Source organism: Asanoa hainanensis (assembly GCF_900188485.1).
Lineage (GTDB): Bacteria > Actinomycetota > Actinomycetes > Mycobacteriales > Micromonosporaceae > Asanoa > Asanoa hainanensis.
Map to the genome: position 1 here is coordinate 57,672 of NZ_FZPH01000006.1, position 56,192 is coordinate 113,863.

At 70.4% G+C, this 56,192-nt stretch carries 53 protein-coding genes (1 of these 53 only partly in view); 26 read left to right on the top strand and 27 right to left on the bottom strand.

Annotated elements, in window-relative coordinates; translation table 11 throughout:
* The 5 genes from CHC05_RS41480 to CHC05_RS16460 form a co-directional block, all read right to left on the bottom strand.
* Window positions 1–300 carry the 5' end (the start) of a cellulose-binding protein gene (locus CHC05_RS41480; RefSeq protein ID WP_245870925.1) on the bottom strand. 990 nt of this gene lie to the left of the window's left edge, so 300 of the gene's 1,290 nt are visible here — the first part of the coding sequence; its start codon is at window positions 298–300; its stop codon lies beyond the left edge, outside the window.
* A 78-nt stretch (window positions 301–378) separates the two neighbouring features.
* Window positions 379–1,176, bottom strand: coding sequence for a carbohydrate ABC transporter permease (locus CHC05_RS16445; RefSeq protein WP_089249677.1), 798 nt, complete (start codon window positions 1,174–1,176; stop codon window positions 379–381).
* A gap of 10 nt (window positions 1,177–1,186) precedes the next feature.
* Window positions 1,187–2,137, bottom strand: coding sequence for a carbohydrate ABC transporter permease (locus CHC05_RS16450; RefSeq protein WP_089249679.1), 951 nt, complete (start codon window positions 2,135–2,137; stop codon window positions 1,187–1,189).
* Window positions 2,138–2,201: 64 nt separating this feature from the next.
* Complete coding sequence (locus CHC05_RS16455; protein WP_089249681.1) at window positions 2,202–3,488, bottom strand: ABC transporter substrate-binding protein; 1,287 nt, start codon at window positions 3,486–3,488, stop codon at window positions 2,202–2,204.
* Window positions 3,481–5,397 (bottom strand): glycoside hydrolase family 127 protein, encoded by a 1,917-nt coding sequence (locus CHC05_RS16460; RefSeq protein ID WP_179266219.1) that lies wholly within the window; start codon window positions 5,395–5,397, stop codon window positions 3,481–3,483. Before CHC05_RS16460 ends, CHC05_RS16455 begins: the two co-directional genes overlap by 8 nt.
* Before the next feature lie 146 nt (window positions 5,398–5,543).
* On the opposite strand from CHC05_RS16460, the gene CHC05_RS16465 reads away from it, so the two are divergent.
* Window positions 5,544–6,581 (top strand): LacI family DNA-binding transcriptional regulator, encoded by a 1,038-nt coding sequence (locus CHC05_RS16465; protein ID WP_089249685.1) that lies wholly within the window; start codon window positions 5,544–5,546, stop codon window positions 6,579–6,581.
* On the opposite strand, the gene CHC05_RS16470 is transcribed toward CHC05_RS16465, so the two are convergent.
* Window positions 6,578–7,027 carry a hypothetical protein gene (locus CHC05_RS16470; RefSeq protein WP_179266220.1) on the bottom strand — a complete coding sequence of 150 codons (450 nt, stop codon included), beginning with the start codon at window positions 7,025–7,027 and terminating at the stop codon, window positions 6,578–6,580. The two genes, CHC05_RS16465 and CHC05_RS16470, sit on opposite strands and share 4 nt — an antisense overlap.
* A gap of 75 nt (window positions 7,028–7,102) precedes the next feature.
* On the opposite strand from CHC05_RS16470, the gene CHC05_RS16475 reads away from it, so the two are divergent.
* Window positions 7,103–7,753 carry a TetR/AcrR family transcriptional regulator C-terminal domain-containing protein gene (locus tag CHC05_RS16475; RefSeq protein WP_218824570.1) on the top strand — a complete coding sequence of 217 codons (651 nt, stop codon included), beginning with the start codon at window positions 7,103–7,105 and terminating at the stop codon, window positions 7,751–7,753.
* Here the strand turns inward: CHC05_RS16475 and CHC05_RS16480 are convergent.
* Window positions 7,750–9,000, bottom strand: coding sequence for an alpha/beta fold hydrolase (locus tag CHC05_RS16480; RefSeq protein WP_245870927.1), 1,251 nt, complete (start codon window positions 8,998–9,000; stop codon window positions 7,750–7,752). The genes CHC05_RS16475 and CHC05_RS16480 overlap by 4 nt on opposite strands.
* 242 nt (window positions 9,001–9,242) lie before the next feature.
* On the bottom strand, window positions 9,243–10,247 hold the full coding sequence (locus CHC05_RS16485; RefSeq protein WP_089249691.1) for a class I SAM-dependent methyltransferase: 1,005 nt from the start codon (window positions 10,245–10,247) through the stop codon (window positions 9,243–9,245).
* 99 nt (window positions 10,248–10,346) lie between these two features.
* On the opposite strand from CHC05_RS16485, the gene CHC05_RS16490 reads away from it, so the two are divergent.
* Complete coding sequence (locus CHC05_RS16490) at window positions 10,347–11,063, top strand: winged helix-turn-helix transcriptional regulator (protein ID WP_089249693.1); 717 nt, start codon at window positions 10,347–10,349, stop codon at window positions 11,061–11,063.
* Window positions 11,064–11,067: 4 nt separating this feature from the next.
* On the opposite strand, the gene CHC05_RS41485 is transcribed toward CHC05_RS16490, so the two are convergent.
* Genes CHC05_RS41485 through CHC05_RS16505 form a run of 3 tightly spaced genes read right to left on the bottom strand, consistent with a single transcriptional unit; the run spans window position 11,068 to window position 13,985 of the window.
* Window positions 11,068–12,285, bottom strand: a complete 1,218-nt coding sequence (locus CHC05_RS41485; RefSeq protein ID WP_089249695.1) for a coiled-coil domain-containing protein — start codon at window positions 12,283–12,285, stop codon at window positions 11,068–11,070.
* A gap of 36 nt (window positions 12,286–12,321) precedes the next feature.
* Window positions 12,322–13,320 (bottom strand): S-adenosylmethionine:tRNA ribosyltransferase-isomerase, encoded by a 999-nt coding sequence (locus CHC05_RS16500; RefSeq protein ID WP_089250343.1) that lies wholly within the window; start codon window positions 13,318–13,320, stop codon window positions 12,322–12,324.
* The gene (locus CHC05_RS16505; RefSeq protein WP_089249697.1) at window positions 13,317–13,985 is read right to left on the bottom strand and encodes an SDR family oxidoreductase; all 669 of its coding nucleotides are present in this window, start codon (window positions 13,983–13,985) and stop codon (window positions 13,317–13,319) included. The genes CHC05_RS16500 and CHC05_RS16505 overlap by 4 nt, the downstream gene beginning before the upstream one ends.
* 124 nt (window positions 13,986–14,109) lie before the next feature.
* Between CHC05_RS16505 and CHC05_RS16510 the strand changes: the two genes are divergently transcribed.
* From CHC05_RS16510 to CHC05_RS16530, 5 genes are all read left to right on the top strand, one after another.
* Window positions 14,110–15,219 carry a GAF domain-containing sensor histidine kinase gene (locus CHC05_RS16510; protein ID WP_218824571.1) on the top strand — a complete coding sequence of 370 codons (1,110 nt, stop codon included), beginning with the start codon at window positions 14,110–14,112 and terminating at the stop codon, window positions 15,217–15,219.
* Complete coding sequence (locus tag CHC05_RS16515) at window positions 15,212–15,838, top strand: response regulator (protein WP_089249699.1); 627 nt, start codon at window positions 15,212–15,214, stop codon at window positions 15,836–15,838. Before CHC05_RS16510 ends, CHC05_RS16515 begins: the two co-directional genes overlap by 8 nt.
* Window positions 15,839–15,922: 84 nt before the next feature.
* Complete coding sequence (locus tag CHC05_RS16520; protein WP_144022628.1) at window positions 15,923–16,414, top strand: hypothetical protein; 492 nt, start codon at window positions 15,923–15,925, stop codon at window positions 16,412–16,414.
* A 52-nt stretch (window positions 16,415–16,466) separates the two neighbouring features.
* Window positions 16,467–16,994 (top strand): DUF302 domain-containing protein, encoded by a 528-nt coding sequence (locus CHC05_RS16525; RefSeq protein WP_218824572.1) that lies wholly within the window; start codon window positions 16,467–16,469, stop codon window positions 16,992–16,994.
* A 57-nt stretch (window positions 16,995–17,051) separates the two neighbouring features.
* Complete coding sequence (locus tag CHC05_RS16530; RefSeq protein WP_089249703.1) at window positions 17,052–17,438, top strand: hypothetical protein; 387 nt, start codon at window positions 17,052–17,054, stop codon at window positions 17,436–17,438.
* Window positions 17,439–17,655: 217 nt separating this feature from the next.
* On the opposite strand, the gene CHC05_RS16535 is transcribed toward CHC05_RS16530, so the two are convergent.
* Complete coding sequence (locus CHC05_RS16535) at window positions 17,656–19,581, bottom strand: DVUA0089 family protein (protein ID WP_089249705.1); 1,926 nt, start codon at window positions 19,579–19,581, stop codon at window positions 17,656–17,658.
* Between the two features lie 525 nt (window positions 19,582–20,106).
* Between CHC05_RS16535 and CHC05_RS16540 the strand changes: the two genes are divergently transcribed.
* From CHC05_RS16540 to CHC05_RS16550, 3 genes are read left to right on the top strand one after another with little or no spacing between them, the layout of a single operon-like run.
* A complete protein-coding gene (locus tag CHC05_RS16540; protein ID WP_089249707.1) occupies window positions 20,107–21,951 on the top strand; it encodes an SCO2524 family protein in 1,845 nt (614 codons plus the stop codon).
* A gap of 4 nt (window positions 21,952–21,955) precedes the next feature.
* Window positions 21,956–22,873 (top strand): SCO2523 family variant P-loop protein, encoded by a 918-nt coding sequence (locus CHC05_RS16545; RefSeq protein ID WP_089249709.1) that lies wholly within the window; start codon window positions 21,956–21,958, stop codon window positions 22,871–22,873.
* Complete coding sequence (locus CHC05_RS16550; RefSeq protein WP_089249711.1) at window positions 22,870–23,820, top strand: SCO2522 family protein; 951 nt, start codon at window positions 22,870–22,872, stop codon at window positions 23,818–23,820. The genes CHC05_RS16545 and CHC05_RS16550 overlap by 4 nt, the downstream gene beginning before the upstream one ends.
* Window positions 23,821–23,824: 4 nt before the next feature.
* Here CHC05_RS16550 and CHC05_RS16555 read toward each other — a convergent pair whose 3' ends face one another.
* The gene (locus CHC05_RS16555; RefSeq protein WP_089249713.1) at window positions 23,825–28,237 is read right to left on the bottom strand and encodes a HEAT repeat domain-containing protein; all 4,413 of its coding nucleotides are present in this window, start codon (window positions 28,235–28,237) and stop codon (window positions 23,825–23,827) included.
* A gap of 111 nt (window positions 28,238–28,348) precedes the next feature.
* On the opposite strand from CHC05_RS16555, the gene CHC05_RS16560 reads away from it, so the two are divergent.
* Window positions 28,349–29,281 (top strand): SCO2521 family protein, encoded by a 933-nt coding sequence (locus CHC05_RS16560; protein WP_144022629.1) that lies wholly within the window; start codon window positions 28,349–28,351, stop codon window positions 29,279–29,281.
* A 3-nt stretch (window positions 29,282–29,284) separates the two neighbouring features.
* Here the strand turns inward: CHC05_RS16560 and CHC05_RS16565 are convergent, their stop codons facing one another.
* The 3 genes from CHC05_RS16565 to CHC05_RS16575 are packed head-to-tail and all read right to left on the bottom strand — an operon-like array spanning window position 29,285 to window position 30,676.
* Window positions 29,285–29,515 carry a hypothetical protein gene (locus CHC05_RS16565; protein WP_089249717.1) on the bottom strand — a complete coding sequence of 77 codons (231 nt, stop codon included), beginning with the start codon at window positions 29,513–29,515 and terminating at the stop codon, window positions 29,285–29,287.
* Window positions 29,516–29,543: 28 nt separating this feature from the next.
* Window positions 29,544–29,999: a large conductance mechanosensitive channel protein MscL gene (mscL, locus tag CHC05_RS16570; RefSeq protein ID WP_089249719.1), complete on the bottom strand. Its 456-nt coding sequence runs from the start codon at window positions 29,997–29,999 to the stop codon at window positions 29,544–29,546.
* An 8-nt stretch (window positions 30,000–30,007) separates the two neighbouring features.
* Entirely contained in the window at window positions 30,008–30,676 is a 669-nt protein-coding gene (locus CHC05_RS16575; protein ID WP_245870931.1) for a FadR/GntR family transcriptional regulator, read from the bottom strand.
* Window positions 30,677–30,765: 89 nt separating this feature from the next.
* Here CHC05_RS16575 and CHC05_RS16580 point away from each other — a divergent pair, with 89 nt between their 5' ends.
* A complete protein-coding gene (locus CHC05_RS16580; RefSeq protein WP_245870993.1) occupies window positions 30,766–32,028 on the top strand; it encodes an MFS transporter in 1,263 nt (420 codons plus the stop codon).
* 19 nt (window positions 32,029–32,047) lie between these two features.
* Here the strand turns inward: CHC05_RS16580 and CHC05_RS16585 are convergent, their stop codons facing one another.
* A complete protein-coding gene (locus tag CHC05_RS16585) occupies window positions 32,048–32,407 on the bottom strand; it encodes an STAS domain-containing protein (protein ID WP_089249723.1) in 360 nt (119 codons plus the stop codon).
* 166 nt (window positions 32,408–32,573) lie between these two features.
* Window positions 32,574–33,140 carry an NADPH-dependent FMN reductase gene (locus CHC05_RS16590; RefSeq protein WP_089249725.1) on the bottom strand — a complete coding sequence of 189 codons (567 nt, stop codon included), beginning with the start codon at window positions 33,138–33,140 and terminating at the stop codon, window positions 32,574–32,576.
* Window positions 33,141–33,239: 99 nt separating this feature from the next.
* On the opposite strand from CHC05_RS16590, the gene CHC05_RS16595 reads away from it, so the two are divergent.
* The 5 genes from CHC05_RS16595 to CHC05_RS16615 all read left to right on the top strand — a co-directional run bounded on the left by CHC05_RS16595 (window position 33,240) and on the right by CHC05_RS16615 (window position 36,040).
* Window positions 33,240–33,716 (top strand): MarR family winged helix-turn-helix transcriptional regulator, encoded by a 477-nt coding sequence (locus CHC05_RS16595; RefSeq protein WP_089249728.1) that lies wholly within the window; start codon window positions 33,240–33,242, stop codon window positions 33,714–33,716.
* Window positions 33,717–33,741: 25 nt separating this feature from the next.
* Window positions 33,742–34,473 (top strand): dienelactone hydrolase family protein, encoded by a 732-nt coding sequence (locus CHC05_RS16600; protein ID WP_089249730.1) that lies wholly within the window; start codon window positions 33,742–33,744, stop codon window positions 34,471–34,473.
* Between the two features lie 31 nt (window positions 34,474–34,504).
* On the top strand, window positions 34,505–34,861 hold the full coding sequence (locus tag CHC05_RS16605) for a VOC family protein (RefSeq protein WP_089249732.1): 357 nt from the start codon (window positions 34,505–34,507) through the stop codon (window positions 34,859–34,861).
* Between the two features lie 34 nt (window positions 34,862–34,895).
* Window positions 34,896–35,546: an SDR family oxidoreductase gene (locus CHC05_RS16610; RefSeq protein ID WP_089249734.1), complete on the top strand. Its 651-nt coding sequence runs from the start codon at window positions 34,896–34,898 to the stop codon at window positions 35,544–35,546.
* A 119-nt stretch (window positions 35,547–35,665) separates the two neighbouring features.
* On the top strand, window positions 35,666–36,040 hold the full coding sequence (locus CHC05_RS16615) for a hypothetical protein (protein WP_089249736.1): 375 nt from the start codon (window positions 35,666–35,668) through the stop codon (window positions 36,038–36,040).
* Window positions 36,041–36,098: 58 nt separating this feature from the next.
* Here CHC05_RS16615 and CHC05_RS16620 read toward each other — a convergent pair whose 3' ends face one another.
* Window positions 36,099–36,575 (bottom strand): hypothetical protein, encoded by a 477-nt coding sequence (locus CHC05_RS16620; RefSeq protein ID WP_089249738.1) that lies wholly within the window; start codon window positions 36,573–36,575, stop codon window positions 36,099–36,101.
* A 138-nt stretch (window positions 36,576–36,713) separates the two neighbouring features.
* Window positions 36,714–40,565, bottom strand: a complete 3,852-nt coding sequence (locus CHC05_RS16625; RefSeq protein WP_089249740.1) for an nSTAND1 domain-containing NTPase — start codon at window positions 40,563–40,565, stop codon at window positions 36,714–36,716.
* A gap of 169 nt (window positions 40,566–40,734) precedes the next feature.
* Here CHC05_RS16625 and CHC05_RS16630 point away from each other — a divergent pair, with 169 nt between their 5' ends.
* The 3 genes from CHC05_RS16630 (at window position 40,735) to CHC05_RS16640 (ending at window position 43,114) form a co-directional block, all read left to right on the top strand.
* Window positions 40,735–41,250: a SigE family RNA polymerase sigma factor gene (locus tag CHC05_RS16630; RefSeq protein WP_089249742.1), complete on the top strand. Its 516-nt coding sequence runs from the start codon at window positions 40,735–40,737 to the stop codon at window positions 41,248–41,250.
* A 131-nt stretch (window positions 41,251–41,381) separates the two neighbouring features.
* Window positions 41,382–42,050: a hypothetical protein gene (locus CHC05_RS16635; protein WP_144022630.1), complete on the top strand. Its 669-nt coding sequence runs from the start codon at window positions 41,382–41,384 to the stop codon at window positions 42,048–42,050.
* Between the two features lie 35 nt (window positions 42,051–42,085).
* The gene (locus tag CHC05_RS16640) at window positions 42,086–43,114 is read left to right on the top strand and encodes a S66 family peptidase (RefSeq protein WP_089249746.1); all 1,029 of its coding nucleotides are present in this window, start codon (window positions 42,086–42,088) and stop codon (window positions 43,112–43,114) included.
* On the opposite strand, the gene CHC05_RS16645 is transcribed toward CHC05_RS16640, so the two are convergent.
* From CHC05_RS16645 to CHC05_RS16670, 6 genes are all read right to left on the bottom strand, one after another.
* Window positions 43,111–43,395 carry a transcriptional regulator gene (locus CHC05_RS16645; RefSeq protein WP_089249748.1) on the bottom strand — a complete coding sequence of 95 codons (285 nt, stop codon included), beginning with the start codon at window positions 43,393–43,395 and terminating at the stop codon, window positions 43,111–43,113. The two genes, CHC05_RS16640 and CHC05_RS16645, sit on opposite strands and share 4 nt — an antisense overlap.
* The gene (locus tag CHC05_RS16650; protein WP_089249751.1) at window positions 43,392–43,847 is read right to left on the bottom strand and encodes a hypothetical protein; all 456 of its coding nucleotides are present in this window, start codon (window positions 43,845–43,847) and stop codon (window positions 43,392–43,394) included. Before CHC05_RS16650 ends, CHC05_RS16645 begins: the two co-directional genes overlap by 4 nt.
* A gap of 46 nt (window positions 43,848–43,893) precedes the next feature.
* Window positions 43,894–44,898 carry an SEC-C domain-containing protein gene (locus CHC05_RS16655; protein WP_245870933.1) on the bottom strand — a complete coding sequence of 335 codons (1,005 nt, stop codon included), beginning with the start codon at window positions 44,896–44,898 and terminating at the stop codon, window positions 43,894–43,896.
* 59 nt (window positions 44,899–44,957) lie between these two features.
* On the bottom strand, window positions 44,958–45,569 hold the full coding sequence (locus CHC05_RS16660) for a hypothetical protein (protein ID WP_089249755.1): 612 nt from the start codon (window positions 45,567–45,569) through the stop codon (window positions 44,958–44,960).
* Between the two features lie 10 nt (window positions 45,570–45,579).
* Entirely contained in the window at window positions 45,580–46,533 is a 954-nt protein-coding gene (locus CHC05_RS16665; RefSeq protein ID WP_089249757.1) for an alkaline phosphatase D family protein, read from the bottom strand.
* A 380-nt stretch (window positions 46,534–46,913) separates the two neighbouring features.
* Window positions 46,914–47,561, bottom strand: coding sequence for a TetR/AcrR family transcriptional regulator (locus tag CHC05_RS16670; RefSeq protein WP_089249759.1), 648 nt, complete (start codon window positions 47,559–47,561; stop codon window positions 46,914–46,916).
* A gap of 56 nt (window positions 47,562–47,617) precedes the next feature.
* Between CHC05_RS16670 and CHC05_RS16675 the strand changes: the two genes are divergently transcribed.
* Together CHC05_RS16675 and CHC05_RS16680 are read left to right on the top strand one after the other, a co-directional pair.
* Window positions 47,618–48,436, top strand: a complete 819-nt coding sequence (locus tag CHC05_RS16675) for an SAM-dependent methyltransferase (protein WP_089249761.1) — start codon at window positions 47,618–47,620, stop codon at window positions 48,434–48,436.
* A gap of 170 nt (window positions 48,437–48,606) precedes the next feature.
* The gene (locus tag CHC05_RS16680; protein ID WP_089249763.1) at window positions 48,607–50,049 is read left to right on the top strand and encodes a DEAD/DEAH box helicase; all 1,443 of its coding nucleotides are present in this window, start codon (window positions 48,607–48,609) and stop codon (window positions 50,047–50,049) included.
* Here the strand turns inward: CHC05_RS16680 and CHC05_RS16685 are convergent, their stop codons facing one another.
* The gene (locus CHC05_RS16685) at window positions 50,050–50,655 is read right to left on the bottom strand and encodes a TetR/AcrR family transcriptional regulator (protein WP_089249765.1); all 606 of its coding nucleotides are present in this window, start codon (window positions 50,653–50,655) and stop codon (window positions 50,050–50,052) included.
* Between the two features lie 78 nt (window positions 50,656–50,733).
* Between CHC05_RS16685 and CHC05_RS16690 the strand changes: the two genes are divergently transcribed.
* From CHC05_RS16690 to CHC05_RS16700, 3 genes are all read left to right on the top strand, one after another.
* On the top strand, window positions 50,734–51,831 hold the full coding sequence (locus tag CHC05_RS16690; RefSeq protein ID WP_245870935.1) for an FAD-dependent monooxygenase: 1,098 nt from the start codon (window positions 50,734–50,736) through the stop codon (window positions 51,829–51,831).
* Window positions 51,832–52,024: 193 nt separating this feature from the next.
* Window positions 52,025–53,935, top strand: coding sequence for a hypothetical protein (locus CHC05_RS16695; protein ID WP_089249769.1), 1,911 nt, complete (start codon window positions 52,025–52,027; stop codon window positions 53,933–53,935).
* A 1-nt stretch (window position 53,936) separates the two neighbouring features.
* Complete coding sequence (locus CHC05_RS16700) at window positions 53,937–55,463, top strand: hypothetical protein (protein ID WP_089249771.1); 1,527 nt, start codon at window positions 53,937–53,939, stop codon at window positions 55,461–55,463.
* Window positions 55,464–56,192: the final 729 nt, after the last annotated feature.

Genomic DNA, 56,192 nt, shown 5'->3' on the forward strand with positions numbered 1-56,192 from the left:
GTAGACCTCGGCGGCCCGGATGGTCTGCGCCGCCGTCCAGGTCAGGTCCACCCACTGCTGGCCCTGGTTGGGCCAGGTGCCCCAGCGCGGGTTCGCGGTGTCGTTGGACCGGGGCGGGTCGACGCCGTCGCGGATCGCGGCGACGCTCTCCCAGGGCGAGGTGTAGGAGGCGCTGGGCGTCGCCGTCCAGGCCAGGTTGTCGCCGGGCGCGGCGTGAGCCGGGGCGCCGCCCGTGACGAGAGCGAGCCCGGCCGTCACCAGGATGCTCGCTGTGCTGGCCAGGGCTTTTCGGGTGTTCATGGGGACTCCTCTCCGTACATTGATGAAGATCAATTTCTTGAACCGGAGTCCGCCCGTGGAGCCGGGGAGTCCGGGTTGTTACCCCTTGATGGCGCCCGAGGTGAAGCCTCGGACGTAGCTGCGCTGCATGAACGCGAACAGGATCAGGCAGGGCACGGCCATGAAGACCACGCCGGCTTCGAGCGCCGCGTAGTCGATGGAGCCGTGGCTCGCCGTGCGCATGTTGACCACGGCGAGCGTGGTGGTGAACTTGTCCGTCGAGTTGAGCAGGATGAGCGGCGCGAAGAACTCGCTCCACGAGGTGAGGAACGCGAACAGCCCGACGGTGATCAGGCCCGGCTTGACCGCCGGCAGCATGATCCGGACCAGCGTGCCGACACTGGCACACCCGTCCATCTGGGCGGACTCCTCGAGCTCACGTGGCACGGCCTCGAACGAGTTGCGCATCATGAAGATCGAGAACGGGAGCTGGAACATCACGAGCACGAGGCTCAGGCCGACCAGCGAGTCTTCCAGGCCGATCCAGCCGAGCAGCACGTAGAGGGCGATCAGAATCGTCGCGTACGGGACCATCAGGATCGCCAGGGTGACCAGGAAGAGCACGTCGCGGCCGGGGAACTTGAACCGGCCGAAGGCGTAGCCGCCGAGGGTCGCGACGAACAGGGTGCCGCCGACGGTCAGCACGCTGACCACCAGGCTGTTGAGCACGTGCTGCGGCCGCACGCCGTTGTCGGACGTGAACAGCCGGTCGTAGTTCTCCAGGCCGAAACCGGAGCCGGTGCGCACCGAGGCCCACCCGCTCCACAGCAACGGGAACAGGAACAGGATGGCCAGCGCGCCACCGGTGACCGAGTATCCGATGCGGGAACGGTTCATCGCGCTGCCCCTAGTTCGACCGGCGGCGCAGCACGCCGAGCTGGATGACGTTGAAGACGACCAGGACGACCAGCAGCACCACCGAGATGGCGGCCGCGGAGCCGAGGTCGAGGCGGATGAACGCCTCGCGGTAGATCACCATGACCAGCGACGTGGTGCTGTTGTCGGGACCGCCCCTGGTCAGGATCCAGAACTGGTCGAAGGCCAGCAGCGAGCCGGTCACCATGAGCGTGAGCACAAGGGCGATCGTCGGCCGCAGCAGCGGCAGGGTGATGCTGCGGAAGGTCTGCCACCGGCTGGCGCCGTCGACCCGGGCCGCCTCGTAGATCTCCGGCGGGATGGCCTGCAGGCCGGTCAACAGGATCAGCATGTTGAAGCCCGCGAACCGCCAGAGCACCAGCACGACCGCGGAGCCCAGCGCGGAGTTGGCGCTGCCGCTGGTCCACGAGACGTAGCCGTCGATCAGCCCGATGCCCCGCAACAGGTCGCTGACCGGCCCGATCTCGTCGCTGAGCAGGCCGAGGAAGAGCAGCGAGGCGCTCGCGAAGCCCACCGCCATCGGCAGGAAGAACGCGGTGCGGAAGAACCCGACGCCGCGCCGGCGGTGCTGGACCAGCAGCGCCAGCCCCAGCGACACCGCGAAGAGCAGCACGGTGATGATCACCGTGTATTTGATGGTGAACCAGGTGGCGGACCGGACGAGCTCGTTGTCGCCGATGGTGGTGAAGTTGTCCGGCGCGTTGAGGGTCGGCGGGGCCAGCAGCGGCCAGCGATGCAGCGACATCCAGCCGACGAGCACCAGCGGGGTGAGGAAGAACAACGCGACCATGACGGCCGTCGGGCTGGCGTACGCGATGCCGAGCCAGGCACGACGGGTCTGGCGTCGGAAGCGGCGGCGAGCCGGCGGTGGGCCGGCCTGCTCGGCCCGCTGTGCCCGGCGCGGGGTGGTCACGATGGTCATCTTCGTCCTTCTCGGTTGGGGATGGGGGTCCGGACGGCCGACCGGACCCCCACCACGAGCAGGGTCAGCTCTGTTGCAGTGACTTGGTGATGGCGGTGTTGCCGCTGCTGAGCGCCGACGCCGCGTCCCCGAACAGGGCCCCTCGCACGGTCTGCAGCCACGGGCTCTGCGGGTCGTTGAAGGACGCGTTGAAGTTGCGGGCGTACGGCGTCTGGCCCTTGGCCATCAGGGAGTTGATCAGCACGATCCGCGGGTCGGCGGACGAGTACTTGTTCGACGCCAGGTCGGTGCGGGTCGGCACGCCCTTGTTCTTCGCGACGACCTCGACCTGCGCCTCGTCGGACATCGTCCAGGCCAGGAAGTCCCACGCCTGGGCCACCTTGGTGCTGGTGGCGCCGATGCCGATCGCGTCGCCGCCCACGAACGTGGACTCGCCCCCGTCCGGACCGGGAATCGGCGCCACGCCCATCTTCACGCCCTTCTCCTCGATCAGGCCGAGCCAGACCGAAGGACCGGGTGCGATGCCGACCTTGCCGCCCTGGAGCGCACCGAGCCAGGTCGGCCCGGCCTCGTCCTTCGACGCCGGAGCGGCGACGCCCTCGTCGTAGAGCGAGCGGTAGAGGGCGAAGACGTCGGCCATCTCCTTGGAGTCGACCTTCGCGTTGTTGCCCTCGGCGTCCAGGACGCCACCGCCCGCGGCCCAGACCGACGGCCAGAAGGTGAACTCGACACAGCCGCCGCAGTTGCCGCCGAAGTAGGTGCCGTTGATGTCGCCACCCAGCTTGTCGATCTTGCGAGCGTGGTCGGCGAACTCCTTGAGCGTGGTCGGCGGCTTCTCCGGGTCGAGGCCGGCCTTCGCGTAGAGGTCCTTGTTGTAGAGCATCACCGACATGTCGATCGTGTGCGGGACCGCGTAGTTCTTGCCTTCCCAGGTGCCGGCCTTCACGTGCGCCGGAGCGACCTTGTCCTTGACGTCGAGCGCGCCGAACCGGTCGGTCAGGTCGACCCACAGGCCCTGCGAGGCGTACTGCGCGGCGAACACCACGTCGGAGGCGAACAGGTCCGGCAGCGACTTCGCGCCGGCGGCCGACGCCAGCTTGGCCGGGTACTCCTCGTTGGGGTACGCGGTCACCTCGACCTTGTTCTTGTGCGTGGCGTTGTACTTCTCCGCGTACGCCTTGGAGACCGACTCGGTGGCGGCCCTGGTCCACAGGGTCAGGGTGGCGCCGTCGTCGGCCGAGGCGGCAACCGTGCCGCCGCCGGCCGTGTCGTCGTTGCCGCAGGCCGCCACGGCCATCAGTAGCGCCGCCGCGGTGACAGCGAGGACGCGTCGTGCTCGATATCTAGCCATCCGTGCTCCTTGCGCGAGGGGATTGGACAGTTGGCAGCCAGACCCGCATCGTGGCGGGACCACGACGGGCCCAGCGGTGGTAAGGCAGCAGTCGAACCAACCCGAGCGGCGGGTCGTCGGCGGTGGCTCCTGCGTAGGGCCAGGCAGCGTCGGTCTCGGTGGCGAGCCCACCCCACACCTCGACGCCGTCGCCGTGGTCCGCCGGCGCCCGGCGCGGGTCGACCCGGAGTTGGTCGAGGTCGCCCAGCGGCTCGGCCACCGGCGACTCGGCGCAGTAGACGACAGGGCCACGCTCGACCGCGACGCAGCCGCGGACCGCGTCGATCCGCGGGTCGGGCGAGGTGAACCGGGGCGCCATCGGCAGGTGCAGCCGCACCTCGTCGCCCGCGACGAAGGCCCGCCGCACGGTCACGGTCGCACCGGCGGCTCGCGTCACCCCGTCGACGGTCGCGCCCTCGGCCCAGGCGGGGATCCGCAGGGTCAGCGGCCACTCGCCGCCGTCGGTGGCGGTGATCCGGATGGTCACGTCGCCGTCGACCGGGTACGCGGTGGAGGTCTCCAGCGCCACCCGGCGCCCGTCGGCCAGCGTCGTGTCGATCGTCGCGTCCGCGTACTGCATGATCCGGAGGCCCTCGTCGTCGGCGGCGGCGACGTAGGTGCTCAGCGCGGCCAACAGCCGGGACACGTTGGGCAGGCAGCAGGAGACCTCGAACCAGGGCGCCCGCGGGCCGCCGCCGAAGCCGAGCTGCTCCTCGTCGTCGGGCAACGCCCGGGTCGGCGTGCGCTGGTGCAGGCTGTGCGCGTAGAAGAAGGCGCGGCCGTCGTCGTCGATCGCGGTCGCGACCACGTTGTAGAGGATCCGCTCGATCACGTCGGCGTAGCGGGCCTCGCCGGTCGCCAGCAGCAGGCGCCAGGCCAGCATGACCGCGGCGACGCTGGCACAGCTCTCCGAGTAGGCGCGATCCGACGGCAGCACGAAGTCGTCGCTGAACGCCTCGTCCATGTGCCGCGAGCCCATCCCGCCGGTCAGGTAGGTGCGCCTGGCCCAGGTGCGGTCGAACTGCGCGGCGACGGCCTCGAGCAGCTCGTCGTCGCCGGTCTCGACGGCGACGTCGACCACGCCGCAGGCCAGGTAGAGCGCGCGGACCGCGTGTCCACGCAGGACGGTGGCCGCGCGCACCGGGATGTCGTCACTGAAGTAGGACGCGCCGAACTGGTGCGGCGGCAGGCTCTGGTGCCCGCGCCGCTCCACGAACAGCGCGGCCTGGTCGAGGTAGCGGCGCTCCCCGGTGACCCGGTAGAGCTCGACCAGGGCAGGCTCGATCTCCGGGTGGCCGCAGATCCCGCTGTTGCCGTCTTTTCCGAAGGTCGCGCAGATGTGGTCAGCTACCTTGCGGGCGATGTCGAGCAGCGGGCCCGGGCCGTGCACCCGGGTGTTGGCCACTGCGGCCTGCAGCAGGTGGCCCGCGCAGTAGAGCTCGTGGCCCCAACGCAGGTCACTCCAGCGCGGCTGTTGGCCGTCCCGGCCGTACGCGGTGTTGAGGTAGCCGTCGGGCTCCTGCGCGCCGCCGATCAGCGCGACCAGCTCGTCGATCTCCCGGACCCGAGCCGGGTCGGCGCGGCGGCCGGTCTCCCACGACATCGCCTCGATCAGCTTGTAGACCTCGGAGTCGGCGAACTCCCGGCCCCGGTGTTCGACCGGCCCGGTGGCCGCGCCGATCGTGAAGTTGCCGGTCCAACCGACCTTGTCCATCCAGGCCCGGGCGTGGTCCAGGCTGCCCTCGCTGATGACGCGCTGCCGGTCGGCCCAGAACCCCGCCGTGATCCGCGCCTCGGCCAGGCCGAGCGGGCGCAACGCGCCGCGGGACGGGTCCACCGGCCGGCCGCCGGTGGGGTCGGAAGCTGCCACCGTTGTTACCTCCAGGTTTCGTGATGGCGCTCACTCTGGACTCCGAAAACCTTTTCGGCAAGATGCCAAATCGGCCATCCCGAAAACCCGCTGCTTGCTGATACGTTGCCCGCAGCAACAGAAAACGTTGGCGAAAGGTGTTTCTCATGGGCCGGCACCGCACGCAGGCCGTGACGCTGTCCGACGTCGCGCGCCGGGCCGGTGTCTCGGTCGCCACGGCGTCGAAGGCGCTCAACGACCGGGCGCAGGTGGCCGCCGCGACCCGCCAGCGGGTCCTCGCGGCGGCGAGCGAGCTGTCGTTCCACCCCAACGCGCTGGCCCGCGGTCTGATCGTCGGCCGCACCCGGACCATCGGCCTGCTCACCGACGAGCTCGGCGGCCGGTTCTCCATCCCGATCCTGCTCGGCGCCGAGAACGCGCTCGGCAACGAGCAGATGTCGGTGCTCCTCTGCGACGCCCGCGGCGACGCCATCCGCCGGGCGCACTACATCCGCACGCTGCTGGCCCGCCGGGTCGACGGCTTCATCGTGCTCGGCGACAGCAACGACATCCGGCCGTCGCTCACCCGCGACATCCCGGTGCCGGTGGTCTACGTCTACGGCGAGTCCGCCGACCCGGGCGACTTCTCGCTGCTGGCCGACGACGAGGGTGGCGCGCGCCTGGCGGTGGAGCACCTGGTCGCCCTCGGCCGCCGGCGGATCGCCCACATCACCGGCCCGCACAGCTACCGGGCGGCCCGTGACCGGGTGACCGGCATGCGGGAGGTGCTGGCCGAACACGATCTCGCGCCGGCCGGCGACCCGCTCTACGGCGAGTGGTCGCAGCGCTGGGGCCGGCACGCCGCCCGCATGCTGCTCAGCGCCGAGCCCGAGACCGACGCCATCTTCTGCGGCAACGACCAGATCGCCACGGGCGTCTCGCAGACGCTGCTCGACCTCGGCCGGCGGATCCCGGACGACGTCGCGATCGTCGGCTACGACAACTGGGAGGACTTCGCCACCGACTGCCGGCCACCGTTGACCACTGTGGACCTCAACCTGGAACAGCTCGGCGCGACGGCCGTCGAGCACCTGTTCGGGGCGCTCGACGGCACTCCTTCGGTGGGCGTCGTGCGACAGCCGTGCCGGCTGGTAATTCGTGAGTCCACTGTGCCCACGACCGTGCCGCAGCCCCGCGTGGGTTAGCCCGCCGCCGCGAACGTGGCGACCGCGACCGCCAGCATCAGCGCGTGCAGGATCATGTGCTCGAGGTTGGGGCGCGGGCGGTCGCCGATCCTCGGCAGCACGATCAGCGTCCGCGCGTACGTGCGGGCGTGAAGTTGTGCCCAGGTCACGCCGGTGCCGGCGGTGGCCCATGGCACGGTGACCCCGACCAGGTAGGGCAGCCACCACAGCAGCAGCCCGCCGGCCACGATGAGCAGTTCGAGCGCGCCGGCGACGTAGCCCCAGGTGGGTGACACCGCCAGGAGTGCCGCGGGCAGCGCCATGACGGGGGCGTTGACGGCGACCTCGGTCCACTGCTCTTTGCGCTTGGCGTCGCGCACGTTGTTGAGCGGATAGACGTCCACCAGGGTCGTGACCGCGAAGTACGCGACCGCGCTCAGGATCAGTGTCAGCGCCAGTGCCCGCATGTCCAGCTCCATTCTTACGGCGTAAGTTTCTGCTAGCCTGACTTACGCCGTAAGAATCGTCAAGGGGTGTTGGTGGTGGCAGTACGTCGGGTGGGCGCCAAGGCCGGGCTGAGCCGGGAGCAGGTGTTCGACGCCGCACTGGACTTCGTGGATGCCCACGGCCTGCCCGCGCTGTCGATGCGCAAGCTGGGTGCGGCGCTGGGCGTGGAGGCGATGACGCTCTACAACTACGTGCCCAACAAGGACGCGCTGCTCGACGGCCTGGTCGACCGGGTCATGGAGACGGCGTTCGCCGACCTCGACTCGCCCGGAGCTTCATGGGTGCCGTGGCTGCGCTCTTTCGCGCACGCGCTCCGTCAGGCGCTGCTGGCCCACCCGGGCGTGCTGCCGCTGGCCGGCACGCGCCCGGTGAACTCACCGGACGCGCTGCGGATGTCGGAGCGCTGGCTGGCCGGGATGCGCGCGGGCGGCGTACCCCTGGGGCGGGCCATGGATGTCGTCAACGTCGTGGCCACGTTCACGATCGGGCACACGCTCGCCGAGGCGGGCCGGACCCCCGGACACGAGGGCACCGAACCCAACCTCGACGACCGCGCCGACGAGCTCGACCCGGCCGAGTTCCCGAACCTGACCGAGGTGATCGCCACCCGGGCGGGCCTGGACTTCGACAGCCGCTTCACGGAGGCGATCGACATCCTGCTGGCCGGGTACGCGGCCCTGCCTTAGTAGTCGTTGACGTTGACGGTGATGCGGTGTTGGTCCGACGGCCAGTTCGGGACGTTGACCGACTCGTAGCCACCCTCGCGCTGGCCGACGGTGATGGACACGAGCCCCCTGCGTGCCGCCGGAATGAAGACGTCCATGCCGGTGATGAAGGTCTGGGCGAAGAACGCCGGCAGGGGCGCGGTCAGGTCGGTGCGGCCGTCGAGGCCCGCATCGAAGGCGAAGATCCCGATGACGCGCTTGACGCGCGGCGCGTTGGCGGCGTTGAGGATGTCACGGCCGTTGACCCACAACCGGTCACCGGCCGCGCCCTGGTCGCCCCACCATTCCTGCTGCCGCTGGATTGTCAACGCGGTGTGCCGGTCGCTGGTCTCGACGAGGGCGCCGAGCCCCTCACCCGGGCGACTGGTGAGCAGCCGGACGAACGCGCTGTCGCGCAGGAACGGCTGGAAGTAGAAGTGGTGCGTGGCGGCACCGGGCCGGACGACCGCGAACTCGTACCGGGCGGTGCTGTCGAGCTTGACGGGCCCGAACGCCCCGTCGCCGGTCAGGGCCGCGCGATGCACCGGTCGTGTGGACAGCCGCCGCCCGGACAGCGGACTGACCCGGTAGACCTCCAACGTCGCGTCGGTGACCCCGGCGTTGCTGGGGAACAGCACGGCCCGCCCGGAGATCTCGGCGTGCCGGCTGGGCACGATCCGGCTGGTGTGCGGCGAGCGCCCACGGAAGAACCGGAACATCTCCCGGAAGGACTCCTCGGACGACACGGTCTGGGTATGCGACTGATCGGGAAAGTAGACATTGGTGGCGCCGGTGATCGCGCGGGTCTGGTCACCCTCGCCCCAGACAGCGAGCGTCTCCACGGCCCCCGGCGGAGCGGCAGCGGTGCGCCCGTCGAGGTTGACGTAGTGCGCGACCTTCTGCGCCCGGGCCGGTGAACTGGCGAGGTAGCTCTGCACGACAAAGGTCCCGAGCGAGTGCGCGACGATGTCGACCTGATCCTGCCCGGTCTGGGCCCGCAGGCGGTCAACCCGCTGGTCAAGCCCGGCAAAGATCGCGGGCAGCAGGGTAGCGACGTTGGGCGAGTCGTACTCGTGCGCCTCGATGACCTCGACGGGATAGCCGTTGCTGGTCAACCGCCGAGCCTGCGACTCGAACTGCGAAGCGGACCCGGCACTGCCGTGCACGAAGACGACCGGCCGGAATGCGGCGGGTTTGCCACCCGCGAGGGCGGGGGTCGCGGTCAGCACAAGAACAAGTGCGACAACCAGAGAAACCAGACCTCGAAAACGAGAGCGCACGACACCTCCAGGCAAGGGAAAGTTCTTGCATTGAGAGTGCGCATATCGTCGCAGCTCGATGCCTCCAGGTCCAGCGCCGCTGCCGAATCAGCTCACAGCCACGCGACGACGACGGACCACGTCACCCCGTACGTGGTGTCAGGCCGGGCTGGCCGCGCGCGTGCGGCGCGGCTGCCCAGCCCGCGCGTGGATCAGGCGTGTCCCCAGGTCAGTGCGTGCATCGGGGTGATCGCGGCGGACCCCAGGTCGCGGAAGCCGTGCCGCGCCAGCAGGTCGTCGTACACCCGGCGGGGTAGTAGTTGGTCGTCGATCTGGGCTTCGAAGATCTGGATGCCGGACATCACCCGGCCCGGGGCGGTGCGTAGGCCCGCGTCGTCGTCCGCGAACGGGAAGTCCGAGATCACGAACACTCCGCCCGGCTTGAGCGCGGCCTTGACGTTGCGCGCGACCGCGTCGATGTCGCGGCACTCGTGCATCGAGATGTTGTTGATCACCACGTCGTACGGTTGGTCGACCGTCAGCTTCTCCAGCGGGCTGTCCCAGACGGTGATGTTCGTCAGGCCGGCCGCCTCGAGCACCGAGCGTGCGACCTCCACCGAGTGGGCGTCACCGTCCACACCGGAGATCTCACTGTTCGGGTAGGCCTCCGCCAGCATGACCAGCCCGTGGCCCGAGCCGCAGGCGGTGTCCAGGACCCGGCAACCCCGCTCCAGAAGCTGCGCGAGGCCAGGAACCTGAGCCAGCCCGCCCGGCACGAGGCGGCGGTAGAACGGGCGGCCGGTGCCGCCTACCGCGGCGATGAACTCAGGCGAACAGCCGTCCCACCACAGCCGCTCGCCGCTCGCCAGGCTGGCCTCGAAACGGTCGAAGATCTCGGGCTGTTCGAGGACCTTGAAGACGCCACCGACGTACGCCGGGGACGTGTCGTCCAGGAGCACGGTCGCCAGGTTGTCGGCCAGGCGGTAGACGTCGCCGGCGCGGTCGCAGACGCCCGCGCCGTATGCGGCCCGGCACCAGGCGAACGTGTAGAACGGGTCCAGCGCGGTGCGGCTGGCTAGCTCGTCCGGCGTGGCCGGGCCGTCGTTCGCGAGCGCCGCCACGAGGCCGGTGCGCAGGCCGGTCGCGACGGTGCGGTGGCCCACGTACCCGGCCAGCAGCCCCAACATGTTTCCAACGGATTCTTTGATGTCAGTCATGACCTCGATGTTCGGCCGCGACCGGGGTCGCCCGTCAGTTCACGAAATGAAGCCAACCAGTTCTGTTTGTGTACTGGAGTGCCGCCCTACCGTGGGTGAATGGGTACCTACTACCAGTTCTGCCCGGTGTCCAAGGCACTCGAGGTGCTGGACGAGCGGTGGACCCTGCTGATCGTCCGTGAGCTGTTGATGGGCAGCCGCCACTTCAACGACATCCGCCGGGGCGTTCCCCGCATGTCGCCGGCCCTGCTGGTCAAACGGCTCCAACGCCTGGAGCGCGTGGGTGTGGTCGAGCGCTTCCCGGACGGCAACAAGGTCATCTACCGGCTGACGCCGGCGGGCAAGGATCTACAGCAGATCGTCGACGGGTTGGGCGACTGGTCCCTGCGCTGGCTGCCCGAGCTCGGCGACGAGGACCTCGACCCGCATCTGCTGTTCTGGGACATGCGCCGCCAGGTCTCCCGGGCCGACCTCCCACCCGGCCGCACAGTGATCCACGTCCAGTTGGGCGACGTCGAGCCCAAGACCCGACGCTGGTGGCTGATCCTGACGGCGGACGACGCGGACGTCTGTGACTTCGACCCGGGGCTTCCGGTGGCCGTGGCCGTCGAAACCACCCTGCGCTGCCTGACCCACCTGTGGCGCGGCGAACTGAGCTGGCGCGAGGCCGTCCGGGCCGGCGACCTGTCGGCGACAGGCTCACGCGCGGCGGTGCGGGCGATCCCCCGCTGGCTCAACGTCCGCGCGGCTCCCAGCGACCCACGCCCGGAGTTCAGCGTCGTCGGGCGCCTGGCCGCGGACCTCCACCCCCGCTAGCGCGTCACCCGTCGACGCGCTGTCGCGGCTCGAAGAGCGAGCGCGATTCCTCGGCCGGGGCTGCCGGCTCCACCCGCAGCTCAGGCTCGGGCTCGGGCTCGGGCTCGGGCTGAAGCTCCGGCTGGGTCGGCGGCTCCACCGGCTCGCTGTGCTCCTCCGGAGCGTCAGCCAGAGCCAGAGCCGGAGCCGCAGCCACGGCCGCCGGCTCCTGGTCGCGACCGATCGCGACCATCTTGAACTCGCCGGTCTGCTCGCTGATCGCGGCCGCGGCCATCACGGCCGCCGCCGCCCGGTCCGCCATCCGCTTCGCCTCGCGCTGCATGCGGACCCGGGCCTCCAGCGTCTGCTGCTCGACCTGCTCCGCACCGCGCCGGGCGGCTTCGAGCCGCGACAGTTCCTGACTCAGTTCCTGGCGCGTCCCCTGCAGTCGATGCGTCACCTGGGCCAGGTCGTTCTCGACCGCCGCGCCGTCCTGGCGGAGCTGGCCGAGCTGCTGCTGGGCCTGTTCCTGCGCGTTGCGGAGCTGGGCCAGCGCCTGCTGGCGCGCGTCGATCTCCTTCTGCACCATGGTCAGCTGCTGGTGGTAGGCCTGCATCTGCTGCTCGGCCTCGGCCGCGCGGGCCTCGTCGGCCTCCTGCGCCGCCGCCCGGTGCTCGTTGACCTCACGCTCGACGTCCGAGCGCCACCGGGTCAGCTCCTGCTGGGTCTGCTCGTGCGCCGACTCGATGCGCGCCCGAGCCTCGCCCTCGGCCCGCTCCACCGCGGCCACGCTGGCCTCGTGCAGGCGCTTGGCCTCCTGCTCGGCCGCCTCGCGGGCCTCCTGGCCCAGCGTCCGCAGGCGCTCGGCCTCCTGGTGGGCCGCCTCGACGACCTGCTCGGCGGCCGCCTTGATCTCGGCCGCGTGCTCGCCGGCCGCGTCGACGATGGCCTGGCCCTGCTTCTCCGACAGGGCCAGGATCTCGTCGACCATGGATCCCAGGTGGCGGAACGACGCGCGGTCCAGGCGGGGCGGCCGGTCCCGGAGCTCGGTCAGCTCGCCGTGCATCTGCTCGAGGTTGGCGTTCAGGCCGCGGATGTGGTTGTGCGCCTGCTCGCGCTCCGCGTTGAGCTGCGAGATGCGGTCGGCGGCGTCGGCGACGTGCCGGTCGACCTGCTTCTTCTCGTATCCGCGCATCGACGTGTCGAACGTCGGCGTGTCATATACCTGCTGACCTTGGGACATCCGTCATCCTCCACCGCACGCGCTCGATCGGCGGGACTATACCGCCGCGACAGCCCGCTCCGACAGCAGCAAGTTGACGTCACCGAACTCGTGCCAGCGGTAACCGGCCGCCAGCGCCTCCCGATAGGACCGGGCGACCAGGTCCGGACCCGCCACCGCGGCCAGCAGGTCGAGGTGCGAGGCGCGCGGTGGGTGGAACCCCGTCAGCAAGCCGTCCACGACCCGCACACCCCGCTCCGGCGTCACCACCAGGTCGGTCCAACCCGATCCGGCCGCGCCCCCGGTGGTCTCCAGCGCCCGGACCACGGTGGTGCCGACCGCGATCACCCGCCGGGCGCCCGCGAGCACCCGCGCCGTCGTGTTGGGGACTTCGAACCACTCCGGGTACGGCCGCTCGTGCGCCTCCGCCGACGCCACCCCGGTATGCAGCACGATCGGGACCACCTGCACGCCGGCCGCGACCAGCCGGGTGACCACCCGGTCGGTGAACGGCCGGGCCGCGCTGGGCATCTCGGCGCTGCCGGGCTCGGTGGCGAACACCGTCTGATAAGCCGACAACGGCCATTCGCGCGGCACATAGTCGTACCGGATGGGTGAGCCATGAGAATTCAGATATGTCCGGACATCGGCGAAGGACAAGGACGCGACCCAGAGCCGACCACGGGAGTACGGCGCCAGCAGCGTCACCGACCCGCCGCCGCGCAGGTCGATCCGTTGCCCGGTGGCCGCGGTCGGGGCCAACGCGCCGCGCGGCTCCACCAGCCACGTGCCGTCCGGGTTGGCCGTGGAGAAATGCACGGCCTGTCCGTCGAGCGTCGGGGCCGCGGCCGGCAGCGTCGCCGACGTGTTGACCACCAGCACGTCGCCCGGGCATAGCACGTCGGGCAGTTCCCGGAAGATCCGGTGCGCTTGGGCGTACGGGGTCGAGACGAGCATCCGTACACCGTCGCGTGGCACACCGCGGGCCTCCGGCGGCTCGTGCGCCGACAGCTCGTCGGGCAGCACGAAGTCGATCGGCGACCCGGTCGCGGTCACCACTGCGCGACCCGGACCCGGCCCGACTCCGGCCGCGCGGCCAACAGGCGGAGGAACGCGGGCACGACCGACTCCGGCTCCGGCCGGTCGCTGATGTCCTCGCCGGGGAACGCCTCCTGGTGCATCCGGGTACGCAGGTCGCCCGGGTCGGCCCACCACACCCGCACGTCCGGTTCCTCGGCCGCCAGGATCCGGCTCGCCTGTTCCAGCGCCGCTTTCGCCGAGCCGTAGCCGCCCCAGCCGGCGTACGCCTCGATGGCCGCGTCCGAGGTCACGTTGAGCACCGCCCCGCCGCGCTTGCGGAGTCCCGGCAGGGTGAGCTGGGTGAGGGCGAGCGGCGCGTGCACGTTGATCTCGTAGACCTCGCGCCACGCCTCGATCGGATAGTCGGCGATCCGCGGCTGCGGCGAGGGCCCCAGGATGCCGGCGTTGTTGACCAACAGGTCGGCGCCGCCGTAGCGGTCGGCCGCCTCGACCAGCGCGACGAGGTGCTCGGGGTCGGCGACCGAACCGACGACGGGGGTGACACCGGGTCCGAACCCGACGGCGGCCAGCGCGGCCCCGTCGCGGCCGTCGACGACGACGTTCCAGCCGGCCCGCGCCAGCCCGCCGGTGAGGGCACGCCCGAGGCCTCGGGACGCGCCGGTGATGATCGCTGTTGTCATGCCTACGACGCTAGGAACGACGGCGGCCGATGCCATCGGACCAGGGACGACCGCGTCCCGGGACCTTGGTCCTAGGACCATCGGACCGGATCACTGACGGCCTGGTACGAGCTACGGTGCGAGGGTGGACGCGCGCGAAGAACTGCGGGCCCTGAGCGCCGCCGTACTCGCCGTGACCGCGCGCCAGTCGGTGCGCGAGGTGCTCCAGACCATCGTGTCGGCCGCGCGCCGGCTGCTGGACGCCCGGTACGCGGCACTAGGCGTGCCCGACGAGGACACTGGTGCTTTCGCCGAGTTCGTCGTCGACGGGATCAGCGCCGCCCAGTGGAGCGCGATCGGCCCACTGCCGCGCCAGCACGGCCTGCTGGCGGTCATGCTGCGGGATCCGGCGCCGCTGCGGCTGGCCGACATCCGGTCGCACCCGCGCTTCGAGTACTGGCCGAAGCACCACCCCGAACTGCGCGACTTCCTCGGCATGCCGATCGTGCACGGCGACGAGATCCTCGGCGCGCTCTACCTGGCCAACAAGCGCGGCGGCGAGTTCGACCGCGACGACGAGGACCTCCTTCGGATTCTCGCCGGTCACGCCGCGATCGCCCTGGTCAATGCCCGGTTGTACGAACGCAGCCGCGAACTGTCGGTCCTCGAGGAACGCGACCGGATCGCCCGCGAACTGCACGACTCGGTCGCCCAGAAGCTGTTCGGCCTGCGGCTGACCGCCGACGCCGCGGCGGCGCTGGTCACCCGCGACCCGGCACGGGCGGCGGCCCAGCTAGCCACCGTGCGGGTTTTGGCGGCCGAGGCCGCCGACGAGCTCCGCGCGATCGTGGTCGGCATGCGGCCTGCCGACCTGGCGCACGAAGGGCTGGACGCCGCGCTGGGCAAGCAGGCGAGGCTGCTCGATCGGGTACACGCTGCGCGGGTGAGGCTGCGGGCCGACCCGGTGCCGCGGGTGGCACCCGAATGCGAAGACGTCGCGTACCGGGTGGCGCAGGAGGCCCTGCACAACGCGTTGCGGCACGCGTCCGCGCGTACCGTCGAGATCCGGTTGTTCCTCGACGGCGCCTTGGTCGTCGAGGTCAGCGACGACGGCTCGGGCCTGCGCCCCACGGACCAGGCCACGCTGGGCCTGACCTCGATGCGAGAGCGAGCCGCCTCGGTCGGCGGCCGGCTGACGGTCGAATCGGCACCCGGCGAGGGCACGACGGTGCGGCTGGAGGTGCCGGTTGACTGACCGGATCAGGGTGCTGGTGGTCGACGACCACGCCATGGTGCGCCAGGGCCTGCGGTCGTTCCTGGAGGTACAGGACGACCTGGAGGTGGTCGGCGAGGCGGCGGACGGTTCCGAAGCGGTCTCGCGTGCGGCGGAGCTGCTGCCGGACGTGGTCCTGCTCGACCTGCGGATGCCGGGCGTGGACGGGGTAACGGCGCTACGCGAGATGACCGCGCGGGGCCTGCCGTGCCGAGTCCTGGTGATCACGAGCTTCACGGAGCCGGCCGCGGTGCTGCCGGCGGTCCGCGCGGGAGCAGTAGGCTACGTCTACAAGGACGTAGACCCACCGGCCTTGGCGGCGGCGATCAGATCGGTCCACCTCGGACACACGCTGCTCCACCCGGACGTGGCCCGCGTACTGAGCGAGGGCGAACCGGGCGCGGACCCGGCCCGGCTGACGCCGCGGGAGCGGCAGGTGCTGACGGAGATCGGCCGCGGGCGGTCGAACCGGGAGATCGCGCGAGCGCTGGGCCTGGCCGAGAAAACGGTAAAGGCCCACGTGAGCGCGATCCTGGCCAAACTCGGAGTCCAGGACCGGACACAAGCGGCCTTGTACGCGGTCCGCGCAGGCCTGGCCTAGACGCCACGTACGGGTGACACGGTCGCCGTAGGTTTGGGTGTCTGCTCTTCTTACCTGAAGCCGCGCTCTCGGTGGGGAGGCTCCATGCGTCCGGACGGCGAACAACCGACGATGGGTGAGCCGGCGGTTCCGCCGGACGGCGCCAGCTTCGCGATCAGCCCGGACGGGCAGACGGCCACCATCAACCTCGACGACCTCTCCGCGACGGCGGGCGTCGGGACGGCCGAGGTGCTGACGCGGGAGTTCTCGATCGCCTTCCCGGTCACGGGCGACACCATGCCCGCGGCTGTCGAGGTCGCGGTCACCGGATACGCCTTTGCGTTCGGCTCGCGATCCCGCCGGCAGGAGGGCGAGGGCGACGTCGCCGGGAAGCTCACCGTCGTGGTCCACGAGCGGACCATGCCGTTCTTCTCCTACGCCAACTCCAGCGGCGAGTTCACCCACCCCGTGGCGGCCCGCCTACGCGGCGCCCCGGAGCTGCGCATCACACTCCAACTGGAGCTCCGACCGGACCCGGCCGTCACCAACTTCTCCGCGATGCTGTCCGTCGCCACCATCGACGTCATGTTCCTCTGACGGCTTGGGCAACAGCCGGACAGCCGGCGGTCACGCTGTTAGCGTCCGAATGATGGCGATCTCCGAGAGCCGCTACCAGGCCGACCGCTACCGCATCCCCGTCGAAGGGTCGTTCGAGGACTTCCGGCAGCGGTACGAGACGGCCGTGCCGGCGCTCGACTACGCGGCCCTCAACGCGCTCATCGCCCGCCAGGCCGACTGGTCGGAGGTCACCGCCCAGGTGGACGCCGCGGCGCCGTGGGGCTTCCTGCGCTACTGGTCCAGTGACGACGGTCCGCTGATGCGGCTGGCCCACGACCCGGGAGAATGCGTGGTCTACCTGATGGGCAACCACGTGCTCGCCGAACGGATGTACCGCCATGACCAGGCCGCGATGCTCTACGCGCCCCTGCGACCGATGATCGCCAGCCGGGCCGGCGAGACCCACTTCATCATCGAACGCCCGAGCGCGACCTTCTCGTCGTTCGGTGCCGTGGGCGCCGACGACATCGCCGAGGTAGGCCACGAACTCGACCGCAAACTCGCCGCACTCCTGGAACACCTGGACGCCCCAGTGCCACCAGCACTGCACAGCGCCTGAACGCGTGATCATCTTGGGCTGGTCGCGGCCTGTTCGTCGGAGCCGGCGGCCGAAGTCGTGACCGAAACGGTGGTCCTGGCCGTCGAAGACCTGACCCTCACCTTGACCGGCCTGGCAGAGCTCGTGCGGCCCGTCGGCGCCGCGTCGATAGCTGGTCCCGTCATGACCTTTCGGCAAGGTCAAGACGCGGGTTACATCGTCGAGGTGACCGACCCTGAGGCTGATGGCGTCTTCGAAGATTGGCCCCCGGATCGAATTCCGACCGCGCCCTGCGTCGTCTTCAGCGTTGACTACAGAGAGCCTGATCTTGTTCTTGTGTTGGTTCAGGCGATCGCGCGGAGATACGTGGTCACGGTCGATACCAACTACGGCCGAGTCGTACCGGGCAAAGAACTGACGCGGCACATGCTGTCGTACACCCCGCCGGACGTCCGGCCCGGCTGACGACGAAGGGGCCGGGGACCGGCCTCCTCTCCGTGCGGTGGTCCGCCTTCGCTCGGGTTGAACTCGTCCTCACCGAGTGGACGTCCGGAACGTCGGCGGTGCCGCCGAGCCCGTCCGCGCCGACTCCGTACAGGAGCGGAAGTCGTACACCCGGCGGGCGGTTGGTCTCTAGCTGACGGAAGGGGGCCGGCAGGACCGGCCCCCTCCGCGCGGTGGGTCAGCGGGTCAGCACCGTCGCGAGCCGGCCCTTGGTGTCCTCGGTGCCGGTGAAGCCTTCGCTCGGGTTGAACTCGTCCTCGCCGAAGTCGACGTCCGGGTCGTCGGCGGTGCCGCCGATGCCGTCCGGGCCGACTCCGTACAGGAGCGGGAAGTTGCCGCCCTGGTCCATCAGGTTGAGGGTGTCGTTGAACTGGTCGACGTGCCAGTTGCCGAAGAAGTGACCGGCCTCGTGGGACACCACGTTGCCGATCGCCTGGGCGATGAAGGCGCGCTTGTCGCTCGCCGGCGTGAGGTAGAAGTTCAGCGACGCGTCGTCGGCGGCCGGGCCACTGAGCACGTCGAGCAGGATCAGTGCCGATTCCTGCGTGTCGAAGTTGCCGGGGTCGATCGACTGGGCGATGCCGATCGTGTTGACGCCGGACTCGGCGATGGTGCCGCCGACGATCAGCCGGCTGACGTTGACCTCGCCGAACGGGTCGGCGTTGTCGCGGCTGTTGAGGATCTTGAGGCGGAACTTGTCGTTGAGCCCGCTGGCGACGAGGTCCTGCTTCAGGTTCTCGGTCACCTCGGCGACGATCTTGTTGATCAGCGCGTTCTCGTCAGCGGTGGTCAGGCCCCAGCGGCCGAGGAAGGCGCGGAACGGGCTGAGCGTGACGACGCCCGGGCCACCGAAGATCGCGGTGTTGAGCCGCTGGCCGTTGAAGTCGATGAAGATCGTCTGGGTGATCTTGTCGCCTTCCAGGTTCGGCCGGAACGCCTCGACGGTGATGTCGTAGTTGCCGCTGCCGCTGCCGACCGACACGTAGTGCAGGCCGTCCTCGTCGGCGACATGCTCGCTGACGGCGTTGCCGCCACCGGGCAGCGGGCTGTTCGGCGGGTAGATGAAGGTGGCGTCCTGGTCGGAGCCGTGCACCTCGCGCCCGGCGGTGTCCCACACGGTGATCCGCGCGGCCGAGCCGGTGACCGACGTGCCCAGCACGTCGCCCTTGCGCAGCTGCACGGCGTAGAAGTCGACGTCGGCCGCGGCCACGTCGAGCAGCAGGTTGTACGCGCCCTCGCTGGCGGCGCCGTCGCCGCTGGCCGGGTCGAACGGGTCGGCCGGCAGGACGTTGTAGCCGGTCACGGCCAGGTAGTAGTCGCCGGCTGCGGTGAACGTGAAGCGCAGGAGGCTGTCGAGGCCGCCGGAGTCGTCGTTGAACGCGATCTCCTCACCGGCGGCGTTGTAGAGCGCGAGCATCGGGTCGAGCAGGCCCACCGGGGTGTCCATGTCGGCGGTCATCGTCTCGCCGACCTGGGTGATGGTGAGCTTGTAGAAGTCGAAGTCGCCGGTGTCGCCCGCGGCGGAGCCGTGCGGCCCGTCGCCGATCGTGCCGCTGGTGCTGATCCCGTTGCGAACGCCCTGGATGCCGGTGTCGCGGGCCAGCGGGATGGCGCCGTCGTCCTCGGTGTTGGGGGTCAGGGCGGTGCGGGTGACCACCTCGTTGTCGAGCGAGCCGAGGATGCGGGCCCGCGGGTTCTGCTTGCCCTTGGTGCCGAAGCCTGGCACGGGCTGGGCGATGGCCGGCGAGTCGTTGCTGCCCTGGGTGCCGTCAGGCTCGTCCTCGTCGACCAGCACCGGCGACACGGCCACCGCCTTGCGGAGTGCCCGCTTCTGCTCTCGGACAAGGCCCTGCTTTTCGGCGACCTGCTTCCACGCGGCATAGTCGATCGTCGTCGGATCGGGTACGAGTGCCAGATACGGATTGACGCCCGTCGGTGCCTTTCCGGCCGGCGCCTTGTCTGCGACCTGTCCCCCTGTCGCCAGCCGTGCGCGGTCCGCGGCACTCGGCCCCGAGTCGTTCTTAAGTTCGGCCGTCGCGATGGTCGCTGGCAGCATCGCTGCTACCAGCGCCGTCCCGGCCAACAGCGCGATGGTTCGACGCATGAAGCCCTCCCCCTTGCGGCCAGGCCCCTATGCCCAGCCCATCGATGGCTATCGAGACGCTATCCAGCCGCCCACGGCAGTGAACAGATCGAAATCGATGTCACATACATAGACCAGTCACGATAGCTATCGAAACCCGGATATTTATCGTGATCAACAGGTGAAACTGTCAGCCATCTGTCGGGAGGGTTGCCAAGCCGTACGTTCGGCCACCTCGACTCGGCCATCCGGCCGGTCCGCCCACTGTGGATCTTGGTGATGCGTCAGGCCACAGTAGATGATCATGAAAGCGTGCTCCGGAGCGGCGTCGCGTCACCGCGCCGACATGTCGGCGTTTACGCAGGTGAAGACCGCCAGCTTGGAACAGAGGCCACGGGCCTTTCGGCGGCCTTGACCCGTGGTCCATCATTGAGTGAAGCGGACGAATGAGGTGCTGACGAGCCGTCCCGTGGCGCGTCCACAGTGTTCTCCCGGGTTGCTAGCTAACGTCAGTGGAGTCAGGCGGCGGATGGTGGTGCGCGACAGATGAGGATGCAGCCTCGTCAACAGCTGCTGGAGATCTGGAACGCGACAGTGCGTTCGTCCTGGTCAGAGCGGGAAAAGAAGTGGAAGTTCGGCGGGCGCGACGCCCCCAACTCCATCGGTGACGCCGAGCAGCTGCTCTGCATCCTGACCCCGGCGACCAAGGTCGAGTCCTTCAAATTGGACCGTCCGGACGAGACAGCCGAAGACATGATCCGGGCGCTACGCCCGCTCGGCAACGCGACCGAGATCCCGAAGACCCTGATCGGGATCCTCCGCGAATACTTCGACCGCTACAGCGACCCTGACGGCACTCCGCTGTTCTCCGGCTCGTCCTACTTCAGCTCGACAGGGCCGGCGCAGCCGTCGAAAGAGCAGCTCAGGCTAGACATCGTCGACTCGTTCGCGATGTCCGTCACGCTGTCGCTGTCCGTACTCGGTTTCCTCAAGGTCCTCCGGTCGGTCGCCAACCGCGAAGAGAACCGCAGAGAGATCGAGGCGCTCGAGTTCCAGGCCAGCACCCGGCTGAGCGCCGCCATGGTCGGGCTCCTGCGCAGCTTCACGGTCAACGTCTTCGACATCGACTCCGCGTACGGCCAGGCGCTCACCACCATGATCAACCAGGAGAACCTGCCACAGCGCCAGGTGGTCAGCGCTGTCCGCCGCGACCTCCGGGAAACCATCGCCAGCTTCCGCGAGGTCCTGATCGGTTCCGGCCAGGTCGGCGACATCGACAGCCCCGACCGGCTGTTCGAGGTCGGCTGGTCCTGGGGGATCGTCACCGGCGCCCCGCCCATCGAGACCAACGAGCCGGTGGGCCAGCAGCCCAAGGGCTTCGCCCAGGACGCGCCCTACCTCTACTTCACCGTCATCGCCGTCGACGCGATCGAAGACCTGTTCTCCGAACGTACGCGCGTCCTCGGTCTGCTCAACGAGGAGCAGCAGCGGCTCTCGCGTGCGCTCCAGTTGCGGTGGGAACTGACCCGCGCCTACTGGTCGACCATGGCGACGTTCGGGCAGGCCCAGCGGTGGCCGGTCGAAGACATCCCGTGGCGCACCACTGACGAGGACGCGTCCGACTACTACACGCTGCTGGTCACCTCGCTCGCCGTCAAAGGCCTGGTCCAGGAGCGCGGCTCCGACATCGAGCTGGGCCGGATCGGCACCGTGCTGGAGGAGCTGGCCAACCGCGCGCGGGTCACCCGGCGTCCGTTCGACACCGACCCCGCACTGAGCCTGCACGCCCCGGGCGTGCTCGTGCCGCTGGTCGGCAGCGAAGACGCGGGTGACTCCCGCCTGTTGTGGACGGTCTCCGAGTTCGCCGCCCTGCTCTTCCAGCGCACGACCGTGATCGGCGGGCTGATCAACGACGCCGAGGGCCGCAGCCGGATGCTCGACTTGGCCGACCGCACCTGGGAGCACCTCAACAGGCGCCGCCTCGACAAGGGGCCGGGCCGCAACCTGTGGGACCAGCCCACCTCGGTGTTCGGCCAGCTGACCACCCGTTACGACAAACCGTCCTGGTACTACACCCAGCGCGTGGTGCAGGGCCTGGTGACGACGGCCAACATGCTCAACCGGCCACCACTGCGCAGTCCGCGCCTCGGCAACTACGCGTTCGACCTGCTCACCGAGGCCGAGCACCTGTACGACATGGAACTGCTCTCGGGCGCCGGCGACGCCGGACCGCGCATGCGAGAGACACTCAAGGTCGCGTCGATCCACCTGTCCCGGGCCCGCGAGATCTTGCCGGAGCGCCCTGGCACCGCTGCCGTCCTAGCGGCGCAGGTGCTCATCGCGCTGGACGAACTGGCCGCCGCGAGGCGTGACGTGACCGAGGCGGGCTAACCAAATGTTGATCTTCGCGACCTCCGACAAGGGCGGCACCGGTCGCTCCGTCACCAGCAGCAACATCCTCTATCGGAGTGCGCTGCAGGGCAGTGACGTCTGCTATCTCGACTTCGACTTCGGCTCGCCGACCTCCGGCGCGATCTTCAACATTCCCACGACGCTGCACGGCACCACCCAGGGTGGCCTGCACTCCTACCTGCACGGCATGGTCGCCGACCCGCAGCGGTTGGAGATCTGGCAGGAGTCCGACCGGTCCAGCCTGCGCAGCCGTCCGCCGGGCGCGGGCCGGTTGGTGCTGCTGCCCGGCGACAGCGGCGGCGGCGAGTTCCCGATCACCAAGGAGAACACCGAGCGCTGCGCCCGGCTCTTCCTGCACCTCGAGGAGGAGTTCGACCTCTGCCTGGTCGACCTGAGCGCCGGCCGGTCGTACGCGACCGAGATGGTGCTCGCGGCGACCGCGACCGAAGCGTTGCGCAACATCCGCACGCGCTGGCTGGTCTTCCACCGCTGGACCCGGCAGCACGTGCTCGCCGCCTCCGGTCTGGTCTACGGCGAGCGGGGCATCCTGCACACCGGGGAAAGCCACGGGCACGACCGCGAGGAACTGCAGAACTCGTTGCGGTTCGTACGCACCGCGGTGGTCAACCCGGACTCACCGGAGCTCGAAGGGCTGCGGCCCGCCCAGATCGCGTGGCTGCGCGACGTCGACCGGGATCTGTCCGAACTGGCCAGCAGCCGGAAGGTCGGTCGCACCCTGCTGCTCGGGTCGATCCCGCTCGACCCTGTCCTGCAATGGCGTGAACAGCTTATTTCGGATAACGACGTGTGGTCGCGGCGCATCGCGAACCGTGAGACGCTGGAACAGTTCGACTCGTTGGCTAAAAAGATCGTCGACGATGCGGCCTGGGAGACGCTGTGACCGGAGTGGCATTCGAAGAGGCGGTCGCTGCGCGGAACGTCGAACGCGTTCCGCTCTCGCACCTTTCGATCGAGCTGGGCCACCTCTACATGGAAGAGTTCGCCGGCGGCATGGACTCGCTGCGCCGGCACTTTCGCCGGATCGCGCCGTGGGCACAGTCCGCCGCGCGCACCGTCGCGACCAAACCGGGCGGCAACCGCCCCCGGGTCAGCACCTGCTTCCTCGTCGACGACTACTTCTCGCGGTTCAGCACACCGCGTGAGGTGATCCCGATGCTGGTCGCGGCCGCCGAAGAGAGCGGCCTGGTGATCGACTACCTGGCGCGCGAGTCGGGCTGCGCGGTCGCCGACGAGATCCCGCTGGCCAAGCTGGTCGAGCAGGCCCTGGTCACCGACCCGGTGCCGGGCAGCAACGGCATCCGGCCGCCGACCACGGAGACCGGCTGGCTGTGCAACGGCCAGCGCTCGCCGAACACGGTCGCGATCCCGGCGATGGCCGACAAGGGTTGGCTGCCGCCGATGCAGAACGCGGCCAACCGGCACTCGATCTTCGTCGACGTCGAGCTGTGGGACCTCGAGAACGGCCAGCGACGCTGGTCGTGCCCGTTCCTCGCGGCGGTCTGGCAGCTCATCCGGCTCGGCCTGCTGCGCCACAACGGCGAGATCGTCACCACGCCCTGGCAGGTCGAAGAGCTCCCCGACGACTGGGACAAGCTGCCCGCCGTCGTGCAGCTCAACCCGCGCGCAGCCGCGTTCAGCGCCTACCGCACGTTCTCGGTGCTGGGCTCGCGGTTCCTGCAGGTCGAGCTCGCGGTGCGGACCATCCTCAACCAGGTCTCGATCGACCCGACGGTGCTCGACCAGGTCTTCACCCGCATGCGCGGCGAAAACATGGAGCTGCCGAAAGAGCTGGTCGACCGCATCGACTACGTCTTCATCGGGGAGTGACACGCTAGTCGCCGATGTCGGGCAGGTGCTCGGGGTCCGCGCCGGGTAGCCAGCTCAGCGCCTGCCCGGCGAGCCGACGGAAGTTGCGGTCGTCGTCGGTGCTGGCCAGCGTGACCAGTAGCCGCCGGATCTCGACGTCGCCGCCGAACCGCTCGCACAGCGCCCGCACGGACGCCTCGCGGATCGACCAGTCACCGTCGCGCACCATGTCGACCAGGATCTGGCGCACCTCTTCGTGCGCGTAGAGGCGCTCGCCCAGCACCCGCAGGGCCTCGCGGCGCACCCGCAGGTCGCTGTCGCGGCGGACGGCCTCGATCAGCAGTTCGCGGATCGCCGGGTCGCCGCCGAACGACTCGCCGAGCGCCCGCAGGGCCGCGGCGCGGACGGTCTCGTCGTCGCCGGTCGCCCGCAGCGCGAGCAGGTCGCGGTGCTCGTCGTCGATGCCGGCCGCGACCAGGGCGACGGCGGCCTCGGTGACGACCAGCGCGTCGGGGTCGCGCCGGACCCGGTCGAGCAGGATCTCCCGCACCTCCGGCTCAGCGGCGTACGGCTGGAGCGCGTGCGCGGCGGCCTCGCGTACCCGGGGGTTGGCGTCCGACTGCACCCGAGCGGTGATCACGGTGCGGGTGCCGTCGTCGGCCACCTTGGCGGCCGCCGCGAAGACCTGACCGTCGGGATCGTCCCGGGTGCGCTCCAGGAGCAGCGCGATCACCTCGGGGTCGGCGGCCGCGTGCCGGGCCAGGGCCCGGACGGCGGCACCGCGCACCTCGGCGTGGGCGTCCTGCCGAGCCCGGTCGAGCAGCTCGCGGCGGACCTGGGTGTCGCCGCCACAGCGCTCGGCCAGGGCGTCGACCGCGGTCCGGCGTACCGTCGCGTCGGGATCCTCGCCGACCAGCCGCGACAGCACGGCGCAGACCGTCGCGTCGAGGCCGATCTTCTTCACCAGGGCCTCGGTCGCGGCCAGCCGGACGGCGGCGTCGGTGTCGGTATGTGCGATCTTGGCCAGGGCCGTGGTGGCCGGTGCGAAACCGGGCAGCGCCGCGGTCAGCGCCCGGATGGCGACGAGCCGCACCTCGGCCGAATGGTCGCGGCGCGCGCACTCGACCAGCGCCGTGTGCACCTCGGTGTCGGCGCGGAAGTGCTCCCGGAGGATCTGCACGGCGGCCCGCCGGGCGATCTCGTCGGGGTCGCGGCCGGTGCGCTCGATCAGCAGGCTCTTCACGGTGTCGGCCGCGTCGAACCGCTCGACCAGTGTCTTGGCCGCGCTGCTCAGCACGCCTGCGTCGCGGTCGTCGTGCAGCAGCGCGGTCAGCAGGCTCTGGACGGGCTGCCCGGAGCCGAGCCGGTCGGCGAGTACGCGCACCGAGGCGCGGCGGACCACACCGTCGGGCTCGGCGCGGATCCGCTCGATCAGCACCTCGCGCAGGTGCTCGTAGCCCAGGCCCCAGTCGTTGAGCGCCCGGGCGGCGACGGCCACCACCTCGGCGTCGCGGTCGGTGCGCACCCGGTCGACCAGCGCCGAGCGGACCGTGTCGTCGTACGGCAGCCGCTCCATCATCTGCACGGCCGTGCGGCGCACACCCGCGTTGCCGTCGCGGCGGGTGCGGTCAAGTAGTAGGCGGCGGACGGCCGACTCGTCGCGGAACCGCTCGCCGAGCGCCCGCACGGCAGCCAACCGGACAGCGGCGTAGCCGTCGACGGTGGCCCGCTCCAGCAGCACGTCACGCACCCGGGAGTCGGTGCCGAACCGCTCACCGAGCGCTTCGACGGCGGCCAGCCGCACGCCGGCGTACGCGTCGTCGCGGGCCCGGCGGATCAGCTCCTCGCCGGCCCGGGTCAAGGCGAGCTGGTAGGCACTGCGGTTGGCCGCGGTGCCCGCCACCTGCGCGAGCTCGGCCAGCCCGGCGACCGCCGCGTACGACGCCCAGCGGTCGTCGATCGCGCTGAGCACCGTGCTGAACAGGTCTTCGATGTGCTCCGACGGCGGCGCCAGGATCGCGGCGAGCTGCGCGGCATAGGCCGACACCGAGCTCCAGATCAGCCGCACGCCACGGCGCCGGTACCAGGTGAGGTAGATCTGGCCGCCGGGCCAGGTGGCGCCGATCGTGCGGGCCGCCGGCAGGATCTCGGTCTCGATCAGCGCCATCGTGTCGCGGTCGTCGATCGAGACGCAGTGCTCGATCAGCAGGATGATCCGGCGCAGCAGGTCCTGGGCAGGGATCGACACCGCGGTATGCGGGTTGCGCACCTCGGCCAGGCACTGCGCGGCCAGCGCGAGGTTCCACGGCGGCTGCGCGAAGGCACCGGCCGGCCACGGGTGGTTGACGTCGGTCGCCAGCAACGAGATCAGCTGCGCGGTGTGTCGTTCGTGGAGGGCGCCGGCGACCAGGCGGAGCACCTCGCGCCAGGACGGGTCGGCCCAGTGCTCGACGAACAGGTCCTTGAGCCGGCTGAACGGCCACTGCTGGTCGTGCTTGAACTTGCCGACCACGGCCTCGGCGCAGAAGAACTCGAGGAATGTGCGGTGCACGAACCCGTACAGGTGGGGGCCGTAGCGGCTCAGGATGAAGTTCCGCTCGCGGAACTGGTTGATCATCGAGCGGGCGATCGCGCGCGCCTCGGCCGGATCCTTCTGGTAGCGCTCGGCGAGGTATTCCTCGAACACCTCGCTCAGGTCCTCGGCGCTGACGTAGTTGGCCGCCAACCCCCGTTCACCGCTCTGCACCTTGTACGCCAGCCGGCGCAGAAGCTCTTTCTTGTCCTCGGCGTCGATGAAACCGGGGCTCTCGTATTGGTCCTGGAGGTGGCGGTTGATGTCCCAGTGCTCGACCAGCACCGAGGCCGCGTGGTCGAACAGCTTCCAGCGCTCGCGGGGCAGCGCCTGGTGCTTGCCGATGATCGCCAGGATGGTCAACAGCATCGGGTTGCCGGCCAGCTCGCGGATCGACGGCGAGTGCCGCATCGCCGCCAGCAGCCGGGCCCGCCGGGCCGCCGAGTCGCCGGGGCGGTCGTTCATCGCAAGGTCGTACCAGCTGGCCAGGAACTCGGTGATCTGGTTGTCGTCGAGATCCTGCAGGGTGAAGTGGGCGAAGCCGAGCTCGCTGAGCACCCGCCGGGCGTACCCGATGATGCGGGACGTGACGATCACCCGCACGTGCGGGAACTCGCCGGCGAAGGCGGCGATCTGGTTGGCGACCGCCTCGCGGCGGCGCTTGTCGAAGATCTCGTCGAGGCCGTCGAAGATGACCACGGCCGGGCCGCCGCCGGTCAGGTAGCGCAGCAGTGCCGCCCGCTCCAGGCCCAGGCCGTCGAGGCCGGCGCGATGGTCGAGATAGTCGACGAAGTTGCTGCACTTGCCCTCGGCGTAGAGCGCGACGTAGGAGCGCAGCTCGATGAACAGCGGCAGGTGCCCGTCGAGCGGGCCGAGCCGGTCTTCGACGGGTGTGCCGTTCTGCGAGAGCGCGAGGGCGATGTAGCGGGCCGCGGTCGACTTGCCCGAGCCAGGGTCGCCGAGCAGCACGATCGCCTGGTTGTCGGGCGCGGCGACGATGTCGAACAGCCGGCGCAACGGCTTGGCACGGTAGGCCTTGTGCAGCAGCGCCAGCTCGTCGGGGTCGACCTCGTCGGGCACGTCCTCGGTCTCGAGATGGCCCTCGTACTGCATGCGCTGCCACCACTCGCGCGGCAGCTCGACCGGCGGCGGGTCCTCGCGCACGGACTGCTCGATGAACACCGAGGTGAGCCGCATCTGGAGGTATTCGTCGCGCTGCGGTGGCGTCAGCGCGTCAAGGTCGAGACCGCCGTATTGCTGGTGGAGGCGGTCGTAGTAGCGCTTGAGCGTCTCGGCGCTGAGCGACTGCAGGGGGCCGGTCGGCCGGCCGATGTCGGCCAGGCAGTTGGCGACGGCGGCGGTGACCAGCGCGGCCAGGTCGCCCGGGCCAGTGAACGTGCTGCACATGTGCCGGACCACGAGCTCGCTGCGCAGGGCCTCGATCTGCTCGGCCTCGCCGCCCCGGTCGATGTGCACCCGCGGCCACGGCGCTTCCTCGTCGAGCAGGAAGATCAAGCAGGGCTTGCCCATCGCCTCGGCCTGGCGGTATTCGAGCTCGGTGATCGACCGGTCGTAGCCGGGTGGCACGAAGCCGTAGCGCCAGGCGAAAATGCCGACATAAAGGTCGCACTCGGCGACGTCTTCGAGGCAGCGCTCGACCGGACGTCGATCTTCGGCCACATAGGACTCCATGGCCACGTCTTCGACCCGCAACCTGCGGAGCGCCAGTTTCACAGCGGAACGGCACTCTTCGAGATCACGGAACGTTGCTGAGACGTAGACCTTGGTCAACGCGGCTCCTCGATTACGCGAGCGACACGCGCCGTTACCGTACCAACATCTGGCAACCTTCGGGTTCCCGGGCATCGGGGCTGATCAAAGTATCGTCTGGGTGGCATTCCGCGCGGCACCCTTGCCTACCGGGCGGACCATGGGATGTGATTCAGCCGCTATCGTTCGGCGCGCACGGAGATGGACATGCTCACGTTTGGCGAGGTCCACACCGGACTTCTGCAGAACTCGACCTCGCTGCCCTGGGATGCCACGGCCGAGGTGCTCAACCTGCTGGTCGGCGAGCAGGTGCGCCGCTCCGAGCGGCCGATGGCGTACGCCGTCTCACCGAACCTGTTGACCAGTGTGGACTGCCGGCTGCCGGCCGGCTCCGGCAAGGTCATCCGCGGCGTCGGCACCGTGGTCTCCCGTGCCTCGATCACCGGCGGCCACGTGGCGCAGGGTTCCGGGCACGCGGTCGTGGTCAAGAGCACCGCCAACCGACGGCTCTCCTGGTCGCACTACCTGACCAGGCCGGGCACGATCGAGGCGATCGGCAAGGCGGCCGGCGACGACATCGCCCGAGGCTTCGCCGGCACCGGCCAGCCGATGGGCACCCTCGACCTGGGCGCCATCAGCGGGCGGACGCTCGACGCGGTGCAGCGCTCGACCCGGCTCGACCGGCACCCGCCGTTTCGCACCCAGCGCACCCACATGCGCTGGGTGGTGACGCCGACCGACGAGCCCGGCGCCGAGGCGACCGGCACGTTCCGGGTCGCGACGCCGACGCTGCGGGTGCTCGAGCTCGTCGTGCCGCGCGACCACGTCGGTGCGATCGTCGACCTCTGCGAAGACCTCGCGCTGCACGACTGGCTGCTGACCACCCTGCTGGCCCTGATGGAGTCGAGCCTCACCGGGCCGGGCACCCGGGCGCAGCGGATCTCCCGGCTGCGCCCGGCGATCGACACCCTGCTGCACCTGTGGATGCCGGCGGCCCGGGTCGACGAGGCGGTGCAGCCGGTCTGGCAGTCGCTGGAACGCCGGCCCGGCTTCACCCGCCAATGGGAGGCCTCGGTCAGCCGGATCCGCGACCAGCTGACGCTCGGCACCCTCGCCCTGCTCGAGTCCGCGACGGCCTAACCCCTATTGCGGCGGGCGCGCTGACAATTCGCGCCATTCGAACGGCCCGACGAGAAGGGCGCGCACGCGGTCGTACGCGTCCTCCTCGCTCTCGAACTCGTAGAAGTGGGACACACCGTCCGCGCCGCCCGCCCGCTGCTCGACATGCCACGTATCGGCGTCGATCCGCAGGTAGACGTCGCGCCGCGCGGCGCGGCCCCACTTCCCGTTCCACCAGTGTTTTCGCTGCTCCATGGTGGCACAGTATCGAACATACGTTCGACTATCGCGAGGTAGGGGGATTCTCCCTGCCGACGGTCTGGTCGAGGGCCGAGCGGTACTGGCCCGGGACCCGGCCGCCGGCGATCAGGGCGTCGCGGATCTCGGTGAGCAGCTTGATCTCTTCGCTGGGCGCGGCGGGCGGGGGCTCCTCGCCACGGCGGCGACGCTCGGCCAGCTTGTTCATGGGGAAGATCACTAGGAAGTAGAGGGCGGCGGCGGTCAGCAGGAACGTGATGAGCACGTTGATGAACGCGCCCCATTCGACGTAGTTGTTCGCGCTGATCTCGTTGCGCCCGCCGACTCGGTTGGCGCCCGCCCCGATGAGCTTGAGTAGGGGTTCCAGGAACGACTTGGTGAACTGGGTGACCACGCCGGTGAACGCCGCGCCGATCACCACGCCGACCGCCAGGTCGACCACGTTTCCGCGCATGATGAAGTCTTTGAAGCCCTTAAGCATGGCTCACCCTATTCCCGCGCGGGGGCCTCCAGGAACTTGCCCGCCTCGTGTGCCGCACGGTCGGCATCGCGGTCACGGATAGCTCCCACCAGTCGACCATGATCGATGTGTGTGCCGGCCCGCATCGACGGTCCGACCGCGACGGCCACGGACGCTCGGACGGCTGCGCCGACCGACGCGTACAGCTCGGCCAGCATCGGGTTGTGCGCCGCGGCCACCACGGCCACGTGCAGGTCGGCGTCGGCCTCGACGAACACGTCCACGTCGCCGGTCTGCCAGGCCGCGTCACGCGCCACCAACGCCGCGTCGAGTTTTTCGAGATCTTCAGGGGTACGCCGCAGCGCCGCCAACCGGGCCGCCTCGACCTCGAGGGCCCGCCGTACCTCGATGGTGTGCTCGGGATCGGAACCGCCGAACTTGCGGGCCACGACACCGGTGAGCTCGTCGGTCGACCGCACGTAGGTGCCGGAGCCCTGCACGCCCTCGAGCACCCCGGCGTGGGTCAGCGCCTTGACCGCCTCGCGCACCGTGTTGCGCCCGACACCGAGCAGCTCCACGAGTTGCGGCTCGGTGGGGATCTTGCTGCCGATCGGCCACTCGCCGACCTGGATCTGCTCGCTCAGGGCAGAGATCACCTGCTGCACCAGTGTCGACCGCGACAGTGTCATGCGTAACATCACCCCACCATAAATCGTCCCATGATTCTAGGCTGGTCGTCGTGAGCACCGCCGACACCGCCCCACCTGTCCCACGCCGCCAACTCGTGATGGTGCTGGTCGGCATCGTCATCGTGGCGGTCAACCTGCGCGCGGTGGTCACCTCGCTCGGCGCCCTCCTCGACGAGGTCCGCGACGGCCTGCACCTGTCCGGCGCGCTGGCCGGCGTCGTGACCACGATCCCGACCCTCGCCTTCGCCGTCTTCGGCGCCACGACACCGTGGCTGGTCCGGCGCGTGGCGCCGGCCCGGCTCCTGGTCGGCGCGATGGTGGTGCTGGCCCTCGGCCAACTGCTGCGGGTGCTCACCGACGCTCCGGCCGCGTTCATCGGGTTCAGCGCGCTGGCGCTGGCCGGCATCGCGGTCGCCAACGTGCTGCTGCCGATGATGGTCAAGCAGAGCTTCCCGAGCCGTCCGGGCCTGGTCACCGGCGCGTACACGGTCTCGATGTCGATCGGTGCCGCAGCGGCGTCCGCGACCGCCGTGCCGGTCGCGCACGCGTTCGGCTCCTGGCGGGCCGGGCTCGGCGTGTGGGCGCTGCTCGCCGCGATCGCGGTCCTCCCCTGGCTGCCGGCCGCCCTGCGCCGCCGCCAGCGGGTGGTCCGGCGGCCCGGACACCACCCGGGCGCCAAGGTCCGGCCGGCCCGCACCCGGATCGGCTGGTCGATGGCGGTGTTCTTCGGCATGCAGTCCATCGCCGGGTACGCCACGATGGGCTGGCTGGCGCAACTCTTCCGGGACTCCGGTTTCACCCCGTCGACGGCCGGCCTGCTGCTCGCCGGCGTCACCCTGTTCGCGTTGCCCTTCGCGCTGCTGATGCCGGCACTGGCCGGCCGGGTGCGGCGGCTGGCGCCCGTGCTGCTGACGCTGACCTCGATGTCCGCGATCTCGTACGTCGGCCTCGCCGTGGCTCCCCATGCCGGTGCGGTGCTCTGGGTCACCCTGCTCGGCATCGGCCAGACGGTGTTCCCCGTGAGCCTGGTCGTGATCGGCCTGCGGGCCCGCACGCCAGAGGGAACGGTCGCGCTCTCGGCGTTCGCACAGAGCGTCGGCTATGTCCTGGCCGCGCTGGGGCCGCTGCTGGTGGGCATCCTCTACGAGGCGACGGGTGGCTGGGTCGCGCCGCTCGGCGTGCTCATGGTGGCGTTGCTGGTGCAGGCGACGGCGGGCGTGCTGATCAGCCGGCCGGCCTTCGTCGAGGACGAGGCGGGCGCACCCGGCGCGAACGGCCCGATCGAAGCGGTCGAACCGACGCCCGCGGCCGTGCTGGCCGAGACCGGCCCCCTGGCGGAGCCGCTGCGCGAGGCCGCTTAGCTGATCGCCGCTTCCGCGGTTAGCTGGTGGCCGCTTCGGCGGCGCCGGCCGCGACCGCTTCGTCGACGGTCGCGTACGTGTGCAGCACCTCGACCAGGCCGCTGACCTCGAGGATGCGGCGCACGCCACGCTGCGGGGCGGCCAGTCGCACGGCTCCACCGGCGTCGTCGGTGCTGTTCTTCGCGCGGACGAAGACGGACAGCCCCGTGGAGTCGCAGAACGAGACGTCGGTCAGGTCGAAGACCAGGCGGGACAGGCCGCGGTCGAGGAGATCGGTGATCTGGTCCTGGAGCTGGGGCGCGGTGGCCATGTCCAGCTCGCCACCCACCGACACCACGACAACGTCGCCGCGCTGTTCCGTGTCCACCGTCAGTGACATGCTCGACCTCCTGTGTCCGGGGGAACGGTACTCCACCGGACGGTCGGAGAGCACGGTTGGTCACCGCCGCGTGGACACTGGGCCCCTGGACGCGAACGGCCCGAGGGCCTGCCGTGGCTGTGCTGTCCGTCGGCAGGCCCTCGGGCCAACTGCGTGTGGGCGCCGGTCAGGCGGCCTTGCCACGCAGCGGAGCGAGCGCCCGGCTCCACTCGACGACCTGGTCCAGGGTCGTGTGGAGCGCGTCGGCCTGGTGCTCGCCCGGCTTGAACACGCTGAAGTTCTCGAAGTCGTGGAAGAGCGAGAGCATGACCTGCGAGCGCACGTCGGCCAGCTTGAGCTCCCCGGCCACGAGGCGCAGGTTCTCGACGGCGCGCGCGCCACCGACGGAGCCGTAGCTGACGAAGCCGACGGCCTTGTTGTTCCACTCCGCGAACAGGAAGTCGATCGCGTTCTTCAGGGCGCCCGAGGTGGAGTGGTTGTACTCCGGGGTCACCATCACGAAGCCGTCGAACGACGCGATCTTCTCGGCCCAGGCCAGCGTGTGCGGCTGCTGGTAGTTGCCCATGCTCGGCAGCCCGATCTCGTCGAGGTGCGGGAGCTTGTAGTCGAGCAGGTCGACGAGCTCGAACTCGGCGTCGGTGCGCTTCTGCGCGTGCTCGTACACCCACTTGGCAACGGCCTCGCCGTTGCGACCGGGGCGGGTGCTGCCGAGGATGATTCCGATCTTGGTCACGATGTGCTGTCCCTGCTCAAGAGAAGGACTCGGGGTAAGTCCTTGCTTCGTCAAGCAAACATACGAGCAGTTCCTTGCGCGAGCAAGTAAGCTGGTCGTATGCGTCCCGTCACAGAGCCCGCGGCCCCGCCCCTGAGCGCCGACGAAGAGGCACTCGTGCGCACGCTGGCACGCGTGATGACGGTGTTGCCCAAGCTCATGGACCATGACCTGCGGCAGGACGCCGGCATCTCGCTCACCGAATACACCACGCTCATGCACCTGTCCGAGGCGCCTGACCGGCAGCTACGGATGAACGAGTTGGCTACGGCGTGTGACCTCTCACTCAGCGGCATGACCCGCGCGGTCGCCCGCCTGGAGTCCGACGGTTTCGTCCGCCGCATCCGCTGCGACACCGACGGTCGAGGCTGGGAAGCGGTGCTCACGCCGGAGGGGCTCGCCCGGCTCGAAGCGGCGTACCCGACCCACCTGCGTTCGACCAGGCAGCGCATCACGGACAACTTCGCCGACTTCGACCTGGCGGCGTTGACGCGGGCGCTCGACAGGGTCAGCTGCCCCGGCACGACTCCCATCTAGGCGTCGGCGGTGGCACCATGATCACATGTGTTACGGAGACGAGGCCCGCCCGCCGCAGCCGCCCAACCCGGGCCCGGTCGGTGCGCACGGCCCGGTGGTGCTGAGCTCCCCCGACGGCACCGAGTTCGACGGCTACTTCGCCCATCCGGCGGAGCCGACCGGTCGCGGCATCGTGATCTTCCCGGACGTACGCGGCCTGCATGTCTTCTACAAAGAGCTCGCGGAGAGCTTCGCGGCGGCCGGTCTGTCGGCGCTGGCCTTCGACTACTTCGGCCGGAGCGCTGGACGCGGCGAGCGCGGCGAGGACTTCGCGTACCGCGAGCATGTCGACGCTTTGGACTTTTCGAGCGTACGGATGGACGCCTCCTCCGCCGCGGCCTGGCTCCGCGACCACGGCTCGACGTCGTTGTTCACCGTCGGTTTCTGCTTCGGCGGCGCGATGTCCTGGCGCCAGGCGGCGGCCGGCGACGACCTGCGCGGCTCGATCGGCTTCTACGGCGTGCCGTCGCGGGTCACGGACGTGGCGGACGAGATCACGTCGCCGCTGCAGATCCTGGCCGCGGGCCAGGACTTCACCCCGGTGGCGGAGGTGGAGCAGTTCGCGGAACGGGTCCGCGCCCACGGTGCGGACGTACGCATGACCGTCTATCCGGACGCGGGTCACAGCTTCTTCGACCGCAGCTTCGGCCAGCACCAGGCGGACGTCGCGGACGCCTGGCGGCAGATGCTCGCGTTCATAGCAGAAAAGGCGTCCTGACCAGGACAAAACCGGACTAGGGTACGAAGTCATGGCGCTGCAGACCCGCATGGTGACCTTCGACTGTGCCGACCCGGCGACCCTGGCCAGCTTCTGGGCGGCCGCCACGGGCCTGCGCGAGTCCTGGCGCCACGAGAACGACTTCCTCATCCTCGGCGAAACGCCCGGTCTGTGCCTGGGTTTCCAACGAGTCCCGGAGCCCAAGACGGTGAAGAACCGGGTCCACCTGGACTGGAGCAGCGACGGCGACCCGGCGGCGGAGATCGACCGCCTCCTCGGCCTGGGCGCTACGGTGGTCGACCGCCAGAAGATGCCTCAGGGCTTCGGCTGGACGGTCCTGGCGGACCCGGCAGGCAACGAGTTCTGCGTGGCGACACCGACGACTTGACCTGAAGCCCGGTTCAGCTGCTTCGCTGTCGGCCGTGAGCTTTGCAGGACTGCGCGTCGCGATCACCGGCGCGGGACGGGACACGGGACGGCTACTGGCGGAGGCGTTCGCTTCACGCGGGGCGTCGGTCTTCCGCTCGGCCCGCGACCGGGCGGCGGCCGATTTCCAGTGCGATCTTGCCCAACCGGATTCGGTACGCGCGTTCGCCGCAGCCCTGGCGGAACGAACGGACCGGCTGGACGTGCTGATCCACAACGGCGCCGCCTACATCGAAGGCGCCGACCTGGCCGACGCGACCGACGACACGATCGAAAGCCTGATGGCGGGCACCACCGGCGTCGTGCTGTTGACCAAACACCTGTTGCCGCTGCTGCGGGCGTCTTCGAGGCCTGACATCGTCAACATGATCTCCGCCTGCGGGGAGGTCGGACACCACCGCTCGGGCGCACACCCAGCGTTCTACGCGGCGAAGCACGCCCACGCCGGACTCTCCTCGATCTTGTCGCACCGCCTGCGGCCGGAAGGAATTCGGGTCATCTCCCTGTTCCCGCCGGACTTCGTCCAACAGGGCCCACGCGAGCCCACCAGCGCCCTCACCGCGTCCTCGATAGTGAACTGCGTGCTGTTCGCGGTCGGCCAGCCCCGGGACTGCTTCATCCGCGAGTTCCACTTCGAGCAGGTCTGAGCGAGCGTCCGGCCTTGTACGGCCATTTCGAACGTGCTGTCGGCCCGTGCCCCAAGCACCTCTACTGATCGGTGAGTCCAGCGGCTCCCCTGCCGCGAACCCCCATCAGGAGGTCCACCATGATTCACCGGCTCTACATGCGACTGGCCACCCTGACCGCCCTGGCGGCGTTGGCAGCGGTTGTTCCGGCCGTCGCGGCTCAGGCCGCGGTCCCAACCGCCCGGGCGACTCTGCTCACCAACATCTCCGTGACCGTCACGACGAACATGTGCCCACAGGGCGGGTCGGTGAGCAAGGCGAACGTCGCGATCGACACACCCGGCACATCGGGCGTGAGCAGTGGCGACACCGTGGGTGGCCTCAAAGCGTGGGTGGGCAACAACGCGGTCCACGGCTCCAACTTCTGTCGGACGACGTGGTACGGCGGTGGCTACTACTGGTACTGGTCGGTGACGCGGTACTTCTCGTTCAACGGCCAGCACACCTACGTCTGACGGCGGTCGGCGTCCGTGATCCGGGCTGCTCATCCGCCCGGATCACGGACCACGGCGGTCAAGGACAGTCGGTGGCCCGCAGCATGCGGGTCGGCTGCGGCGTCCCGATCTCCGGCTTGCCGTTGCGCCAGGTCGTGGTCACGACGATCTGTCGGTCCGCGACGGTTCCCGTGTTGTCGGCGCTGTACCCGGTGCCTCTCACCACGGTCGTCCCGCCCACGAAGGCCAGGCAACCCCCGTCGAGAAAGATCATCTCGGTGCGCGGCACGTGTGCGTTGCGGGCGAGCACGGCGATGCGGACCGGGTTGTCCGGGTCGGAGGCACCGTCGAACACCTCGATCTGGTACGCCGCGCCCGACAGGTCGCATCGCATGGCCACGAAAGCCTCGTTTCTGCCGTCGGCGTTGACGTCGTGGAACTGCGGGGAGAAGGTGGCCTTCACGACCCTGCCGGGACAGTTGAGGTCGCGGCCGGTGACAGCCACCCAGTCGACCTTGCGCAGGTCGGTCGGGAACGGTGTGCACCCGCCGGCCAATGCACCAACGGTAAGAACGATTGCGATGAGCCTGCGCCGCGCCATGGGGTCTCCCGTCGTCGCCGGATTTGTCACCAGCGAAGCGGACCGCGCGGTGCGGATGGAACGGTGCGGGCAATGCCCGGACAAGGCCGGACGTCAGACTCCGCATGGTGCGCGGGACGCCTGTCCAGGCACGTACTTGTGCCATTCCCCCGAGGTGATCGGGTCACCCGCGGCGGCGCAGATCTGCCGGGCTACGGCCTCCGGATCCAGGTCCCACAGCCGGGCGACCTTGTCGACACCCCCGGTCGCGAGCAGCCCTCGCCGCTGGTCGAACGCGACGCTGAAGACCGCGCCGGCGTGGCCCTCCACCGCGGCGACGAAGCGCGGAGCTGTTCGGTCGGCGATGTCCCAGATCCAGACAGTCCCGTCCCCGGCACCGGCCGCGAGGGTGCGGCCGTCGCCGCTGATCGCCACCGCGTAGACATAGTTGTCGGGCCCGGTGAGGGGTGCGCCCAGCGGCGTCGGACGCGCGGGGTCGGACACGTCCCACAGCCGCACGGTGTTGTCCGCGCTGCCTGCCGCGAGCAGGTGGCCGTCGGGACTGAAGGCGAGCGAGAACACGTAGTTGTCAGGTCCGCCGAGGGCGGGCCCGAGGCTGACCGGGCGCCGCGGATCGGCGATGTCCCAGAACCGGATCAACCTGTCAGCGCCACCCACCGCGAGGACCCGGCCGTCGGGACGGAACGCGGGTCCGTAGACGTAGTTGGTCGGTCCGGCCAGCGGACTACCCAGCAGCGCCGGCCGGGCCGGGTCGGACACGTCCCACAGCGACGCGGTGTGGTCGTCGCTCGCGACAGCCAGGATCCGGCCGTCGGGGCTGAAGGAGAGCGCCTCGATGACCGCGGTGTGCCGGACGAGCCGCCGCGGGATCGGAGTCGGTCGCGCGGGATCGCTGACATCCCACAGTTGCACCGCGCCATCGGTCGTGCCGACGGCCAGCGTGTGCCCGTCGGGGCTCAATGCCGCCGCGCCCGACGTCCGGCCGACCACGGCCGCCGGCGTTATGGTCGGGCCCTGCGGCCGCGGTGCGCGCGGATCCGTCACGTCCCAGAGCGCGGCGCTGTTGTCGCTGCTCGCGATCGCCATGACGGTTCCGGATTCGGCGAATACGGCGTTGAACACCGTCTCCGCGGGGCCGGCGATCACCGGTCCGGGCGGGTGCCACAGCCGGACGGTGCCATCGGCACCGCTGGACGCGAGCTGGCCCGTCGGGTCGGCCACCCCTATGCCGGTCACCGGCGCCGGATGCGGCAACGCGGCCATGACCCGCCACGACCCCGTGTCGAAGATCCACAACTTGCCGTCAGAGCTCGCGGCCGCGAGCCGCCGCCCGCTGTCGAAATACGCGACCGCGTTGATCCAGCCTCCCGCGATCGTGAGTGGTGGCTCGGCCCGGGGCCGGTCAGGGCGTTCGATGTGCCAGACCCGGACCGTCTTGTCGGCCGATCCGGTTGCGAGTGCGCGACCGTCGGGGCTGAAGGCGACCGCGTAGACCGTCTTCGCGTAGCCGGTCAGCGGCGCGCCGAGCGGGCGCGCGCCGCCGGGGCCGCCGACCTGGAACAGCCGCACAGCCAGGTCGGCGCCACCGCTGGCGAGCAGGCGTCCGTCAGGGCTGTAGGCGACGGAATGCACGAACGCACCGGTCTCCACCGGGTCGCCCAGAGGCTGCGGCTCACCGGGTCGGGCGATGTTCCACAAGCGGATCGTCCCATCGGCACTGCCGGCCGCGATCGCACCACCGTCGGGGCTGAAGGCGACCGAGTAGACGGTGTTTCCGAAGCCGGTCAGCGTCGCGACAGGCACGGTCGCGTCGGCGCGGCTGATGTCCCAGAGGCGCACAGTGCGGTCGCCCCCGGCGCTGGCGAGGAGGCGGCCGTTCGGGCTGACTGACAACGCGAACACAGTCGCGGTGTGTCCCGGCACGGCCGGCCCGCGCGGGGCGGGGCGGCCCGACCGGTCGAGAGTCCACAGCCGCAGTGCGAAGTCCGGGCTGGCTGCGGCCATGACCTCGCCCGACCGGCTGATCGCGACCGCTTGGACGACACCCGGCGGACCCATCAGCCGCCCTACGGCCGGAGATCCATAGGCCGCGAGCAAGCTCGATCGGGCCTCCGGGGTCGGTGCCGCCCGGTAGGCGGCCAGGCTGAGCTGTGCCGCCACCATGGGATCGGTGCCCCGAAGCTCGTCGGAGACCGTCGCGATCTGGCGTGACACGGCCAGGTCTCGTTCCCGCCTGGCGTCCGAGCGCTGGCGTAGCGCCACCACGGCCAGGCCGGCCGTCACCAGCACCAGGCACGTGAGCGTCGCGACCAACTGCTTCAGCGTGCGGGTGCGCCGACGGCGCAGCCGCGCCTCCGCGCGGTCGCTCTCGATCGCTTCTTCCAGGTAGTCGCGTTCGAGCGGGTTGAGCCGGTCGCGGTTCGACGGCTCGGCGAGCCACTCGTTCGCCACAGCGAGTCGGCCACCTCGCGGAAGCGCGTGCTGGTCTCGCCCCGACTCCTGCCATTGCCGCGCCCCGTCGGTGATCTGGCGGTGGACGCGCAGGTGCGCGCGGTCCGACTCGATCCAGTCCCGTAGCCGCGGCCAGGCTGACAGCAGGGCCTCGTGCGTGATCTGCACCTCCTCCGCGTCGACGGAGACCAGCCGGGCGGCGACGAACCGTTCGAGTGCCGCACCGAACGCGTCGTCGGACACCAGTTCGTCCCGCTGCACTCTGCGCCGGGTGTCGGTCGTTCCCTGGCCGAGGTGCACCAGCCGCGGGAAAACCCGTTTGGCCGCCTCCTGCTCTTCGGCCTCGAGCTGCTCGAACACGGTCTCCGCGGTGTGCGCGACCGCACGGCTGACGCCACCTGTTTCCTGGTAGGCGTCGACGCTGAGTTTTCCGTGGCGGCTCAGCTCCCAGGTCGCGCGCAGCGCGTGCGACAGCAACGGAAGGCTGCCGGTGTCGTGGCTCGCCGGGTCGAAATCGCGGAGCAGCAACTCCAGGAGCCCGTCCTCGATGTCGAGCCGCGCTCGTCGCGCCGGTTCCACGATCGCCCGGCGGACCTGCTGGTCGGTCATGGGCCCGACCACCACCTGGCGGTTGGCCAGCGCCTCGGCAAGCAGGGGAATGCGCAGCGCCCGGTGGTAGAAGTCGGCGCGCATGCCGACGACCACGGACGACCGGGTCGCGGCGAGGTCCGTCAGGATCCGCACGAACAGCTGCCGCTCACGGTTCTCCGTGGTCTGCGTGAAGATCTCCTCGAACTGGTCGACCACCACGAGGGTCGCCGCCGCACCATCGCCGAGCAGCGCCGAGATGGCGGCGGGGCCCGCTTCCAAGGCCGCGGCGGCCTGTCCGGCGTCGGTGGCGGTGTCGGTCGACAGTCCGCGCGCGAGACTCGCGGTCGGGTGCGCGCCGGGCGTCACGATGACCGCACGCATCGGTGTGGACCCAGCGCGACGCAGCGCGGCGACGGCGCCGGCGCGGATAAGCGACGTCTTGCCGGATCCCGACGCTCCGACGACGGGAACCACTCCACCAGAGCCGCCGACCGCCCTGATCGCGTCGACGAGGCACGAGGTCAGTTCCTCGCGCCCGAAGTACCACTCGGCGTCGTCCACGTCGAAGCTGGCCAGTCCCCGGTAGGGCACGGGCGCGTCCGCCGGCCGCCGCCCGGGTGCTCGTCGGGCGCGGGCCAGGGCCTGCCGCCAGCGGGCCTGCTCCGCGGGCTCGCGCACCCCGCAGGCGGCGAGGATCGCCTCGATCAGGTCGGGTGGCTTCGACGGCGGCAGGTGCCGGCCCGAGAAATAGTCACCGACCGTCGCCGGTGGCAGCTTGACGACCTTGGCAACGTCGCGAACGGTGAGTCCGGCTCGCTCCCGCACCGCGGTCAGCGCCCGGCCGAACTCCTGCCGGGTGCGAATCTGGAGAACCGGGTCGTCGTGCGGTGAGAACTCCGACATCGGGACCTCATTCGGCGGAGATGCCAGAACCTACCCGCCGCCGTCACGGAACCGCTGTCCTTGATTGGTCTATATGAATGCGCTTCCCGTATCTACCCACCCTTGGCGGCACCGGCAACCTCCGGGCCCATCGCGTCCGTCCCTAGTGCATGGGGTGGAGATGAGTCGGATGACGGCCTCGGACGAGGACGCGTTTCGTGACTACGTGGGCGCGCGAATGCCGGGATGGCGGCGCACCGCCTACCTGATGTGCCGCGACTGGCACCTGGCCGACGATCTGGTGGGTACGGTGCTGGGCAAGCTCTACGGTCGCTGGCGCCGCCGTTCGGAGATCAACGACGTCGACGCGTACGTGAACGGAATGCTGGCGCGGGCGGTGATCGACGAGACGCGCCGGCCGTGGCGGCGCGAGCACCCGGTCGACGAGTTCCCGCCCGACGGGGCGGTCGATGCCGCCGACGCGGGCAGCGTCGACCGGCTGACCCTGGATTCCTACCTCGCCCGGCTCGGGCCGCGGCGGCGGGCCGTGCTCGTCCTGCGCTTCTATTGCGACCTCTCCGTCGAAGAGACCGCCGACGTGCTCGGCGTCTCGCTCGGCACGGTCAAGAGCCAGACCGCGCGCGGGCTCGAGACCTTGCGCGCATTGTCGTTGACACCCACACCGAACAGGCAGGTGCTGCCATGAGCTACCGGACTCTCTTCGATGCCACCATTCCACCGGAGCCGCCGCCACGGCACACTGTGGACGTTCTGATCCGTCGGGCCCGGCGGAGGCTCGCGGTCCAGCGCCTCGGGGCAGTCGCCGGCGGGCTCGCGGTGGTCGCCGCGGCCACGGCGGGCGGGTTCGCGGTCGCTTCCGGGCCGGCGGCGATCAGTCCGGCGGCAAAGGCCTCGGCCGCGCCCAGCCCGAGGAGTCCGGTTCCCTCGACATTGCGCGGGGTCGAGCCCACGGAGACCACCGCGCACGCCATCGCCCGCCTGAAATCCGCCATTCCGCGGGCGATCCGCGACGCCGTGCCAGGTGTGCGACTCGGTCGGGTGCCCACCGTCATCCGCCGGACCGTGCCCGCCAGCCCGACCGGGGACGGCGGGACCTATCGGGCGAGGTTGTACTACGACATGCCGACGCCGCTGGCCGTTCAGGTGGCGGGCAAGCAGGGCGACATCAGCATCTCCGTCGAGCGTCTGATCGTGGACTCTTCCTGCGAGCCGACCACCGAGGACCCCGGGGCCCGGCCGAACCGGCCCTCGCGGCCCACCAGGCCGGAGCGGTCCTGCGTGGAAACCGAAGGACCCGCCGGCGAACGAGTGGTGACGAGCACCCTCGTCGGTCCGTCGTCGGACAGCGTCGTCATCGACATGCGGGTCGACCGCCCCGACGGATCCATGGTCAGCATCTATCTCGACAGCCCCAAAGGCTCGGTGTTTACCGTCGAGCAACTGCTGGCCATCGCCCTCGACCGCCGGGTCTCGTTTTATCCCTGAGCCGCATGGCGGGTGTTCGTGCCAGAATCCAGCCCGTGTCTGTTCGGTATCCGCACCCCCTGCGTCCCGGTGACCGCGTCGGCGTCACCTCCCCTTCGAGCGGCGTCGACAAAGGGATGTGGGGCCGCCTCGAAGTCGCCGTACGGGAGGTGGAGGCTCGCGGATACGAGGTAGTGGTCGGCGACTGCATGGACGGCGCCGGTCACGTCAGCGCTCCCGCCGCCGACCGGGCCCGTGAGCTGATGTCGATGCTGACGGATCCCACGATCAAGGCGGTGGTGCCGCCGTGGGGTGGGGAGACGGCGATCGACCTGCTGCCCCTGCTCGACTGGGACCGGCTGCGCGAAGCCGAGCCGACCTGGGTGGTCGGGTTCTCCGACATGGCGACCATCATCACGCCCCTCACCCTGCTGACCGGCACAGCGACCGTGCACGGCAACAACCTCATGGACACCCCGTACCGCGTGCCCGAAGGGCTCCTGTCCTGGTTCGACATCGTCGCGGCCCCGCAGGGGCAGCCGTTCACACAGCGCCCGCCCGGCCGCTACCGCGCCGCGGGCTGGGACAACTATCGCGAGCATCCTGAGGTACGCGAGTACACGCTCGACACGCCCGGCCAGTGGACCAGGCTCGACGCGGACGGAGACGTCGAGGTCGAAGGGCGCCTGATCGGAGGCTGCGTCGAAACGCTCTGCAACCTCGCGGGCACGGCGTACCTCGACGCTTCGGCCTTCGCCCGAGCCGAGGCACCGGACGGCCTCCTGGTCTACGTTGAAGCGGCCGGCGACGACGCCTTCACGATCTGCCGCAACCTGCACGGCATGCGGCTGGCCGGCTTCTTCGACAGCGCGAACGCGGTCCTCGTCGGCCGGACCAAGGCACCGGACGGCAGCTCACTAACCCAGCACGAGGCGGTTCTGGACGCGCTCGGCCCTCTGAACGTGCCCATCATCGCCGACGTCGAATGCGGCCACGTCGTGCCGTACCTGCCGATCGTCAACGGAGCACACGGCCGAGTCGTACACACCTCGACCCGCAGCGAACTGACGCAGACGCTGGACTAGCGGCCGATCAGGGTGCGTAGGGCCGCGCAGTGGGCGTCGTACGCCTGTTGGCCCGCGGTCGTCATCTTGTAGGTCGTGCTCGCGCCCTTTCCGCGCCCGCCTTTGGTCGACGTGACGTAGCCGGCCGATTCTAATGTGGACATCTGCTTCGACAGGTCCGACTCGGCGAGGTCCAACTGCTCCCGTAGGAACCGGAACGAGACCGATGGGGCGTTGGCCAGGATGGCCATCGCGGCCAGGCGTTTGGGGGCGTGGATGACCGGGTCCAGGCCACCGATCACGACAGCCTCGACCGCACCTCGGTGGCCGCTCGCGCGTAAACCCGTTCGTAGGCGGCAAGCCCGAGGGTGACCAGCACGAAGGCCACCCCCGCCGCCACCGCCGGGCCGGTCAGCCACCAGGTGAGCGCGACCAGCGCGGCGACCACCAGAAGGCCGACCAGATAGTGCCGCCACACAGCGGCGATCTCCGACGGAGGTCGGCCCCGACCGGGGAACGGCAGGGCGCCATGCCTGCGCCGCAGCCAGGACACGAAGACGAGCTCGACGACCAGCAGCGCGGCCAATGCACCGAGGAACAGCCCGGCGTTGACCCGCCACCACTCGAACGTGCCGACGACGCCCGCTGTCCACCCGCCGACGGCCGGCGCGTACCACCACGGCGTCGGCGGGTATTCCACGTACGGAGCCGCCGAGGCGCTCTCGACGATCCGTAGCTGCTCGCGCGCGTCCATGGCCGAGACACTACGAACTACTTTCCACTTTTGCAAGTGGAAAGTACTAGCGCGACCTGGGCAGGCAGTCCTTCTTGTACTTCAGGCCCGACCCGCACCAGCACGCCTCGTTGCGGGCCGGCGGCCAGGAGATGTGCGCACCCGGCTGGGCCGCGAGCTCGGTCGCGTACCGGTTGCGGATGTCCGCGTCCGTCGGCTCCCCGCCGTGCTGCCTGGCGAACCCGGCCAACCCGTCGGCCGACGCCCGGAGAACGCTCAGGCTCACCCCGCCCGCGTCCGCCTGGCCCACCAGATGCTTCTCCAGCCGCGCCCGGTGCGCATCCCAGTCCGGCCCGTAGACCTCAGCCAACTCGGGCGCGGCCGCCAACACCTTGGCGAACTCGGCCTGCGGGAAGAAGACCAGGTCGGCCTCCGCGGACTGCGGCGGTGCCGCCCGGCGGGTCAGCTGTGCCTCCAACCGGTCGGCCAGGTCGTCCTGCTTGTCGTGCGGCAGGTTCAGGTCACGGCGTACCCGGTGTCGCTGCTGCAACAGGAAGAACAGCACCCCCGGTGCTTCCTCGGACGCCACCGTCGAGGGCTCGCCCCGGGCGGAGATCAGCGAGTCGGCCGCGGCGCTGAGCCACTCCTCGGCCACCGCCGCGCGACCGCCGGCCTCCAGCGCCGCGCTCACGTAGGCGGGCGCGTCGGGCTGCTCGGACAGCAGCGGGCGCAGCTCGGTCACGGCGGCCAGCGCCTCGTCGTCACGGCCGCCGACCCGGAACAGGATGCGGGCCCGCAGCGCGGTGGCGAAACCAGCGGCGGCGGCGTCCGAGGCGGGAGCGGCCGCGACGGCCCGGTCCGCGTACGACAGGGCCGCGTCCAGCCGGGCCCGTACCTCGGCGATCTCCGCCGCCAGGGTCAGCGCGAACCCGGCGTCCTCCGGCTCCGCCAGGCGGTTCTCCTCCACGGCGAGCGCCAGGTCCGCGGCGACGCCCAGGGGATCGGCCGTCCCCAGCGCCGTGCGGCGAAGCTCTTCCAGGTCAGCGCTCGTAAGCACGTCTCTTGTCAGCACAATTTCACGGTACGTCGGTCGCGGGCCGCACCACCCGCGGATCACCTGTTACGCGCGCCTCAGGAATCGGCCCACGTGCCGATCCGGTCACCCACATGCCACGCGCCGGCGATCGGAGACGGGTCGAGCAAAGGGTTCGCTGCCCGGCCGACGCCCCAACAGAACGCCAGCCACTGCGGCACGAGCTCGGTGACGTCGAGCACGGACCGCTGCTTGCGGAACCGGTCGAGCACGGAGATCTGCGTGGACGTGCTCTCCCCCTGCCACTGCTCGGCCGGCACCGGCAGGCGCAACAACGCGATGTTCCGAAAACGATCGGCATCCGCGTACGCGGAGAGTCGCCCGACCTGCAGCGCGTTGGCGGCCGTCGGCACACCGAAGCCGCGGGGCGGGTCGAGCGACACCTCGTACAACAGCGTGCCGGCGCCCGCGACCGACCCGAGCAGCGCGGCATGCGACCAGTGGCTCGGCGTCAGGTCGTGGCGCAGGTGCGCCTGCGCGACCCGCAGCCGGAAGCCGATGTGGTCGCGCGCACCGATCAGCAGGAGCTGCGTGCCGTGACCGGTGAGCTCGCGCCCGAGCCAGTCCAGGTTGGACTCGTCGGCCGCGCGGGGAGCGGGCTGGAACGACGGCGACGCGTCGCCCGCGTTCGAGGCGAGGATGTTCAGCATCCGATTTCCTTCACCAGGTGGGCGACAGGGTGATCGTGGTCTCGTGCGGCGGCCCGCTCGCGCCGACCATCCAGTAGCTGACGGTCAGCTCGAGACCGAAACCGGATCGCCGGAACCGCAGCAGGGCGACGTGGTTGCCCTTCTCGTTGTGCAGCGGGTACTTGCGGCGCAGCGCGAGCTTGGCACCGCCGGCGGTGAACCAGTCCGGCACGTCAGGGGCGTCCCGATGCCGATGCGCCGGGTCGCCAGGGCCACCGAACAGGTGCTTCGCCTTGTTGGCCAGCGCCGAGAACTGGTCCATCCCGACGGTGCTGACCAGCGCGGCGGGAGAGGAGATGACCTCGTACAGCTCGGCGCCGCCGCGGACGTCGAGCGCGCCGAGCACCCGGCCGTAGTGCACGTCGCCGGTCAGGCAAAGCACCGGGCGGCCGGCCTCCGCGAGCCCGACGAGCGCCGACATGATGGCCGGGTAGTCACGGTAGTTGGACAGGTTCCGGTCGCCGAAGGTGGACTTGAACCATTTGGCCGGTGGCTGGAACAGCGACTGGCCCGTCACGACGACTCCGTAGTGACCCTGCGCGGCGACCCGGCGTACCCATTGCTGGAACTGGGCCAGGCCGTACGCGGACGAAGCGTTGGGCGCGAGCGGATGCGGCCCGTGCGGCAACGTGTGCCGGCGGTCGGGCGTGCGGAAACTCCGGTTGTCCATGAGAAAGAACGACAGCGGGGGTACGTCGAGCTCCAGCATCCGTTCGTAGCCACCGGGTTCGCTGCGCTGGAAGGCGGTGAACATCCGGTTGGCGGCGGTCAGCCAGTTCGCGCGGGAGCCGCTGCCGATGCTCTCCTGGACGATCGGGCTGGGGTGCGGCGCGTTGTTCCAGAACTCGTGGTCGTCGGGGATGGCCGCGCTGGGTGCCGCCTGGAGCAGACCGCGCCCGCCTTGTCCTCCGCCCGGTGGTAACACGACGCGAGCAGCACGTTGAACTCGCGCGGCACCTCGACGGGCAGCGCCTGGGTGCGCAGCGTGGCGCGCTCGCCATCGGGCAGGGCGACCGACAGCTGGTGGGTGGAACCCGGGTCGATCCCGTCGCGGAACTCGAACACGCCGCTGAACACGCGCGGTGTCGTCGCGGACACCATGGCCGGGGGACGGGCGCTCTCGACGGGCCGCACGACGAGCGGCTCGGCAGGTCGGCCGTCGAGGTGCCAGTCGAGCGCCGGCGGACCGGTCAACCCCGTGGCGCCCAGCCACACCTGCAGGCCGCGACCGGTATGGGCACGGGGATGGAGCACGACCGACACGTGCTCATCCAAGCGGCCGGCGGGGCGGGTGCGGCGCTTGTGCTAGAGATCCGACACGGGCGAGCAGGGAAGCAGACCGCGCAGGACCAACTGGGCCAGCGCGTCGGCAATCCGGTCTCGGTCCTGCTCGGCGATGGGCGCTGCGCCAGGGTCGATCCGGTCGACCATCGCGTTCTGGCCCAGCGCCAACGCGGGCCCGATGAGGGCGAAGTAGAGGACGTGCTGCGGCACCTTCGGCATTCGTCCGGCAGCGGTGAGCGCGGAGAAGGTGGGCTCGATGCTGTCCCAGAACGGCTTGACGGAGAGCCGGTGCAGGTAGTCGAGGCGCTCGGAGTCGCGGGTCGCCTCGTCGGCGATCAGCCGGTTCAGCTCGGACGCGGCCGAGGCCGTCCGGTAGAGCTGGCGGACCACGAACTCGAGTCGCACCGCGTCGTCGTCGGCGGCGTGCCGGGCGAGGAGCTCGTCCCGCTCGGCCTGGACGCCGGCGAGGGCGAAATCGACCACCGCGCGCCAGAACGCCGACTTCGACCCGTACCGGTCGTGGACGAAGTTGTGGCTGACGCCGAGCCGTCGGGCAAGCTCGCGCATCGTGGTCGCCTCGTAGCCGAGTTCGGAGAACGCTTCGAGGCCCCGCTGGAGGATCTCGCTCTCGTCGAGCCCGACAGACGAGTTCCCGCTTCTCTGACGCACGTCAGAAAGTCTAGCTCTAGTGCGATCATCCCAACTATCCTGCGTGTCTCACCACAATGTGGAGGTCGCAAGTGTCCACTCCGGATAGTCCCTCGGTGGCCGAGCTCGACACCGGCATCCCGCACTCGGCCCGGCTCTGGAACTACTGGCTGGGCGGCAAGGACAACTTCGCCGCGGACCGGGCGGTGGCCGACCAGATCCTGGAGATGGTCCCCGAGATGGTCGGGTCCGCCCGCGCCGACCGCGCGTTCCTCGGCCGGGCCGTCCGTCACCTGGCCGGCACCGAGGGCATCCGCCAGTTCCTGGACGTCGGCACCGGCATCCCGACCGCCGACAACACCCACGAGGTCGCCCAACGGACAGCGCCGAGCAGCCGGATCGTCTATGTCGACAACGACCCGATGGTGCTGACCCACGCCCGCGCGCTGTTGACCAGCCACCCCGAGGGTGCCACCGACTACCTCGACGCCGACCTCCGCGATCCCGAGGCGATCGTCGAAGGTGCCAAGCGGACGCTCGACTTCGACGAGCCGATCGCGGTGATGATGCTCGGCATCCTCAACTTCGTGCCCGACGACGCCGAGGCGGCGGACCTGGTGCGGCGGCTCGTCGCACCGCTCCCGTCCGGCAGCTTCGTGACGATCTCCCACCCGACGACCGAGGTCAACGGGCCGGTGATGATCGAGGCGCTGAAGCTGTGGAACGAGGGCCCCGCGGCCAAGATGGTGCTGCGCAGCGCCGAGCAGGTGGCCGCGCTGTTCGGTGACCTGGACATGGTCGAGCCGGGCGTCGTGAGCTGCTCGCTGTGGCACCCGGACCAGGGCGCCGCGGTGGAAGAGGTGCCGCACTACGGCGGGGTGGGGCGCAAGCGCTAGCTGGGGCTGTGGGGGCCGCTACCGGAACGCCCGAGCGGAAGATCGGGTAGATTGGGTGTAGACGGCCCCCGACGGCTCTGCCGCGGAGGCCGTGATATGCGTCCGGTCAGCGGCGCGCAGGCCCACGGTCCGCGCCGAACCACGCGCCCCCTTGACGTTCGGAGATCCACATGGCGGCACGCCGCCCCCCGCAAGACCTGCCCAGTTCCACCAAGTCGTTCGCCGACCTCGGCCTCTCGCCCGCGCTCATCGCGCCGCTGGCCCGCGTCGGCGTCACCGCCCCGTTTCCCATCCAGGCCGTGACGCTGCCCGACTCGCTCGCCGGGCGCGACGTGCTCGGCCGTGGTCGCACGGGTTCCGGCAAGACGTACGCGTTCGTGCTGCCGCTGCTGGACCGGCTCGCTCGGGAGACCAAACAGCGCCGGCCCGGCCGGCCGCGCGCCTTGATCCTGGCGCCGACCCGCGAGCTCGCGACCCAGATCGAGGCGACCCTTCTGCCGCTGGCCCGGGCGCTCTCCCTGCGCACCGCGACCATCTTCGGTGGCGTCGGCGCGGGTCCGCAGATCACCGCCCTGCGCAACGGCGTCGACATCGTCGTCGCCTGCCCGGGACGGCTCGACGACCACGTCCGCAACGGCCACGCGCGCCTCGACGCGATCGAGATCACAGTGCTCGACGAGGCCGACCACATGGCCGACCTCGGCTTCCTGCCGGTGGTCAAGCGCCTGCTCGACCAGACTCCCCGGACGGGTCAGCGCATGCTGTTCTCGGCGACGCTGGACGCTGCCGTCGACGGCCTGGTCCGGCGCTACCTGAACAACCCGATCACCCACAGCGTGGACTCGGCCAAGTCGCCGGTCGTCAAGATGGCCCATCACGTGCTGCACGTGCGCCACGACGACCGCCTGGCGGTGCTGACCGACCTGACCTCGGCGCCCGGCCGCACGCTGGTCTTCACCCGCACCAAGCGGGGCGCGAAGGCGCTCACCCGCCGGCTCGTCGCCGGTGGTGTGCCGGCCGTCGAGCTGCACGGCGACCTCGCGCAGGGCGCCCGCACCCGCAACCTCAACGCGTTCACCGAGGGCAGCGTCCAGACGCTGGTCGCCACGGACATCGCGGCCCGCGGCATCCACGTCGACGACGTCACGCTGGTCATCCACGCGGACCCGCCGGTCGAGCACAAGGCCTACCTGCACCGTTCCGGTCGCACGGCCCGCGCCGGCGCGTCGGGCATGGTGATCACACTGATGACCGACAGCCAGGTCGACGACGTGCGTCAGCTGACCCGCGAAGCCGGCATCCGGCCCAAGACGACGCGGCTCGGCCCTGGTGACCCGTTCCTGGCAGAGCTGGCCCCGGGTGAGCGGACGTTGGTCAGCCCGCCGCCGGCGCCCGAGCGGGACGCGCTGCCGCCGCGGCAGCGTGGCCGGGGCTCCGGCCGCAGGTCGCCGCAACCCGCCCGGGACGCCCAGCCGGCGCGCGCCACCCGCACGGCGCAGCCCGCGCGAACCCGGACGGGCCAATCCGCACGAAGCGGGACGGGCCAGGCCGCGCAGTCGACCGGCGGCTCCGCCGCGACCTTCTCCAGCCGCAGCCGGGTCGGTCGCCGCTGATCACGCCGCGCCCGTGACCCACGGGCGCAGGGCGACGTCGGTCGCCCGTCGCACCGCCGCCTGCACGGCAGCCGGGTCATCGAGCCGATCGAGGTCGGCGAGAAGCACCTGCAGCGCGGCGGTGACCGCACCGACGAAGGCGCCGGTCAGCGCGGCCGCGCCGACCTCGTCGAGCTGTTCCGGGAAGGCGGCCGCGAGGTGCCGCGCGATCTCGCCCTGCGCGTCGGTCTGGATCTGCAGCGCGCGCCCGCGTACCGCCGGAATCTCCCGGATGTAACGCAGCCGTAGCGCCGCCAGGCGACCGGACAGGTCGTCGTTGTCGTCGCCGACCCGATGCAGCGCGCGCAGCAGGACGTCGGCCGGCCCCTCGTGCGGCCCACGGTCGGCGATCGCCTCGACGGCCGCGCGCACGCGGGCGTCGCTCTCCGGAAACAGCAGCTCCTCCTTGCTGGGGAAGTAGCTGAAGAACGTCCGGGTGCCGATCTCCGCGGCGGCGGCAATGTCGGCCACTGTGGTCTCGTCGTAGCCGTCGCGCTCGAACAGGGTGGTGGCCGCCTCGACGAGGGCCTGGCGGGTGCGGGCGCGCTTGCGGTCACGAAGGGACATGCCATGCAGCTTATCGCACCAACTGCAAAACCGCGCGGTCATTGCAAAACTGCATCCGATGCAGTTAACGTCGAACGCGTGACCTCCTCCGTGCTGATCTCGGGTGCCGGCGTGGCCGGCCCCACCCTCGCCTACTGGCTGGCCCGCCACGGCTTCACCGTCACGGTCGTGGAGCGCGGCGCCGGCCCGCGGTCCAGCGGCAACCCGGTCGACGTGCGCGGTCCCGGCTGGGCCGTGGCCAACCGGATGGGCGTCGTCCCCCAGCTGCGCGCCGCCGCGACCCAGGCCACCGCGATGCGGCTCGTCGACGGCACCGGCCGGTCGCTGGCCCGCATGCCGATGCCCGCCAGCCGCGGCGACGAGGTCGAGCTTCCCCGTGGCGACCTGGCGTCGGTGCTGCTCGACGCCGTGCGCGACGACGCCGAGTTCGTGTGGGACGACACGATCACGCGGCTCGACCAGGACAGCGGCGGCGTCGACGTCACCTTCGAGCGCACCGCCGCGCGCCGCTTCGACTTCGTGGTCGGCGCCGACGGTCTGCACTCGACAGTGCGGCGGCTGGCGTTCGGCCCCGAGCAGGCCTTCGTCCGCCACCTCGGCCTGCACGTGGCGACGTTGCCGCTCGGCACCGACGAGGGCACCGACGTGCTCCTGCACAACACGCCGGGCCGGCTCGTGTCGATCCATCCGGCCCGCGGCGCGGCCCTGGCCGCGTTCATCTTCCGGTCCGCACCGGTGCCCGGCTTCGACCACCGCGACCAGAGCCAACACAAGAAGATCGTCACCATGGCGTACGCGGACGCGGGCTGGCGGGTTCCGGAGTTGCTGGACCGGGTGGTGGCGGCCGACGACCTCTATTTCGACGCGGTCAGCGAGGTCCGGCTCGACTCCTGGTCCCGGGGCCGGGTCGCGTTGCTCGGCGACGCGGCGTCGTGCGTCTCGCTGTTCGGCGACGGCTCCTCGCTGGCCATGGCGGGCGCCGCGACGCTGGCTTCGGCACTGGCCGCTTCCGGTGGCTTCGCCGCGTACGAGTCCGCGCATCGCACACTGGTCGCCCCGAAGCAGCGTCGCGTCGGCCGGGCCGCGGGCATGTTGGTGCCGAAGACCCGGCTCGGCCTGGCCGTCCGCGACCTGGCCGCGCGCGGCGTGTCCGCTTTTGGACAGCGGGCGGCTTGATCGGTAGCCGTCACTGGCGGCGTCGCATAGGTTGTCGACAGGCGCACCGAAGGCGAGGCCAGCCATGCGAGTCGCGGGGAGAGCGGATGCGGCCGACCCCTTTCGCGATCTGCGCGCGCTGATCGAGACCCTACCGGTGCCGTCGGCGCCGGCCACGTACACGCAGCGGGAAGCGGCCCTTGGTCTCGCTCTCATGGACCTTTCGCTGCGCCTCGAGCACGTCCCCAGGGTGGCCGAGCACCTGACGCTGATCGACCGAGGCCACATGACCCGCTCGGTCAGCGTCGACGTCGACCTCCAGGCGATAGCCGGCGCACAGCGCAGGCGGATCACCTCCGGCTCGTCCCTGTGGATACCCGTCTCGCGTTACAGCCGCAGCGACCTGGCGCCGGTGGTGGTCAAGGACTCGACCGGCGCGGTGGTGCCGAGGTTCACCCACCGCGACTCCAACCGGGTGACCGCGGCCGCGTTCGTCCGGCTCTTGTCGATGCTGATCGACGCGCACGCCGACGTGACCGCCCGCGACACCGTCGTACACAAGCTCCGCCACACCCATCAGCGCTCGCGCTGGCTGCTCGAAGCGGCGATCACCGAGCTGGTGACCGCGGGCTCGCTGCCCGAGACCGGCATCCGGACGCCGCTGGACTATGCCCTGCTGCCGCCGCTGTCCGGCGCCCCCGGGCGGGAGGTCGACTCCCGGGCCGTGCGTGACCTCGCGCTGGCCGGGCTCGACGAGCTGTGGCCGGCCGACGCACCCAGCGGGATCCGGCTGCCGTTCGCCCACCTGCTGAGGTTGGCGTGCAGCCAATACATGTTGGTCGTGCTGCTCGACGCCGCCCACCCCCGTCGGTTCCTGACCTGGGACGCGCCGCTGCTGCCCGGTCGCCGGCCGAGTGCGCCGATCCAGCGGCTCGTGCAGAGCGTGCTGCCGGTCAACCGCGAGTTCGTGGTCGAGTACGAGACCGCGATCCCGCGGTCCGTCGGCGCGTACCACCTGACCGTCGAGGTCAACGAGGAGGTCAGCGTCCGGCGGTTCGTGCTGTCCAGCGACGTCGACGACGACTTCGTGCAGACGCTGACGCAGGACGTAGAAATGCTGGCCGAGGGCGTGGCTGGTCTCCCTCATCGCAAGCTGCTCGAGCTCGAGCTCCAGGGGATCGCCTCGCGGTTGGCGGAGGTCGGGCGGCGGCGGTTGACCGATCTGACCAACTACCGGCGCTACATCGCCGAGCGGCACCGGTCGCTGGCCGCGTTCACCCCTGGGGCCGCCGCGCTCGACGGTGACGAGGTGGTCGCCGCGTTGAGCCGGGGTGACTGTTCCGTGCCGGTCCTGGCCGCGTTCGCCGCGCACTACTCGGCGGACAGCATGCGGCATCTCGCCCGCGGCCCGCTCGCCGGTGCGGCGCTGCCCGCGCTGGCCAACGGGATCCGCGACTACCAGCTCGGGCACGACATCACCACCGACAACGACCCGCGCGAGAACGGCGCGCACGCACACTGGCGCCGGCCTCCGCTCGACCTGAGTCCACACTCGACGGCGCCGGTCCGTGCCGTGGCGTACCTTTCCCTGGCCGACGAGGCGCCGGCCCTGATCGAGGGCATCACCCGGATGGTGGTCGGCCTGGCGCTGGTGGTCCTCGGCATCGGCACGCTGCTGACCGGCGGTCCACAGTGGCTCTACTCGGGTCGGATCGTGCCCAACTCGGTGCCGGCCCAGGCCGATGCCGTCGTCGCCGTGTTGTTGCTGGTGCCGGGCCTGCTGATCGCCCGGCTCGACCTGCCCAGCACGCACTCGGTCCTCGGTCAGCTGCGCCAGTTCCAGCGCACCATCGCGTTCATCTCGGTCGCCGTCACCACGGGCCTGGCCATCGCGGCCGGTGCCGTGCACACCGACCATGCGATCACCCGCGCCTTCCAGGCCGGCATGGCGGTGCTGGGCCTCATCCTGGTGTGCTGCCTGCTCGAGTTCCTGGCCCGCCGGGCCCGCCGCCGAAACCCGGTGCCCCGGTCCTCCCGGCTGCCGCGCTGGCTCACGGCCACCGCTCCCCGACCCCGCCGGGCGTACGCCCCGGACGCGGTCTTCGACGCACGTGGTGAGGTGTGACATGGCGCTGCGGACGTCCCGCTCGGCGGAACTGGCCCGGATCGCGGCCGAGACGGCCGCCGCCGACACGTCCTCGGTGCGCCTCCGATTGATCCACGGCCCGGCCGGCGCCGGTTTTGCCGGCCTGCTCAAACCCTTCCCGGACTTTGACCCACCCCTGCACGAGCTGGCCGCCTGGCCGAGCGACTTCTGGACGTTCTCGGTCGCGGGTCTCGCGATGTCCGTCTGCACGTGGCCGGCAGCGGCGACGGTGTTCAGCTCGCCGTTCGAGGTCGGAGCGCCGCGTCAGACGGATTATCCGGACACCTTCGCGTACGACGCCTTCTCGGTGCCCAACCCGGGCTTCCTGAACGAGCCGAACCGGCGGATCGACGCGCTGCTCACCCTCAACAGCACACACTGGTCACCGTCCTATCGCGACTGCCTGGTCACGGGCGTGGTGCTGGCCCGGATGTGCGCCCTCGCGGTGTCCCGCGGCCAGAGCCCGATCGTGCACCTGCACACGCCGGTCTCCCCGTTCATCGACCAACAGATCTCGGCGCGCGGCGACGGCTCGTTGGAGCGACTACGGGACGCGGTGGGCCCGTGCGTCCGGGTGTCGGTGGCGGTGAACCCGCAGGAGCCGACGGCCCGGCTCGCCTTCGAACAGGGCCTGGTCGCGTTGGCGGAGGAGTTCGGGCTTGGTCTCAAGTTGAATGACCGCCGGTTCAACCGGGTGCCCGGCGAGTGGTTCACGATCCGGGGCTTCGACCGGGAGCGCTATCGCCAGGTGCGGGCGCGCCTGTTCCCGGAAACCCCGATGCACTTACCCAAACACGCGATGATCGCGAGCGTGATGGGCCCGGCCCGCCTGGGCATGGCCGCAGACGTGATCTCCCGCCTGAGCGCCAACGGAGTCGGCGTCCTGGCCGCTGCGGTGTCGTCGGTACGAAAGATCGGCTTCGTCAACCTGGTGCTGCCCCTGGCGGAGGGAGCCGACCTGGCGGCACCGGCGTGGTCGGGCGAGTGGGACGACGGGCTCAAGCTTCTCGCGGAACGCTGCCGAACGTTCGACGCCGCGGCCCTGGACCGTGGCGAGCTGGCGGCGTACAAGGTGGCCCTGAGCCCACCGATGCCGTGCTCGTATCCGCGTTCGAGCCGCCGAACGGGCGCGTCGGTAACGGGCCGAGTGCCGTACCCGTTGTGGCTGCGCTGGGACGTCCCGAACCGAACGGTCGGGTCGCCGCTCCTGCTGTCGATGGTGGAGCAGAACCTGGCGGCTTACGCCTCGCAGACGGAGGTGGCCTACGCGCAGGCCCGGGTGGGCCGCGGGGACACGGTGCGCGGCCGAGCCAAGCTGGTGGTGCTGCTGGCGGAGCCACCACGCGACGTCGCGGACGCACAGGCGCTGCTGAACGAGGTGGCGGAGCGGGTGCAGGAGCGGACACTGGAGCAACTGTTGGACGGGCGGTTGGTCGGCCCGGGCCAGGTCCGACTGCGGCTTTCGCCTCGGGAGCGCTGGCTGACGTACGCGGGCGTCTCGGCGTAGCGGTCAGCCGAAGTCTCCCGACGACCTTATGCAGGTCGCCGCCAAGGCCACTGCTTGTTACTGGTTTCGGAAGAAGGACCCAGGAGGAGCCGCCACCATTCGCTGCGAACGGACGAGCCGCTTGGATCAAGAAAGTTGATCTGTCGTAGATCTGCCAGCGATGCCGGGTGTCGGAATGACATTGTATGGCATGCCCTTGGACGATTTCGATATCGGCGATTACATCACGTTGGTTCTTGGACTCGCAGCGCTTATTCTAAGTCTAGTTACCATTTTCTCCCAGGCGGGCCCTAGGTCTTCGCCCGGTGCCCAAACAACTCGCAGGTGGAAAGTAACAGGGGGAATTACCGCGCTTGTGGCCACTGCGGCATTGGTGGTCCCTTTCGCTACCGCAGGAAATAATGACGCCGGACTCGTCGGAACCGCGACAAGCATCGCTGCCACAAGCCCGAATATCACGATCGACGGCACGGATGACGGCAGTATTCCTCTATGCGCAACGATCAAGGGATCGGCACCCGTTGTGCAGCATAGAGACCTCTGGATTGCATATCGTCGCGATACGCCTAACAATCGTACTCACCTGTTCATCCGAACTATCAAGGGCGAAGGGACGGAGCGGTGGCAGACGCCGCCGTCGGAGGTGGGTAGAAAAAGCTCCACCGGCCATCGGTATCGATTCTATGCGTTCTACGCGTCTAAGGATTTCAGCTCGTTCCTCGCAGGAGC

Excerpts from the sequence above, each read along its gene's own strand:
- CHC05_RS16445 (WP_089249677.1), bottom strand. The coding sequence starts at position 1,176 with ATGAACCGTTCCCGCATCGGATACTCGGTCACCGGTGGCGCGCTGGCC.
- CHC05_RS16450 (WP_089249679.1), bottom strand. The coding sequence starts at position 2,137 with ATGACCATCGTGACCACCCCGCGCCGGGCACAGCGGGCCGAGCAGGCC.
- CHC05_RS16455 (WP_089249681.1), bottom strand. The coding sequence starts at position 3,488 with ATGGCTAGATATCGAGCACGACGCGTCCTCGCTGTCACCGCGGCGGCG.
- CHC05_RS16465 (WP_089249685.1), top strand. The coding sequence starts at position 5,544 with ATGGGCCGGCACCGCACGCAGGCCGTGACGCTGTCCGACGTCGCGCGC.
- CHC05_RS16470 (WP_179266220.1), bottom strand. The coding sequence starts at position 7,027 with ATGCGGGCACTGGCGCTGACACTGATCCTGAGCGCGGTCGCGTACTTC.
- CHC05_RS16485 (WP_089249691.1), bottom strand. The coding sequence starts at position 10,247 with ATGACTGACATCAAAGAATCCGTTGGAAACATGTTGGGGCTGCTGGCC.
- CHC05_RS16490 (WP_089249693.1), top strand. The coding sequence starts at position 10,347 with ATGGGTACCTACTACCAGTTCTGCCCGGTGTCCAAGGCACTCGAGGTG.
- CHC05_RS41485 (WP_089249695.1), bottom strand. The coding sequence starts at position 12,285 with ATGTCCCAAGGTCAGCAGGTATATGACACGCCGACGTTCGACACGTCG.
- CHC05_RS16505 (WP_089249697.1), bottom strand. The coding sequence starts at position 13,985 with ATGACAACAGCGATCATCACCGGCGCGTCCCGAGGCCTCGGGCGTGCC.
- CHC05_RS16520 (WP_144022628.1), top strand. The coding sequence starts at position 15,923 with ATGCGTCCGGACGGCGAACAACCGACGATGGGTGAGCCGGCGGTTCCG.
- CHC05_RS16525 (WP_218824572.1), top strand. The coding sequence starts at position 16,467 with ATGGCGATCTCCGAGAGCCGCTACCAGGCCGACCGCTACCGCATCCCC.
- CHC05_RS16535 (WP_089249705.1), bottom strand. The coding sequence starts at position 19,581 with ATGCGTCGAACCATCGCGCTGTTGGCCGGGACGGCGCTGGTAGCAGCG.
- CHC05_RS16540 (WP_089249707.1), top strand. The coding sequence starts at position 20,107 with ATGAGGATGCAGCCTCGTCAACAGCTGCTGGAGATCTGGAACGCGACA.
- CHC05_RS16545 (WP_089249709.1), top strand. The coding sequence starts at position 21,956 with ATGTTGATCTTCGCGACCTCCGACAAGGGCGGCACCGGTCGCTCCGTC.
- CHC05_RS16555 (WP_089249713.1), bottom strand. The coding sequence starts at position 28,237 with ATGCCCGGGAACCCGAAGGTTGCCAGATGTTGGTACGGTAACGGCGCG.
- CHC05_RS16560 (WP_144022629.1), top strand. The coding sequence starts at position 28,349 with ATGCTCACGTTTGGCGAGGTCCACACCGGACTTCTGCAGAACTCGACC.
- CHC05_RS16565 (WP_089249717.1), bottom strand. The coding sequence starts at position 29,515 with ATGGAGCAGCGAAAACACTGGTGGAACGGGAAGTGGGGCCGCGCCGCG.
- mscL (WP_089249719.1), bottom strand. The coding sequence starts at position 29,999 with ATGCTTAAGGGCTTCAAAGACTTCATCATGCGCGGAAACGTGGTCGAC.
- CHC05_RS16575 (WP_245870931.1), bottom strand. The coding sequence starts at position 30,676 with ATGTTACGCATGACACTGTCGCGGTCGACACTGGTGCAGCAGGTGATC.
- CHC05_RS16580 (WP_245870993.1), top strand. The coding sequence starts at position 30,766 with ATGGTGCTGGTCGGCATCGTCATCGTGGCGGTCAACCTGCGCGCGGTG.
- CHC05_RS16585 (WP_089249723.1), bottom strand. The coding sequence starts at position 32,407 with ATGTCACTGACGGTGGACACGGAACAGCGCGGCGACGTTGTCGTGGTG.
- CHC05_RS16595 (WP_089249728.1), top strand. The coding sequence starts at position 33,240 with ATGCGTCCCGTCACAGAGCCCGCGGCCCCGCCCCTGAGCGCCGACGAA.
- CHC05_RS16600 (WP_089249730.1), top strand. The coding sequence starts at position 33,742 with ATGTGTTACGGAGACGAGGCCCGCCCGCCGCAGCCGCCCAACCCGGGC.
- CHC05_RS16605 (WP_089249732.1), top strand. The coding sequence starts at position 34,505 with ATGGCGCTGCAGACCCGCATGGTGACCTTCGACTGTGCCGACCCGGCG.
- CHC05_RS16615 (WP_089249736.1), top strand. The coding sequence starts at position 35,666 with ATGATTCACCGGCTCTACATGCGACTGGCCACCCTGACCGCCCTGGCG.
- CHC05_RS16625 (WP_089249740.1), bottom strand. The coding sequence starts at position 40,565 with ATGTCGGAGTTCTCACCGCACGACGACCCGGTTCTCCAGATTCGCACC.
- CHC05_RS16630 (WP_089249742.1), top strand. The coding sequence starts at position 40,735 with ATGACGGCCTCGGACGAGGACGCGTTTCGTGACTACGTGGGCGCGCGA.
- CHC05_RS16650 (WP_089249751.1), bottom strand. The coding sequence starts at position 43,847 with ATGGACGCGCGCGAGCAGCTACGGATCGTCGAGAGCGCCTCGGCGGCT.
- CHC05_RS16660 (WP_089249755.1), bottom strand. The coding sequence starts at position 45,569 with ATGCTGAACATCCTCGCCTCGAACGCGGGCGACGCGTCGCCGTCGTTC.
- CHC05_RS16675 (WP_089249761.1), top strand. The coding sequence starts at position 47,618 with ATGTGGAGGTCGCAAGTGTCCACTCCGGATAGTCCCTCGGTGGCCGAG.
- CHC05_RS16680 (WP_089249763.1), top strand. The coding sequence starts at position 48,607 with ATGGCGGCACGCCGCCCCCCGCAAGACCTGCCCAGTTCCACCAAGTCG.
- CHC05_RS16685 (WP_089249765.1), bottom strand. The coding sequence starts at position 50,655 with ATGTCCCTTCGTGACCGCAAGCGCGCCCGCACCCGCCAGGCCCTCGTC.
- CHC05_RS16695 (WP_089249769.1), top strand. The coding sequence starts at position 52,025 with ATGGACCTTTCGCTGCGCCTCGAGCACGTCCCCAGGGTGGCCGAGCAC.
- CHC05_RS16700 (WP_089249771.1), top strand. The coding sequence starts at position 53,937 with ATGGCGCTGCGGACGTCCCGCTCGGCGGAACTGGCCCGGATCGCGGCC.